A 44,239-nucleotide genomic window follows, 5' to 3' on the forward strand; every position below is an offset into this window, starting at 1 on the left:
TTTTTAAATATTTGTTTTCTATCATAAAACGAATATATGAACCAACACGTCTCAACATAGATTTCTCACTGTAATTATCAAAGTACAATTTAACAATTCGGGTTTCTTTTTTTCCTGAGTTGAACGAATATTTAATAAAGCTATACTTTCCAAATACCTCCTCAATCACTAAAAAATAATAAGGTGTTTCTAACAAATACAGTTCTGCACCATTTGTTTCTAAAACAGCAAAACCAAGTTTTCTAAGTTTTTTAGATACTAATTCCTCCTCCACTAAAAATATACGCCCTTTCTTTAAAGTCATATTTTTTTACATACAAAAAGCGACTAGCCTTTGAAAACTAACCGCCTATTTTAACTAATTATTTTTTATTTTTTGATTCGTCACTTTGTCCTGTAACTGGTCTAGTTGCACCTTTCTTCTTAACATCCAGCGCTTCAATAGTAACAACCATGTTTGGCATTTGCCCATTATTCATATTCCGTTCAAATACTTTCGGCTCAACCAGCTCAATTTCATCATCCATTTTTAGCTGAGACAGATCCACCATCGGATTATCCTCTAAGCTAATTTTCGCTCGAAATTCTGCTCCTTGTTTTTCTGATAAAAACTCAAAGCGAACGGCTTTAGCTACGCCTCGTTCACCATCTTCTCCACGTTCTTCTTGATCAGAGATTTGCTCCAGAAAAGTCAATTTCCCAAAAGTTTCTTCAAAATTGATTAATGATGTAATATCATTTCCATCTACCTTAATTGATGACATATTATTTTTCCCCCTTCATTTTCAAACCATCTGCAAAAACACTACGCTCTACAAATCCAACATAATCCGTTTCACGCCTACCACTAGAACTTGTATATTGGGAAGAATTTACTCTTCCAACCGAATGTAAACTAGGATTAATAATTTCTACTTCTTGATTAGGTTGTACTGTTACTCCAGATCGTGCTGGTACAATTAGCTCGAATGCACCAAATTGCGGATTTCTTAATGAGTAAATTTTAACCATCATACTTTTTCCCTCAATGGTCATCGTCCGCTGCTCAACTCTTCCATTTGCCTTTGTATTTTTTAAAGCCTCGTCTTTTATTACAGGTTTTTTTAATGTTGCCATAGTTTTATTCCTTCTTTCCAATTTTATTCTTGATTATTAAGATAATAAGAATGCCTAGAGAAGCGAATCTCTAGGCATAAAAAAATAAGCATTCCATAGCGAAATACTTTCAATTATTTAGTTGGTGTTTGTTGTTTCTTTTTCTTATATAGCAGATACACGCCACAGCCAACTCCAGCAAGCAATGCCAATCCGATGATTGTTAATGTCTTTCCTACTTGTTCACCAGTGTTAGGGAAAGAACCTTTTGTAGCTGCTGGCTCTTCATTTTTAGGTGTCTCGTTTACTGCCAACAAAAACCCTTGATTTTTGTCTTTGCCATCGATATTGTGTTCAACATCTTTTTCATATTCCTTTTCAGTAGGTTTGTTAAATCCATATTCTTTCCAGAAATAAGTTGTTCCTTGCGGGTCTTTCTTATAATCGTACTCAGCAATTACTTTTTCAGTAATTTCCTTATCAGTAACTTTATAATCTACTTTTCCAGAACTCCAGACATCTTTTTGAGTACCATCTTGATACACAGCAACTAGAATGGCTTCATAAGCTCTTTCTGTTCCCACAGGGATATTTTCATGAGTAATCTTTAAATCATCATAGAAAGTGATATTATCACCCCATGTGAACGTGTTTGTCTTTCCATCACCAATATGTGCTTGTGTACTCATACCAACTTTTGGTTTTTCGACAAGAACAGCTTTATCTTTCAAAGTATATGTTCCCAAATCAACATTTTCTCCCTGAGATAATTCAAGTTGTGTAAGTGTTTCTTCGGAAAGAATATTTCCAGATTTTTGGTCTTTAACAGTGAAAACGAAAGAATCAGATTTTTTATCATAGGTATGACTAATTTCAATTGGATCAATGTCTTTATAGCCCTCAATGCCTTTTGTTTCTTCCAGCAAATAATTATCAAGCGGTAAATCAGAAAAATCAAAGTATCCTTTTTTATCATCTACAGTAGCAGTAGTAGCTACTGTTTTTTCTTTTGTACGCAAGTTAGTTAATGTAAATTCTACACCATTTTTAAAGATTTCATTGGTTTCATTTTGGATTAGCTTTTGTCCGTCCAAATTCATTCGAATTACATCATCATTACTTAAAGCATTATCAACAACAACTGCTGTGTGCTGGTCTTTATAAGTTAATTCTACAAAATGCTTTGTTTGATCTAAGACATAACCTGTAGGAGCAACTGTTTCTTGCCAGTAATAAACTCCTAAATCTAATTTATCAAGCATAGCAGTTAAATCTTTGCTCAACGTAAATTCTTCCAACATAGTACCATCCTCTTTAAAAAAGCCATATTTAGCATTCGCTAAAGGATAGTTAGGGTTTAAAGGTGTACTAGATTCTGTCGTTTTATCCTGTTTTGTTAACGTACTCTTTCCAGTAGCCTTTTCGTTTTTAAATTCTACAGTTGCCGTTTTACCAGCTTGAATGATAACCGATTTCGTATTGTTTGTTGCTAAAACATATGGAGCAGGTACAAATTTTTCTGTTACATCAACTTTCGTATCATGAATAATACCGTCAATAACAGCCTCGCCTTTCTCATTAGTTTTGGTAGCATGAACTTTACCTGATTCAACTTCCTTCACCTCAAATTCAGTATTAGGAACCAGCTCACCAGTTTTTTCATCTGTTTTAGTAATTTTCACTTCGCCTGTTCCAATAATTTTTACTTGATATTTTACAAAGGGAGGGTCACTCCAAATCCCCATTTTCTGTGTGCTATCTGTAAATTGAGATTTAGAAATCAATGTTCCAGAGCCAATCTCTCCTCCAGGATTTACTGGTGGAATCCCAGCTCTAGTTTGAGGTAAAAGTACATCAGTTAATGCTGTAAAAGTAACCACCTTATTATGAAGACTTACCAAGTCAGCACTATCATCCAGCTTCACTTCAATTTTTCCATCTTTTACAGTACCATTTACTCCATTAGTATCACTCACTGCAATAGAATTTTCTCCATTTAAATATCTACTGGATTTACTTGTTACTGTTTGCCCCTTAGTAAGGGTATCCATCGGACTATTGGTTAAATCCTCTTTGTTTCCTTCTTTCATAGCTTTTGCAGTGGCTTTTGCCCATTCATCCTGACTGCGAGCAGAAGATAGTGCTGCTGAAAGACCATATGGAGCATAGCCTTTCAAAAGAGTATAAACCTCCGCCTCAGAGAGTTTCATTAAATTCAAATGATCTGGAATTTCATTTATACCTAAAACATTGTCAATATGAACCCCAGCATGATTAGCTAAATCATTTTCATAAAGATACATTGCCGCATTCATATAAGCGAAGTCAGATAAAACCCCAACATCACTATATTTTTTTCCAACAGAATTATTTGTAAATCCATACGCATTAATCATTCTAAGCATTCTATTTAAATTGACACTTAGTCCAATATCGGAAGGATTATCATAAACATTTGTTGGTGTACCTACTGAATTTTTCAACAGAGGTTGTAAACAAGCCCAAAGATTGCCATTCACATCATCTGGAATTTCCAGAGAGCTATCCTTTACCACTCCCTGCGGAATAATTCCCACTTTTTGACCATTGATATTCACAAACCCCAAATATCCGTCATTATCAGTAACTAATTTCCATTCAGAAACGTAATTGTTACTAGACACAACTTCTGCTAATGCTTGTGAACTATTCATTAGCATTGGAGCGATAATGCTTAATAATGCTGCTCCAACTCCAATTTTCTTCAATTTCTTTTTCAGATTACTTTTCACTAAAAACTTCCTCTCTTATTTTAATCTCAACTATTGCTTTACAATTATTCAGATATTTTATTTATTAAACCTACACTATTTCTTTGCAGGAATAACCAGTAAAATCACTTCTAGCTCTTGGTTGATACATAACCAATTCACGCTCACCTCCATATTTTGTGTATAAAAAAAAGACAGCCTTTTTTAAGCTGTCTGATGTACTATGATTTTATCCGTATACAGCAGATATTCCGCCGCTACTTCCTAAAAGATTATTTTGTAATAGTTCTCGTCTCTTTGCATTCACCCACGCTATCGCCTCTTCTTGTGAAGAATAAACTGGAGAAGTATAGTAGCCTCCATTCTCATCTTCCACCCAACCTTGATATTTTACTGTAGGCTGAGGTGTTGGATCGGGTGTAGGCGTTGGTGTTGGATCAGGTTGAGCTGGTGTTGTGGGTGTTCCTCCAGTTTGCGAGTTGCCACCTTGAACTGGAACTCCAGCATTGCTGTTAGAAGCCGCAGAACCACCACCAGCCGAATTATAATCTTGTGCTGGTGTATTTTGTTGTCCCTCATTAAAATTGGCCTCAGTATTTGTTTGAGCTGCTGCCTGTTCATTCGCTACTTCTTCATTTTTATCTTCTGCTGTTACTTCTGTACTATTACTATCTACAGATTCTTTCTTCTCTTCATCTGATTTTTTCTTAGCGCTAATTTCTTTTTTTACTTTATCCAATTTTTCGTCTAAGCTTTTTTTACTTTTCTGATTCTTAATTTTATCCACTTCTTTTTTTGCAAAATCATACAATTTTTGGTCAGTAGAAATTACTTTATCCTTATACACTTTTTCTACTGCCACTTTAGCAGTTTCAATTTGTTTTACTTGATTTTTAGCAGTATCAATCAATTCATTTGTTGCTTTTTCAAATTCTGATTTTGTTTCTTTTACATAAAAAGATTCTTCAATATTTTCTAAATTCTTAGTTGATAAATCATTTTTAATAGGAAGATTTTTATCAACTTCATCACCAATGATTGCTTCCTTTTCAAAAAGCATATTAACCTGTTTTTTAGCACTTAATGTTTTTTCTGCTTTGGATAATAATTCTTCACTCATACCTTTATAATCTAAAGCAGTATCTTTTTGAATACCTCGTGGAACTGAAACTCCTTCATATTCCTTCTCAATACTTATTAATCTTTCTTCCAGCGTGGTTATCGTTTTTTCATCTACATCTTTTGTTAAAAAATCTGATTTATCCTTGCTGAACAAATTATTCGAATCATTATAAATTGCTTTTAATTCTTTTTCTTTCATTCCTAATAATTCTAATGCTAATGTAGTTTCTTTTTGGTATTGGTTATCTGCATAAACCTTATAGCCAGCACCACATGCAACAATGATTAAAGCAATACCAGAAATAATAACTGCTTTTTGTTTTTTTGATAACGATTTTACTTTATCACTTAATTTCATTTTCTTTCCTCCTATTTACCCTAAATGGAAATTATCTTATACTTTTAATTAAAAATCAATTCCAGTTAAGTATTTTCTTTGCAACAAATTTTTCAACCTCTTCTTTATAGTATCGTTCACGAGCAAAGAAGATTTTTTCTACTCTCAAGCTATCTAAAACTCCAGCCTCATCAAAAAATAAATCTGTTGCTACAGCGGATTGTTTCATCATTCTTTCACCAATTTTTTGTTTTAATTCATGAATTTCACTTTCATTTTCATCCACATTCAAACTAAATCGATGGAGTTGACTATCTACCTTTTGGAAAAATTCGTTCTCTAATGTCTCCCAAAAATTATCCAACTGTAATTCTGAATCTAAAATTGCCATATTCTTTTCCTCTTCTCTTCTTATTTTTCTGTCACTATTTCATCAGTAATGATTACTTGCTTTTCAAAATCTCTATTCATTTTTTTCTCACAAATTCTTACTAGCTTTTCTAAAAGCTGACTAAAGATTTTTTCTATATCCGTATCAGTCAGCATGATTTTTTTATAGGATAAAAAATACTCCATATAAAAATCACTCATGCGATCATAGAGATATTTATAATGTTCTACAAAGTAATCGTAGCTTTGCCAGCACCTATACACCTGAAATTTCTTAATTAAAAACCCCCGATACTTTTCTTGAATTTTTTCTAATTTTTCCTTCACGTTTTTCTAAATCCCTTCATACACTAATTCTTTTTCCTTTTTTGATTTTTTATGAACAATTATCATCCTTCCATTACTCAAATTTCTTACAAGCCATTTTGATGGATTCAAATATTGATTTCCAATTTTTTCTCGTGCAATACGTTCTTTCATCCTTCTAGTCGGTCGTCTATCTCTTGCCATCTTTTTTCCTCCTAAATTTTTACTTGATAATAAAGTTTTCCATTAATCCGTATGTATTCCAAAGCAACTTCTTTGCTTTCTTTAAAAAAACGAATGAAAGTAATTTGTTCTGTTTGTTTCTCTATTGCCTGAGCCTTAAAGAAATCTTTCAACAGAACTACTTTCATTCGTTCTTTTCTTGCATATTCTTTTAACAATTTCATCCCTTCACCACTACTCAACATTCTTGTTTCCATAATTTTTCCTTTCATGTTATTTATTTTTCAGTTTACATATTCTAGTAATTCCAAAGTAGCTACTTCAACCTTAGAGAAATATATACTTTACATATAGAAGTATGCGAATTATAATTGGTCTAGGTGGAGGGCACACTTTAAACCCCATTAGATAAGTTTTTTCACTCTTTAACTATTCGTGAAATTATTTTGTCCTCCACTTATTGCTTGTTATTTTTTTTACATCTTTCAAGTGTTCTCAGCTCTTTATCTGTAAACTTTACTACTTCAAAATCCTCTTTAAATGCATTCTCATAATCTCTTATTGCATTCGCAGCCGTTTTTTCTGATTTATATACCTTAATTTTGTGGATGTTAGGAAAACCTAATACACTTCTTTTTCCTGAATCAATCCTCGTAACAGAAACATATCTATTTCCCTGATGAATAAAGCTACCTGTAACAAAACCTCTTAATCCATCAACATTACATCGTATTCCGTACATGTTATTCATCCTTTCTCAGTGTGGAGTGGTTGCTACTCTATAAAAATAAAACGTTGATTCGGACTTAACGTAGCATGATAAACGGTTTTTCCATTAATATCTGCTATAAATGGGAAGCAGCTTAGCCCTTCTTCTTCAATAAGAAACGATGGTATTGCAACCTCTTTTTCTTTAAGCAGTTCTTCAGCATAATAATTTTTATCTAATCCATACCTTGATAAAACATTTTTCAACACTTCAATTTCTTCTTCCATTCAAACCTTCCTTTCTTAGTGTGGAGTGGTTGCTACTTTACAAACAGTTTCATCATTTCACTATAATCTGTTGGAAAGTATCTTTCTTTGAAAATTTTTAATTGATTACTTCCATCTTCATTACATATATCAAAAAGTATTGCTTCCATTTCTTCATACAATTCAATGAGACTATTTTTACAAGCATTTACATCCCCTAAATCTTCTGATTGCTCTAAGTCTCTTATGATACTTTCAAATGAATTGCTATCCATTCATACCATCCTCTCTTTCTGTTGTGGGGAGTGGTTGCTATTCTTCATTACTTTCTTCGTATATTTCAAATCTTATTTGCTCAATCTCATATCGAACTGTTGCAACTACATCATCAGCATTTTCAGCATTCATTTCTCTAATTTTTTCAATCAGAACCTCTTTTTTTCTCTCAATAGTCCTATTCATTACCTACTTCCTTTCTTAGTGTCGAGTGGTTGCTTAATCAAGAATTTTTACCTGATTTCTAATTTCTCTAACAAATCCTTCAACAAATTCTTTTTTCAACATTTATTCCTCAACTTCCTCTCCATCAACAAACAGTGTTCTTGAAACCCTGTAATCATTAGAAGTAACTACATCATCCTCAAAATATTGTCCTGATAAAAATTTCTTGATCGCTTCCTCTTTTGAACATGCCTCGATTACTACTCCACGTTCTCTAAGTTCTGACCATTCAAATGAGAAATCCATTTCGTTACTTTTCATCAGAATAGCCCTCTTTTTCCAATCGCCTGTACTCGATAAGACCTTCCAGCAATTTCACCATAGCTTCGGTGTTATCTTTTAAATGTTCATCTGAACAAAACATACTTCTAACTTTCAAAAATTGTAGCTGGTCAATAATAAATTTCTCTAAATCAAAAGTTACACCGTCAGCAGTTTCTGATTCTTTTTCATCAATCATTAACACACTAACAATCCCTGCCGCTCTTCCTTTACAAATGATTGCCTCCAACTCTTCCATTATTTCTTCCTCGCTTTTCTTTTTTAATAGACTTAAAATACTCATTTACTTCTCCTCTCTTCTTATTCATATTTATCTAGGTCTTTATAAATCATTTTCAATGCTCTGCGTATTTCTTCATCGGTTAAAACCCAACTATCCTCAATAAATTCTGTCATTCCTACCAACATGGCACCCGAAACTACTAACAGCATCAGTAATTCAAAACTAAATTTAAAATTATTTAAAAATAAATAACATAATGCCAGCACAATTATTGCTACAAATCCACACACAAAACTTTTAAACATAGGTTGTTTTCTAATTCGTTGTACTTTTGTCAAATCAATCAATGAAATGTAAAATTCCTCTTTTCTCTTCAATGTAAGTTGTCGCTGCTTTTTGAAGTTCTCCTCCTCCTTTTTCTTTTCTTCACTAACTCTCTTACTTAATTTGGTATACTCTTCTCTACTCATAATCTCCTCCCGTTTTTCTGCATTACAGCAAAGTCAATTCTTTAACTAAACTGGAATACAGAAAAAGGACACTCTTAAAATAAGATTGTCCTTATATTTCTGCTATTCTATTGATTAATCAAAGCTACTTCTCCTTTGAAAAAGAACTTTTTCTACTTATGGATTATAGCTTTGTTTTTTTAATTCAGATTCTTAATTCATGGCATAGAATGCTGATACTTTAGTATCTCAAGAAGTTTCCTGCAAGTTCCCAATTAAGGTATGAAATCAGAACTCCCTACATTCATTTCTTAGAATCATCTTCAATGGCTAAGAGTTTCCCTCTATCTCGGCGCATTAATAGATTGCCACATACGGTGTACCAGCCCTGCCGCTTCTCGTTCATGCTTACACATTCCTTATCATTCGAAATGCTGCCACCTTTAGAAGTAACTTTCATCCAATTAGACACCGATCTATCCTAAGCGGGATTTCCCCATTGCCTCATCCTTTAACTAATAAGTTAAAATCAGAAACCTAGCCCTCAGCTATAGACAAGAAGTTCTAACCTTTGAAAATTCATGAACACTCAGCTTTACTCTACTGCCACCTTGCTAAACAATCATAGGCTGTTCTGCACTACCTCAAAAAGACTGATAACCTAAATCGAAAATATCATCCTTGCATTATTTCGTAAATTCACTTAGAATAAAAGTGTCGAAGTTTTACTATAAGTGTTTGCGAAACAGAAATTTATTTTCTTTTCGTGAATGCTTTTTTGTTTATTCAATTACTAGGTAACATTTCGTTTCCTTAATTACATATTATACTACGTTTTGTAGTTTGTCAACACTTTGTTTCCTATTTTTGCTATAATTACAAAAGAACGTCGAGGGAGGGTATTATGGTGTTTAAAGACCGATTACTAGAACTAAGAATAGCCCACAATCTAACTCAACAAGAGCTCGCTGACAAACTAAATGTAGTTAAGCAAACCGTTGGCAGCTGGGAACGTGGGAGAACTGAACCATCACTAGAAAGTCTAAATGGCTTAGCAACTGTTCTACACACAACTACAGATTATCTAACTGGGCAATCTGATTTTACTGAACCCGACGAACGATCTATCGAAGCAACAACTCGTTTAATTTTCCCCGACAAAAATCCTATTTTTACGGAAATTGTTCAGAATTTAACTTTATTAAACAACAGTGATTTATTACATATAAACGCTTTAGTAAAATCTTACGTTGAGCAAAAATAGAAAAGAGCTGAGTAAATTCTCAACTCTCTTTTTTTATGTTCTCTAAAACTCTTAAAAAATGAATTATGACAGTTGGGTCTTCTGTCTCATTAATAAGTTTTATCAACTGCTCCTTTTTTTCGTGCATAACATCCACCGCCAAAAAGTAATTATAGAAAGTGCTTTATCATAAACGGGTCTGATTATAATAGTTTATAGTCATTTTCTACTGTTTTATTTATAACGATTTGTTATACTATAATACAGATTAATTAATTAACAGAGCAAGAAAACATTGTGCAATGAATGCTTTCTTGCTTTTTTCATTACTTGAGGTAATTTACACTCCTCCAACAAATCCCAGAGTGACAATTCCCCACAAAGTAGTCAGAAACATTATCTCACCTCTTTCTAATAGTATGATTATAATTTACCAGATTCATCAAAACATAGATATACTTTAAAGTAAGATTTTCAATACAGCAAAATTTAGTCTTAAATTCTCTTATAATCAGAAAAAAAACATGTGTTTTCTTATAATTATTTGCTATAATGCAAAAAAGGAGGTGGAAATACTGAAAACAGGAGATTTATTTCGTTTTTTCAGATTAAACAATAAACAAAAACAAAAAGAACTCTTAGATACTAATGTATCTACATATTCAAGAATCGAAAATAACACTAAGGCTGTAAATATTGATGAATTTAGCACAATAGCGGACAGATTATCAATTACAGCAGAAGAGTTTGTTCGCATGTCTGATTTAGACAAAAAGCAAAACGATTTCATTTCACTTTTCAGATATTGTTCTGAACATCCTAAAAACAATGAAAAGAAAAAGAGGCTTCTCTCTCACTACTTTAATAAATCAATAGAAAAATTGAATTTAAGAGAACTTAACAACTACATAGCGATTAAGTTAATGTTTTGTGCAGTATATGAAGAAGTTGAAGATATCAATGAAGAAGAGAAAGAGTATATTTGTAGTTATATCGAAAAAAGGACATTTTTAACACACTACGATTACAATCTTTTGTTAAATGCAAGTGCCAGATTCAACAAGAAACAGGCTGAAAGAGTTGTAAGGAAGGCAATCCCTGTCAAGAATGAACTCGAAAGATCACATAAAACAGTGATCTTTGCATACAATATCATGCGAAACATCATAACTATGCTTATCTACAAAAGTGATTATGAGACTGCTGAAAAATATATTTCAATGACAAAAGAACAACCTGTCAATTCTTCAAACTACGAACAAAGAATGAATATAGAGTATCTCCACAACTTAGTTCAATATCTAAAAACAGGAAAAAAAGAATATTCAGAAAAAATTACACGTTACATCAGAACATTAGAAGATTTAGGACTTAGCGAAACAGCAAAAGTAGTTGATGAAGAATATGAATACGTTATAACGAACAAAGGAAGAGAAGTAGATTTAGGTGGCGGGAACCATCCTATTAGACACATAAAAGAAAATTGATTAGTTATTACTACATGCTTACTTTGCTACAATATCTTCTTTTTTTTGATGATGACAAGCCAAAAAAATCAAAACAAAGAGCACTATCTATTTTCTCTTAGATAATGCTCTTTGTTTTAATTTCATTTTTTTCTAGTGAGAACATTTTTGAGAACAATAACAACATTTTTGTTCCCAATGCACAAAACAAGACTTTCAAGAATGCTGATATTACCGCTTTTTTACGATTATTCACGTCTTTTATGAAATCGTAATAAAATGATTTTCTAAAACATATACAGACAAACAGAATCTTATCTATTAACAGATAATCCTTACATATTTTCAAATGATTTACCAAGAGATTTCAGTGCTTCAGTAAATTGTGCTAAATCAATTGAAGAATTGGTTACTACAGCAAGATCTCCAAGTGCTTTTGTAGCTCTATTTACACTCTCAATAGGAATACTTTTGGTAGCACTAAGAATTAGCTCCGTACCCACTTTCAAACTATTAGTAAAATCAACTCCAATTGGATACAAATCATTTTGTGTAAGCATTTGCTTAATTTCAAGGTCAAAATCTTCATTCAATTTTACAAACAACTCACTAGCTTTTGCATAAGTAGCCTTATTTATGTTGTGCGCATGCATCACGTTATTACGGAATTTTTTTATTTCAGAAAAGTTATTTTTAAGTAATGGAATAGAGTTTCCTCCATTAATTTTATCCCAAATTGTGTTTTCCTCAATTTCTCCAATTACTTTCAGAACTTCTTCTTTTGAAAACGAACCATCAAGAATAAATTTTGATTTATCATTTTTATTTTTGTTGACGATTGTTTTAGTTCCAGTTATAAATTTTTCATCTGTAAATAACAGCCTATAAAGCTCCCCAAAGTCTAATTTTTCTAATTCTCCATGTAAATCATAAAATCTTCCCTCATCACTTTTTATTATAGCAATGTATACAAATTCTCTAAGTTTTCGTTCCATTTTATTAATTAGTTTAAACAGTTTTTTGTTAAAATACTCAGATGAACCGCAAGATGTTAAGTATATTTCATCCATATTTAACTTTATCTTAGTATTAATTTCATCCAATAAAATTGCGTTTTCCATACTCTCTTCTTTTGTTGAATAAAAAACCAAGACCATATCTTCTACAATCTCAAATTTATCTACTTCAACTATATCAGTAGAATATTTTTTTAGTTCTTCTAATCGAACTGATTTGGCAATATAGCTGTTTTTCACAATCCAACCTCCTAATTTACATCTATAAATAAATCTTCAATTTGCTTTTTCATTTTCTTATATAATAGAACCCATTAATTCAGTAATCAAAATTATGTGTTCTCTAAGTTTCACAATTTTTAAGTTTTCGACTTGCTCAGCTCCCCCTAATCCCAAAAGAGGAACATAACCAAAACATTCTTCAAATTTAGGAACACCATTGATTTCTATAGCCTCAAGATAAGGAGCCCATCTTAAATCCTCTTCTCTAAAATCTTCATCAGATAAATCTTCAAAGAAAAACTTAAATCCAGACATTATTGTATCTGTCACTCCATATCTAAACCTTATTATTCTAACAAAATTTCCTTCCCAAATAATCAAGTCTCCCAATGCTGTAGCAAACAAAACAATCCCATCATGGAATCTTTGACTTCCTTCAATTAATAACTCTTGAAAATCATCAGGATTTACGGATTTTATAAATCCATTTAAAAATGTACCAAATCCGTATTCTTTCCAGAATAATAGCATTTCTTCTGGTATTCTATCTTGATACTTTTCAATTACTTCTTTACTGGCTTTCTGCTCTATTACAAAATCATCAAATAATTGATTCATAAATATTCTCCTCTTCTGCTTATTCAATCAACTTAACATTCAAATACGTATTTTTCAACTGCTCTGGAGTCATGTCTTTAGATACCTCATAGATATATTTATCAAGATCATTTATCCTGTATCTCCACTGTGCACCTAGTGAAGAATTTATATTTGCATCTCCTACGCCTTGTATATTCCAAGGGTATCCACCAGCTACCATGTCTGGATTATGCAAGGCAGCTTGATTCTTAAGCCATTCTTCAGCTTTTACTTTTGCGTCAGTTCTTGAAAGTCCCTGATTTCTTAAATCAAGAATTTTTTCAGCCAATGCTTCTTGTCTAGCGGTTTTCTGAAATTCTGCCGCACTATTACTACGACCGTTAGAAAGATATTCTTGACGATTTTTCATATATTCTTCAATCGATAACTGATTCATCCCATTTTGCTGATCTTTCAGTTGTCTTGCAAACTCTTCTGCATCGTGTGTTGATTTTCGATTAAAACTGATTTCAAATTCATCTACGATTTGTACATTCTTTTTCGCATTACGCATTTCACCAGTTTTTTCGACAATCTTATAATCTCCGACATCATTCAGTTTGTTGAATAATTTCAGCTCTTTTTCTGTTAACGATACGCCATCCAATAATTTATTACCTAGTCTGACATTTTCTATTAAACTGAGTACTTTTTTGGCAGATAATACTTCTAACACTGTCCAAAATCCTGCTTGCATCCATTCACCAAAGGTTAAACTCTCTCCTGTAACAGGGTCTCTTCCTAAAACAACCCTGTACAAGTCATAAGCACCTGAAAACTCACCCGCTACGTTTAACATGTCCTTTAAGCTCTCCTGCATGGATAGCCAGACATATTTTTCAGTCAATTCTTTATCATATTTTCCATTCTTATAGACTTTTAACTGGACATCTTTATCTCTGCCCCAATCAACTGTAAACCTAACAGACCTTTTTTCTGGCTGATTCTCATTGAAATCTGTTAACCGATTAAACCAGTCCGCTTTTTTATAGCTTCTTGGGGCATATCCTTGCGTAGGGGTGAAGTGTTTTTGTGTGCTGATTTGTCTCATCCCTGTTTTCAAGTCTGAGATTGTCCCCTTTACATCATCAAATACATTTCCATGTTTCGCTTCAAAGTCTCGGTATTTCGTCAGTAGTTCAATTTCTTCGGTAAAGTAACTGGTGCTTGAATCTAGCCCGCTCAAGCGATTGGCTAGGTTGCCTAAAACATAGTCCTCAGCCTTCGCCATTTCGCTGATGATATCTCGTCGCCTTGCTTGAATAGCTGTAAGCCTTGCCTGCATTTCTTCAAGTTTATCTGTATCCAGCTGATTTCTAGGTGCTCCGACTTCTGACTGGAAATCAGATAGATAAGAGGTCAAAGTTTCTGAGGTGGTCACAACACTATTCCAAATCCCTTTTGAAAGAGTAGGGTATACATCAAAATAACTTTTTGTGTTCTTCCACGCTGTTCCGTCTAGCTCAGAGGTTTCATTTAGTTCGTTTGCAGCATCTGACACAGCAGATAGTGACGAATCTAACCGCAAAGCGACACCATTTAGAGCGTTAGCCACCTGAGACAGTTCAGCATAATCAATCTTTGGCATAGTCATACACCGCCTTTTGCTGTCGTCTTATCTGGTCTTCTAACTCTTCTCGTGCGACTTTCGTTTTTCGTTCCTGTTCGTCTAGTTCTTCATACTCTGATTCTAGCATAAAGCGACTATGACGGGCGGTTTCTTCCCGCTCATGTAAGCCACGTTCGGCGTGAATATTTGCTGTTGTGCCGTCTGAAAGAAAAGCAATTTCATCTAATAAAGCCAGTTCTTCTTTGTTTAAGTGATTGTATTCTTCCATAGCAGAGTTCAAATATTTTTTTGCTTTTCCAAAGATTGTTTCTTTTTCCTCCGCTTTCCAGTGTTCCTGCTTTAGCTCGTTTAACCGTTCGAGCTGTTTTTCTTTCTCGTTTACATTCTTCTCATTCACTGAATCACCGCCCCGCTACTTTTTCATCAGTTCGCTGTAGTGTGGTTGCCAATTTAACCAGATTCGCACTGTCAGCGTTTAGATTTGCTGAAAAGTTTTGAACGATTCTCGACAGATCAGAAAGACACGTTTCTAACCCTGAAACTGCTGGACTTGACGAATAAGAGATAGTAGCATCCAGTTTCATTGATAGTGAACTAGCGCCAGATAATTTACTAGCGATTGCTGCTGCTTTTTGTGGATTATTCTTTAACAATCGTTTCACTCCTCTTGATTTCTATACAAATTTTATTGTAAGAAATTGATAAGTAAATTGTATCATATACTTATTCATGAGAAATAATTTTTTTTAACCTTATCTATGAGAATATAATTTGACTTATTACTTCTCTATATTTCTTTCAGAGCACAAATAAATCTTCATCACTGGAATAGTAACAAGCAAAAAAATCAAAATAAAGAGCACTATCTATTTTCCCTTAGATAATGCTCTTTATTTTGATTTCATTTTCATTCTAGTGAGAACATTTTTGAGAACAATAACTACTTTTTGGTTCCCAATGCACAAAACAAGACTTCCAAAAATGCTGATATTACAGCTTTTTACTTATTGCTTACACCTTTTCTGAACTCATGTAAAAATAACTTCATCATATATTTGATCTTTATCTTAATAGGCTCTAAAAACATACTTTTTTCACTTTTCAAACATAGACTTTATCATTTCTACATCACTATCTTTTCTATTTGTGAATTTATCTTCTAGTTTCTCAGCACCTCGAAATAAATCATATACTGTATCACTAATATTAAATCTACTGACTATTTCCCTTGTTAGATTATACACATTTCCTATTACCAATCCTTCGGGGAGTACCTCATTAAATGTTTCAATTTCATTGAAAATTTTTTCTTCTAATTTTTGAATAAGTTCTGACTCTATTAATTCATGATCTTCATAATCATAACCCATGCCAGCAATTATCTCACTAGCAATCGCGCTATCTTCATATATTAATTCATCGTGTATCTCCTCAATAACGGTATCTTCAAGAGCAGCTTCAAATATCTTCATAGAAATATTATCATTAATTAAATGATTATCTTTCATCTTACTGTATAGATTTATAATGGACCTTCTATCCATATTTTGAATTATAAGAAGCAGTTTATCATTAGAACAGAAAACTTCCGATAAATCATAAAATTCAAACATTCCATTGTGTAATAATTTTGTTATTAATAAACTGTAATTTCGAAATTTTGCCGCTTCCAAGTTTTCATGGGCTCTTTGTACCGATTTTTTAACTTTCTCAAGCAGATTTGCATCCAATATCTCATGTTCTATTACTTGTTCTAAAAAGTAGTAAAAACTTGAATTACGCAATGTTTTAACTTCCAATATATTATCAGAAAATAATTTATTCATCAAGATTTTATCTGATTCATTAGATTTGTTATATCTGATAATTTGCTCAAAAAAAACTGCGCTTTTAATAGTCTTCAATTGCTCGTTCTCATTTATACTAATTTCTTTTAAGAGATAATCATTAATTGAAGGATTCAAAACTGATATAAACCTTTTTTTTCTTTAAATCTTATCGTTACCAAAGATTCTGTTAATCGTTTTAAAACTCTATTAAAATGATTCGTGGTGGTATCTAAACTTTTTTCATTTCTGATTCTTGAATTGAATGCCTTTTCTAATTTATCACTTTCTACATTGGTATCTGTTAATGAGTATAGCGTATTCATGAAACATCTGTCTTCGATACTCATTCTATTTTCAAACTCGTCTCTCCATATATCTGCTGGATGATCTAATTTTTCTAAAACATAGTTATAATATCCTTCTGGAGAAATCGATTGATAATTTCTTTTTTTCGTAACGTATTCAATAATCCGTGGATTATAATTTTTATGAGAGACAATTTTCAAATAATTATTATCCACTTTTATATTCTTAAAATATGCACTAGGTATTCCGTTGAAGTATAAATGATTGTATAATATCTTAGCTTTTTCATATTTTGAAATTTTATCTAAATCAATTAGATATTTCTGAAGTTCGTACCTATTCATCAAATCATTAAATTTTAATGACCATTCCATCGCTTCATTTAATATAGTAATTCTGCTATTTAATATTATTTTTTTGCTACTACTTCTACTAATAAATGATAGTAGTGTTTTCAATTCATTAGGCTGATCGTCCCTCAATCTTAAATAATGCTGTCCCAAAAAATCATCTAAAAGCACAAGCTCCTTTTTTTCCAATTTTAAACTTATTGATTTTTTTAAATCAGATAAATTATTGTTAGTTGCATACTTTATCGCAAATCCTTGCTCGATGTAATGTAAAAGAAGCATCTCAGAAATTGTACTCTTGCCTACCCCAGGAGCACCTACGATAATTAATACATTATTCTCTTCTAACTTATCTATAGCCTCACTATACGAACTAGTACTAACAAATAATTCTATTTTTGATTTAATATCCTCGATTAATTCCGCAGAATCTAGAAAAACATTCTGATTTTGTATAATTGAAAGTACATTGGAAGCATTAAGCCATAATTTGAAATTTTGTTGAACTATTTCAGAATTTTTCTCCATTTCCAGAAAAGAATCAATATCATTCTTCCCCCATATATTTGAAATATCACTCATGTATTTTGAAAATAAATTTAGTATTTCCAATTTATTTTGTCGAGTTAAAGGTTGTGTAGTCATAATAAAATATTGTTTTGGTCGATGCTTATCCACCTTTGGTAATTCTTCTTTTAAGGAACGGAATAATTGTGAATATGAGCTTTTAGCATAATGCTTCGCTTGGATTAAAATCTCAGGATGAACTTTGCTATCACATATATCTATGCCTTGGTCTACTCCTCTAGGAAATACAAATAAAGGTTTATTTAACTTAATCTGCATTATATCTCTACATAAGATTTCAAACTCATAATCATTTAGCATTGTATAATCAAACATTTAATTTCTCCTTATTAACCTTTTCTCCCATGACTGTTGCACATAATGCTAGCTTTATTACAACTTCCTAGTAAGTCTATTTTAGATTTCATTAGAAAGATAACGCTGAGGATTTTAAAAATTGCTTTCATATTTTCTCTTGGTTTCTAAATCATAATTTAGTTGATATAAATTTCAGAGTATCTACCACTATTCAAGGGTAACAGTGAAGGTAACAAAAACTACTTTTTAAACTTTTATGATGTAACTACAAAAATTGAAAGTAGAGTAATAACAAGCATTCCAGCATTATCATACCTGAACCATTATTGAATCTTTATTGGTTCAGGATACTGCATAATTCTTTATACTTCCTTTCATATCGAGTGTTTAAAGCCATTATCTTCCATTATTTTGGCTCGCATTTGCTATTAGTAAACGTCCAAGATTCAACAAAAGTTAACGTAATAAAATTTCCTTAATCCGTGGATCGTTAAAATCATCAATAACAAAGTCAACTAGCCCAGTTTCTTCCAGTTGCTTATGATTTTCGTCAGTAGCTACCGCAATAATATGTTTTGCTTTAGCATTTGCCGCACCAGTCAATCCAATGAGCGAGTCTTCAAAAATAATCATCTCACTTGGCGATGCGTTAATATTTAAAGCGGCTTGAATATAAAAATCCGGAGCCGGCTTGCTTTCCAAGATGCCATCATTATAAACTACCTGATTATAATCAAACCAGCGATCCAGTTGAAAAATCTCAAAATAAAAATCAAGATTGACCTTGGGAGAAGCAGTCGCAATATTCATAGGAAAGTTATGCTCCTTCAAAAATTCAAAATAATCCACCACTCCTGGAATTAGCTGTTGGTGCTCTTCCTTCACTACCAAATCGCGGTAAAGTGCTTCTTTGCGGTCAGATAATTCTTCGCCCTCTGTTTTCGTCAGAGGCTTTCCTAAGATTGCTTCCATAATCAAATGATTCGTTCGACCATGAACCTGACTAAATTCCTCTTGGGAAAATTTACGCCCAATCAGCTCTTGAATAAACTGCTGCCATGCTTCCTCATGTAAATAGGAATCACTAAATAAGGTTCCATTAAAATCAAAGATAACAGACTGCATCTTTCTCCTCCTCCATCTGACTGCACAGCAGCGCAGTACATTATTATCTTTTATAATAAGAATTCAATCTTTTCTTCTCAAACAAAATCAGCACTCTATACTCTTTTCTCATAAAAATAAAAAAATCATTTTTACGACAAAAAATCAGCCGCCTTCTGAGTGCTTCTGTACATCTTAGCAGCCAATTTCTTTCTTTAGCTCTATTGTCTATTTTAACACATTCCTGTTATCAAAAACAAAAAGTATTCCTGTCATCTCAACTGATTATATTTCTATTTTTCATTTGCAGTCTTCAACTTTTTTTGTATGGCAATTTTTGACCTTTTCGATAATATCCGACATAAAAAGTCGAATGATTCCCTTACGAATTATGATATGATGTGGATACTAAAAAAGGAGATAATTACTTATGAATTGGATGAAACAAATCAACGAGGTAATCGAATACATCGAAGCAAACCTTGAAGGGGATATCAATAATGACGAAATCGCACTACTAGCTAATTGTTCTATCTATAATTTTCAGCGAATGTTCTCTTATATTGCCGACAAATCATTAAGCTCTTATATTAGAGAACGGCGCCTGACCAAAGCTGGTGTCGCTGTCCAGCATACCAAAGAATCCATTGGTACAATTGCCAACTGCTACGGATATGATTCTCAGGATTCATTTGCCCGGGCTTTTAAAAAATTTCACGGGGTTCTTCCTTCCGAGGCAAGAAAAGCTCCTCATTCCTTAAGGTCAACCTCTAAATTGCATTTTGAATTGACTGTCAAAGGGGATTTTAATATGAACTATTCTATTGAAGACTGGCCGCAGTTTTCAATAGCTGGATTTATCCACAAGCTGGACAAAGAAACTATTTATCAGTCGGTTCCCCAGGTGTGGGAAACCCTATGGCGCTCCAAACAAATAGAACAGCTAATTGAATTGTTTAAGCAGACGGATTATCGACCTGCTGGCTTCATCGGCTCAAGCATCCATGATTCAGAAAATACTGTTGACTATTTGACTGGCGTTACTAATTATGTTGACGCTCCTGATGTATGCTATGCTGCACCACTAGCAGGGATGGAGGAAGTCACCATTCCAGCTTCAACCTGGATTATCATTACAGCAAACGGAAAACTACCGGAAGCCACCCAGCTTCTCTATCAGCAATTCTATAGCGAGTGGCTGCCAAGCTCTGATTATGTATTGTGCGATATCCCTATAATAGAAAGCTATATGCAAAATGACAGACAGGAGATATGGGTTGCTATCAAAAAAGCAGGAGACCGCACCTGACACTGTCAAAAATTGCTTCTGACTACTGACAGGTGAATAGCTCCTTTAGTACAATGAATGTATCCATTAAAAATCAATCGTGTATTTCTTGTATTAAAGGGGGATAAATAATGAAAATCGGTGATAAAACTGTATTCGGCAGCTATCAATGGCGAGTGCTTGACATAAAAAATGAGCATGCTTTGCTGCTGGCAGAAGATATTGTGGGACAACAGGCCTTTCATGATAAGGCTGAAGATGTTACATGGGAAACTTGTGCATTAAGAAAGTACTTAAATACTGAATTTCTGCACCAATTTAATGCAGCTGATCAAGCTAGAATTGCCGCAGTAACCAATAAAAATTCAATCAATCAGTGGTATGGCACCACAGGTGGAGAGGATACGGAAGACAAAATTTTCTTGCTGAGCCTTGAAGAAGCCGCTTGTTATTATTTTGGCAACAGCAGTAGATTGCTCTATCATCCGGGAAAGAATCAAAAATACTGGTTTCAAAGAAAAGATGAAAACAGCGTCAATAGAAGAGCGCAGCTTGACGGCTACAGCTGGTGGTGGCTTCGCTCAACCGGCCGTGACAAGCGGAGAGCTGTTTACATCTGGGGCAACGGCACTATTGGCATTCAAGGCAATGGTACCTTTAACTACAACAGTCAAGACTGTCATCCATTAACCGGAGATAACAGCGGCGGCATACGTCCCGCTTTATGGCTGAGTTTATATTAAATGTTCAACAAGTTTTGACTATCTAAAAAACCAAACAAGTCCCTTTACTAATCATGAAAGAGACCTGTTTGGTTATTTCTTCTATTAAATATTTCGATTATCATTAATAAACAGGAGAATCGATGAAACAGTGCCCGTTTCTCCGAAATCAACACTAATATTTCTTCCCACTAACCCATCGCTCATCGCCTGCTCAATCGTTTGTTCAAAAAACAAGGTCTCTTCCGCTGCCTTCTCATACTCTGGCGTAAAGGTAGCCAGCTTGTCATCAATATCCTTCACCTTCGCCAACTTCGCAAAGCCTTCGACTGCTTTCAACGGATCAGCCATATACAGCTTGTTGTCTTCTGAGTAATGAGACAACTCAACCTCTTGATACTTTAATTGCGCCTTTTGACGGTCCGCATTCCATTCATAGGTCAGCTCTACTTTTCCATAAGCATAATATTTTCCATCTGCCCATTTGTAGGGATACGCGGTCGTAAACCGCAAACTATTCCCCGTAGATACCACTTCACATATCGGTTTCTCTTTGGTTGTTTCACCGCTCTTAAGCTGCTCATCAAAAACCGCTTCTGCTCCCTCATAAAGCGCAGGGATTTTCACCTTAAATTTATCCGTCATCAGTTCTTTCGCTTCTGTTTGATCAATCTCAAGATAATCAAACTTGCCAAACCATTTTTCTCTCTTTTCCGCCCAAACAATCGCTTGATCTTCACTGGAAAGCGTTGCTGCTGCAGGGTCTTCTTTTTTCCCGCAGCCTGCTGCCAACAGACAGCCCAGCAGAAACATAGGGATTAGTTTTTTCATATGTTTTCTCCTTTTAATTTAAAGTAATGATAAGTCAAAGGTGAGCGGCTCTTGCTCTGGAAAATCAGCGGCTGTAAAGGTCAATGTCACCTCGTCTGTTCCATTGTCCAAACGGTATACACTCACCGTTTCTCCGCTCTTCTCTGGGTCGATTGGCTGCGCTCTTTTTTCCCATAAATCACCAGCTTCATTTTCACTCTCTGATTCAGGTAATTCTGTTCGCTTTAAGGTCTTCTCCTTTTGCGTTAGAACGATGCTCTGATCAAAGACTTCTGGCAAGATTGCTTCAGTGCCTAAATTCTTCACTTTGTAGCGAATCACAATCAACGAATTCCCATCGGCATCCTTTGCCTTCTGAAACCCGCGAATGTCAAACGCCACCGCGTCATTTTTCACGCCAATCCCTTCGATTTCCTCTTCGGTTGTTTCCTCGGTCTCTTCCTGCCACTCTGGATCCACCTCGGTCTGTTCTAAAGAAAGTACTGATTCTTCAATGATTTCTGAGCGCTTCTTATACCCGCCGTCATCGGCAGAATAATAAACAATCTGAACAATCCTATCCTCCGTCTGCAGGTAGTAAATGTGCGCCCATACCTCCACCTTACTGAACTTGGTAAAAGCGGTGTACTTATAGGCTTCTTTTCCGCCCCACTCCAGAGTCTTCATGTACATATCCTCTGGATCATCATAACCATAGGTTTTGGCCAGCTCCTTGCGTCGGTCTTTAGCGAAGGTTTTCATGTCAGCTTCCTCTAAACGGTTCGTACTGACAAACATAAAGGAATTACTATTGGTATCGCTGGCGCCTAATACTGCACTTTGTCCATATTTTTCTATCGGATTCGAATCCAGCTCCCAGCCGCTAATCAGCTGAATCTCATAGGACACGCCTTTATCTGAAAAAGCTTCCTTCTCCTCAGATAATTTAGCCGAACAGCCGCTAAGAAAAACAACGAGTAGTACCAAACTACTGATGATTTTTTTCATATTAGTTCTCCTTCGTTTTCTGTTTTCTTAAATAAAGTAGATAGAACACGAACACACCACTACTTCCTATAAATAGACCAATCCCCAGCTTTAACCCCTGAGGGAAGTAGACAAACTTAATCGTATGGGTACCTTTTTCCACAGGAAGCGTCAATAATGCTTCTTTAAAGGTTGGAATCTCTACTTTTTTCCCATCCACATAAGCACTCCAGCCCTTATCATAAGGAATGGTCGTTAAGATTACCTGGTCCTCTGCCAACTCAACCGTTGCTTCTGCTGTGCGGCCCTCTACTTTAAAGTTCACACTCTTCTGTTGAATTTTCTCCATCATCTGATCAAATTTTTCTGTATCCAGCAATAACGCATCCGGCTTAAACATGCGGACGACAGAGCTTTCTTCATTTGTAATGGACGCCTTCACCTTTACCGTTTTGGCTTCTTCATAGTAGCCTAAATCATAATACTGACCATCTGAAATTAACTCACCCGACAAGGTGCGACTTCCCACCGTCACACGAATGTTTCCACGATTGGAGGTATCAAAGGTTGTAGGCATTAGACTAATATATGCTTGTGTTTTAGCCGGTACCTCTACTTCCCAGTGAAGCACCAGCGGGTCAGAAGCACTTTCCCGGACATATTGTACCTCTTCTCCATTTCGATGCATCACGCCATTTTCCAGCTTGGTCTGTTCAATTTCCGCAACCTTAAAGACACTGTTTTCTTCCTCTGACAGATAACGAAGCAATTCGGTCTGATTCGCCACGGCATCTTTTTTATAAATGCCCTCATCCGTAAGCATACCCAACGGCAGAGCATATTGATTTTCGTACAGACGATAGGTTCCGGATTTTCCCACCTCTTTGAAGCCAAACTTGCTAATCCGTTCGCCTGAAAGATTGTACTTAATCCCTATCAACGCATCCATCACCAGGGTATTGTTTTGATATTTAATATTTAAATTGGTCCCATTCGACCGATACCCCAACTGATTCAAGTATTGGGAAGAATGCCGGTTTCGAATTGAGGAGAACATCGTCACCCCACTATAGCCGTATTTAAAGCTGTCATTAAACATCCCCGTCAGATTTTCCATGCGGTAAAACTGATCATTGCTTTCCTTAGTTTGAGTCACCAGCTGATCAATCTCCTTATAATTCTTGGTATAGGCTGTTCGATCCGCATATCCCCAGTCTGAGCGAATGCCCACCACCATATAGTACGCATTCACCCCTGTTTCTGTAAGCATGACCAGACACAACAGGCCAAACATCACGGAGTGCCGTTTGCCCTTTTGGACACCGATCCATAAAACCAGATAGAGAACAAGATAGACCATGGTGAAGATGAGCGCCAGCGGAGTCAAATAGCCATAACGCTTCCGATTGGCCAATAGATAGGTCGCTAAAAACAGACCGATGACCACTAATACACTTGTAGAAAAACGATCCACATCCGCCTGCTCAAAGCGCTCCAATCCATACCCTGCTAGTAAAATGATTAGGAAAGAGAAGAGGAAGCTAAAACGATACAAGAACATATTGGGACTATGTAGACCATGCCAGAAAAGATTTAAGGGAGAAATGTACACACTGGCAATCAATAAAACAAACAGCGAACCATACAGTAGTTTATTCCGTAGAGGAATTTTTTTAGAGAGAAAATACCATAGGCAAAAGAGTAAGGGAAACAACCCTATATAGATAAACGGTGCACTGCCATATTTACTGGTATCGTACACGCCAACCATACTTTTCGTGAGTAAATCCCAAGGGCCTGTATTCCATTGCCAGAAAACAGATAACTGATCCAGACTCTCTCCATTACTGCTTAAATCCAAGATTGTCGGTAAAATCGTCACCATCGAGGCCAAACCAGCTAAAATGGAGGTAAGTAAGTATGAACCGATTCGGGAAACATAGCGTTTGCGGTCCGTAAACAGCCGGCAGAAAAAGTACAGAAAGCTGAAAACCCCAATCATAAAGGCCATATAAAAGTTCGACAAAAACAACAGTAAATAGCTAATAAATAATAACCCCGGACGTTTTTCGTCCATCAGCCGATGAATCCCTAAGAAAATCAGCGGCAGATAAACCAAGGGATCCAGCCACATAATTACTTCAGAATACGCCGTCGCATAGCTCATCAAAGCATAACAGACACTCAGTGCCAGATATAACCACTCGGATAGCTTAAAAGTCTTTCGTGCAAAAAACCAAAAAGAGCCGCCTACTGCGCCAAATTTTACTAAGGTAATTACATAGAGGGCATCCGGCATATGGATATTATCAAAGAAATACACCAAAGGTGTAAAAAGCCCATTGAGATAATAAGCAGACAGTGCCCAAAAATTTAGACCTAAAGAGCCGCTCCAAGTATAAAAAAGATCTTGTTTGCCATGAAGAACATTATTCATCGTGGCATGAAAATTCGCGTATTGAACCAAGGCATCACTTGCCAGCACCGTCCGGTCACTTCCGTAGTAAATACCATTTAAGTAATAACAGATTGCCATAATAACCACAGGGATCAGTACACTCGCTGCGCCAAAGGCCAGAACCTTTCTGTTTTGTATTAATATTTTCATATGTACCTGCTCCTCATTTTTCTTATTCTTTCTCACTAACGAACGCCGCCTAGTTTAGTAAACGGAAAATAACGGAAAACAACAACCCCTTCGATTTGTTCGTCTTTGATTAAGCCTAGCCAACGGCTATCAGTGGAATGATTACGGTTGTCTCCCAAGACAAAATAGTGCCCGGCAGGAATAGTTTTCATGTTTTTGAGCTGCGCTTCAACGTCTACTGTAATATTAACTTTTACTGTTCCATCCGGCAGATCAATGGCCCGCTTGTCCGTATTGCTGGCGACAGGGTTGTTCGTCTTCATTTGATGATTAATGAACAGCTTGTTCTCCTCCAGCCAAATAACATCACCAGGCATCCCAATGACTCGTTTGACGTAAGTCTCGTTCTTCTCCTCTTCCGGGTGGAAGGTGATAATCGCATAGCGCTCAGGTGCTGCTCCTTTTCGGACAAACACACGGTCACCGTTTGCGAATGTCGGTGCCATCGATTCACCACTCACCACATGGGTCCCTATGTAGATAAAAAAAAGAAAGGCGCCAATCACAAAGAATAAGAAGAAAACATTCTTAAGTATCTGATGAGGCTCCTTTCCCCGGAAAACAAAGGGACGCTTTCTATCTGGTGATTCAGTTGTTCTATGTTTGGTTGTTTTTTTCTTTTCTGTCATTTTTTTGCCCTCTTGTTTTTCCCTCTAGAAGTATCTCGCTGTATGAAATGGCAGTAGCCTTAGCTCAACGACTCCAATAATATCCTTTTTATTAATTAATCCGTAATTTCTGCTATCAATTGAAAACTTCCGATTATCTCCTAATACAAGATACTGCCCTTCTGGAATAACCGGCTGTTTTGAAACCTGCTGCAACGTAAAATCCTCTGTGAGGATATAGCCGCCGGATTTTGCCTCCGCTGCAGCGGCTTCCAGAAAACGCTCGGGAACCAGTTTGTAATCAATAAACAGTTCATCATTTTTATAGGCCACATGCTCTCCCGGCAAACCAATCACCCGTTTAATGCTTCTCTCTCCCGTTTTAGGGTCGTTAAAATAAACCAGACGGAAACGTTTAATCCCCTTCCACTTATTCACAATTAACCGGTCCTTATCATTGACTGTGGTAGCCATGGAATAACCGGTCATTTTTGGAAAACGAAAACTGGAACCAATAACAATAGTAAGCAGCAGTGTTGTAATAGCGAAAGCAAGTAGGAGGTCTTTAAGCAGGGAATGCTTCGGCCCTTTTTTTCGCAGCCTTTTCTTGCCCTTCATCCCTTTACCAGCTCCAGAGGTACGCTTTCTTGGCTGGTTCTTTCCCACGACTGCTCTGCCAGTAGTAAAACCTGACGGTTTTGTTTGACGTTTCCTCTGGGCTGGCCTCGGCTCATTTTTCTTTTTACGCTTCGTATGTTTAGTCGGTTGTTTTCTTCGTTTCCTTTCAGGCGATGACGCTTTACCTGAAGAAGGCACTCGTTTCTTTGTTCGTTTTTTTACTTGCTCTTCCTTCATCTGCATACACCACAACTACTTCTGTTTCAGTGAAGACTCATTGATACTGAATTTTTTAAATACCTTTTGTTCATGTTCCTTCACCTTTTCAATGTCGCTCCGGTATTCTCCCCGTTTTTCGGCATTTTCCAAATTCTCACTGCTTAAAGTACTAATATTGACCGCTAAATCCTTTAACATCGAGAAATGCCGATTAAGCAGCTTCTGTCCATCCTCCGACAATCCTTCTGAAGCAATTCGAACAGTGACGCTTCCTAATTGCGACGTTAAATCCTTCAAATTCTTTACCGTCTTTTCAGCACCGGCTCCGTTTTCCACAGATTCCAGCTGCTTGTCCATTTCATCAATTAAATAGTAGCTTTTCGCAAGTGCCGAAGCATCATCAGCTGTCAAATTGGTTAGCTGATAATAACGGGCATAAAACGCACCGGCTCCGCTGGATACACCAACAAGCAGACAAATGATTACGCCCATTAATTGATTCTTTCTTTTTTTCTCTAGCTTCTTCCGAACACGAATAAGCTTCTTCCGCTTTTTCTTATTCTTAACTTTGCGCCCTTTCAAGGCCTTGATTTTCTTACCTGTCGACAGGCTGACGAACAGATAAAGGAAACTGAATAACAAAAAGAGGATAGCACTAGATAATAACCCTATAAAAGACATATCCAAAACACTCATTTTACCCTATCCTCTCTTCATCGTTCTTTATTTTTTCTTTCTTTTTACTGCTTTTTTCTTCTTTGACTTTTTGTTCTTACGCACAAAGTGAATCACCAAGAAGAGGAGTAACACAACTAGAAAGACAGCACCCACAATCAGCACAATTAGCTTCCAGTCAATTCCCCGTTCCTGTGTTAACGCCACATCCTGAGAGTTGAATTTGTCCGCCTCTTCATTGGTAATCGTGAAATCTTCCGTCCACTCCCATTTCTTTTCTCCAGCAGACACTACAATATGAGCCGTATAGTCGCCTGCCACCATGCGGTCTCCATTCATTTCAACTGGAAAATCAATCAGTGAGTTAGGAGCCATCCGCATGCCCGCTTTTTTGGTGTCATACAGGACTTCATCTTCCCCTTTTTTGGTGATTTGAACATCTGTTGTCGCCTCTTCAAGATACGCTGGCTGAACATTTGAAAAATTCACATAGACTGAATTTCTATAATTGAATAGTCCGGCATAGACTTTATTGAAGCTTAGATCAGGCGCAACAGGTGTATCTGTTTCACTTAACAACATGCCGACTAAAAAGGCATACTCATTGATGACCCCTGTCTTTTCTGTTTCATCTACTTCTTCTGTGCTCACTCTCTTTAGCTGAATTCCTCCGGAAATATACCCGTTAAACTCTTCCTCCGGCATAGTAATATCCAGATTCAATGCCACAACTGAGGCTGGTGGAATAACTACCTCTGTTGGTGCTTTCACTACATCGACAAAATCATATTTTAGCGATGCATCATTTTCAATTGCGGTCGGACCATATTCAATAACGCCGTTGGCGTTAGTCTTTGCACTATTAAGCGAGACACCCACTGTAATTTCTTCCTGCCCACTGTTAGACAATTCAATTTGTACTGTCTGCTTTTGTCCAGGGCTCATTTTTAAATCAAAATAACCAGCTGTACCAATCTGATTTTCAGGCTTTACTACGTTGTAGCTGAACCCCATCCCATCCTGAGATGCTTCGGCTTGTACGGGAATGAATGAAACCACGATTGTTGTAATAAGTATGTATAATAAAAAGAATGCTCTTCCTTTGCTTTTCACGGGACCTCTCCTTTACGGGTATGTTTACATAAAAGTAAAGCGTCGATTCAATTGAACCGGCGCTTTACCGATCGCTCTACTTAAAATTATAGAGTTTCAGACAATGTCCATTCGATTGTTGCAGTGTATTTTGTGTTGAAGATGTTTGTGCTGCTAGGAATATTCATTTTGATTGAGCTTCCTGCAGTTCCTTGTGCATCATCACCAAATGTAAGGAAGTAGTAGCCTTTTCCTTTGTCTTCTTCAGTATTTTGTGCGAATGGTACAGTTGCAGCACCTTCGCTTAATACTTGTGTACCACTTCCGTTACCAAAGATCATAGCTGTTGGTTGTAATGCTGGATCTACACCATCAGCAGCCAAGTTCATGTTTGTGTAAGTGATTGAAGCACCATCAAGATATTTGTCTGTTCCGCTTACGCTACCTTTGAATTGCTCTTTCAAACGGCCGCTTAATTTCCATTTTTGATCCAAAGTAGAACGAATGTCTTTGATTGCAACAAAGTTTTCGATTTCTCTTCCGCCATCTTTAAATGGTAATGCCCAGTATTCTCCGCTAACACCTACTGTTGCAGCGTGCTTGTCGAAATCTAATGGTGTTACTGCACGGATACCAAACTCATCGACTGAATGTGTGGTTAAACCAGTAATTGGTTCACTATCACTTGTTGTTGGTGGTGTCAGTGGTGGTTCTGATGTGTTTTTAGTGAACTCGATATCTGCGTTGCTGTCTTTTACGTCATCAACGGCCTTTACTGCGTTTGGCGCAACAAGTGCTACCCCTAGTCCTGCCAATAGTGCTGCGCTTAATACTTTACGTGTTAATTTCATGTTGTGTTTCCTCCTAAGTTTGTGTGTGTGTGATTTATGGTAACTCGGCTAATATCCAAGTTAGCACCGTTGAGTAGTTCACCGGATCTTTTTTGGTTCCTCCGGGAACAGATAGTTGTACCGCAATGTTTTCGTACGTCTGTTGATTATTAAATACCGAATCTGTTACTGCCTTGCCCTCCTGCATTCGCGGTGACAAGGTGGCTGGAGCCCCAGCGGCATTGTCTGCCGAGGCGCCAAACGCGATGCTCCAAATACCGTTGCCGGTTCCAGGCTTCGCTTCAGCCAGATTATAGGTATCGCCAATGTTGCTCAGGCGAATAATATCTTTAGAGACAGTGGGGGCATTATCCAGTCCTGAAACAGAATTTGTCCAGGATTTATCAAAGGATATTACCGCACCATTCAATTGCGTATTGGTTGTCTGATCGTTTTTGAACTGCGTTTCCTGACGAACCTGCAACGCCCAGCCTTGAGCGCCCCCTCGAAAGTCAGCCACCTGAATGAATGTGCCTCTGGCACTGGTCTCATCCAAAAACAGCTGCCCATTGACGGGGTAAAGCTGATCCTTGTCAGAACGTTTATACTGTCCGAAATTCAACTGAGGAACAAAGTCCAGTCTCAGCTTGCCAGATGTACTTGGCGTTTCTCCCGGATCAACAATTGTTCCTGGGTTTTCCGGATCGCGGATGCCTTCTTCCTCATTCAAGGTTAAGTCCACCACTGCGTTCCCATCTCCGGAATTTTCAGCAAATACCTGATCAGATGGATAAATACTTAGAAATAGAATCGTAAGTATCGCGGAAAAAGCTGCCACATGTTTCATAATCAGTTTTCCTCCTTACGCTTGTTTTCTCTACGTTTCATCCAGAAAAATAGTAGTACCATTCCGACTACAACCGCCCCTGCAATAGATAAGCTGGTTTTCACCAGTTCCCCTGTTGAAGGATATTTACCAGTCGGCTTTTGTACAGGAGCAGGTGTACTGCTTGTACTTGTACTGGAACTAGAGCTGGATGACGGTTCTGTACTATCATCGTAAAAGCCAACGACTCCCGTTGTCTGAACAGCTCCGCCATTAACCTCACTTGCCTCTGCAGACTTTCCTGCAGTAACAGAAAATAGTCCGAGTACAATAGAAGCAATGACAAAATAGGTTGCTTTTTTCATTTGTTCATTCCTCCATTGTTATTTTGCATCCGTAAGTGTGAATAATAGTTTTGCTTGATAGCTCCCCAGCTTTTTAATACTTCCAGCCGGCACTTCAAAGACAAAGCCGTCTCCTTTGGCCGTCCACTCATTTTGAGTAATATCGTAGTCTCCCGGTAAATTGTGGGTATGAATCAAGATTTCTTGCGCCACACCTGTTAAGGCGTATTCATTATTGCCTGCTTTGTATTTCAACGCATTAGGCAACACTTGACTCCCATTAGTAAATGGTGTCGTTAATGTCGCTAACATTTTCCATTGATCCAGGTTCCCGCGATTATCCGATACCACTAAAGGTGAACCAACAACTGTTGGTTTTTCTACACGAGTCTTTCCGTTTAAGTTTTCTTTCTGTGAACCAAACTCAAGAGAAGTTGGTGCAGAAATTAACTGTAGGGTTCCGTGGATTTCACCACCTGGCACGCCAATTTCATTGGATGTCACAGTAATTGGCTTAAATGGTCCCGCTGGATTGATTGGTCCAGGAATAAATGGATTATTGTCTTCCTGCGGTGAATAACCATTTGCGTCCGCTGTATTCTTAATATCCACGCCAACTTTACTGTTATTAACGGTGGTTTTAAAGGTCACTGTATAACTGTAAAGAGCAGGAATATCTCCAACTTTGATTGACAATACGCGCGTACTTGGTTCATACGTGAAAGTATCAGGCTGTAATGGAACATCTGTAACCGTTCCACCTGCATCTGTTTGTTTAATAGTGATGCCATGATCCGTTGAGTCGAATTCCATTCCAGCTGCTAGTGTGTCTTCCAACACAACACCTGTCCAGTCTTCAGAATCAGCTTTATCATTTTTCACCGTTAAAGTGTAGGTTAGTTCATCGCCAACAGAAGTAGTCGCGCCGCCACTAGATACTACTGATTTCTTCAAATCAGGATTATCTGGTAAAACATCCGCTGTAATTTTCCGCAGGGCTTCATCAAAACGGTCATCTTCATTGCCAACCTTGACTGCATCATGGTAGCCAACATAAGCATCATAGCCATCTACTTCTTCGTTAATATTCCCATAGACGCCATCCGGCTCTTGTGTGTAGGTTACCGGCAATGTGTATGTTGGTTCAGGATTGATTTCTGTTGTATCCTTCAAATAGATATCAACTTTATCCGTTTTATTAATGTAGCCTGGCAGGTTAAGCGTCCAAGCACCGCCGGAAACAGTTGTTGAGACGATTTGATTTGCATCATCCTTCAACCAGCTTCCATTGACTTTAACGAACACTTTCGCGCCGTCTTCATCACTGGTCCCTTTCAGCTGTTTAGTTGCATTGGTTACATTTTCAGTTGAAACTGCCTGAGTCGGCGGTGTGACATCGATTGCTTCAACAACGCCCGTTTTGATATCATCCGGCCCACTAACGTGAACTCGATTAGAAGTTGAATCAGCGCCACCACGCCATGCAGCTAGAACTTCAATAGTCATACCTTCTTTAACAAACTCACCATTCGGCATTGGGACAACAAACATCCCGCCGCGGGCTGCTTCACCATAAACTGATAAACCAGGACTTGAATCATCCTTACCAATCGTTTTTACAGTTGTAGTAAATGCTCGCGAACCGTCAGGATTTTTGACTTCCACTTCCACGTACACTTCATCAGTCCAAGCATCACGAATGTCATCCAGACCTTCCGGTACAGAAGCATGTCCGTAGAAATACTTGTCAGCATTCGTTGGCACACGCAATTCATCAATAACCGCTGAGGCATTATTGGCACTCATACGTGAGTATGCTTGTGCTCCAACAGAACCATAAGAATCCACGTTTGTGTTAAATTCAAGCGGTACGTTAGTATCAGCAATAGTACGGAAATTTGCACCAGTTAATTTATAGTCAAAAATCGACCATGCTCTGAATGGATTTCCATCTAAGTTAGACCCTGATTTCCAAACAGATAAATCTGAGTTTTTAGAAGTCATAACTGAAGATGAACCACCTGATAATGCATATCCTCCACCTGAACGATTATTTCGAAGATCGAAATATTTTGGTGCATCTAAATCAAAGGACAGTGTCCCTGCATTGATTGCACCACCTTCATTGTTACTATTAGTTCTTCCTTCCAAGATATAAATTGCTCCTGGACCTACTGTTGCTCCTAATGTTGATGAAGAATAAATCGCTGGCCCTTGATCTGCAGAGATATCAACTAGACTATCTTTACCTTCCAAATTGAACGAGCCTGTTCCAGTGTATTGAATTCCGCCTTTGTCGCTATCAACAGCATTACCACTGTTACCTTCATTTATGATACGCAGCTGTCCAGCATTAGTAACATTAACATGGTTATTATCACCGTACATCCGAATACCAAAGGAAAGCGAGTTTTTGTTTTCAATAATTACCTGACCGCCATCGATATTAAAGGTCTGAGTTCCTCTAATTCTAAAACGTAAGGTTGCTCCTAAAGTGTAATTAGTTGCACCTGCGGAATCTTTAATCAAATGCATTTTGGCACCATTTGTTACATTAAATACCGAGTTTTGCGACTGCATTTGCAGTGCAGAAGTACGAACATTGGTACTGTATAGCTCAGCCCCATCTTTCAGGTTGAATACAGAACCGTCACCCTGAACACGCATTGTAGCGCCATCATTCATTGTAAAATCTACATTATCTGATGACATGTCTAGCTTAGTACCAGCACCAGAAATATTAATGGTTGCTGGCTTATCTGTATGTGCACCATCACCAAAATCATATGAGAGTGCTAAAGCTTCTCTGATTTTAGAGTGAACATTCATATACGCTCCACCAGACATATTCAGTTCATTTTTACCACGAACCCAGTAACCAATAGTATTTGCATTAATATTCACTCTTGCATTTGGCTCAACAGTAAACTTAGAAATCAAACCATAGATTCCATGAGATCCTTCTGCACCACTTGCATAGTTAGCATTAGCAGTTACAGTCTCTGCTGTTCCATTATTAGTGATAGCAACTTTCGCGTTTTCTTTGACTAACACTTCTGCATTACCCATTAGGAATATGGCTGCATCACTGTTTGCAGAGTTACTTGCTATCTCTACATCAGCACCGGTACCAACAGTAAAACCTGTTCCGTAAATTCGGTGACCTGTTCCTGTTGGTGTTAATTTGAACGTTGCATTATCCTCTACAACAAACTTATTCACATAAAATGAGTAGCTTGTTGTATTTGTTGTATTCGTATATTCAACATTCAGATTTGCACCATTTCTAACGATAAATTCTGCCGCATTCGACTTAACCTGAGTAGTATTTACTCCACTCGCAGTTAGATCCAATGTTGCTCCGCTCATAACATTAACTGCACCGGCCGCATCAATCTGTGTGTTGTTCGCCCCGCTATTGGTTCCTTTAACAGTAGCACCAGTTTCCAACACAACATCTCCTGACGCAGTAATTACACTTGTATAGGTAGATGATGTTGTTGTTTCCAGAAGCGAACCTGTTTTGGCTGTAAAAGTACCTGTATTGATAATCTTGGAATAGTTTCCAGAAATCGCACCAGTTTTTACGGTTGAACCTTCATCAAGAAGCACACTAGTAGAGGCGTTGAACCCATAATCATTGGCTGACGCTGTACCATTTATAGTCCATAGACCCATATCGACAACTGCATTTTTCCCAACCACGACTGTCTCTCCGGTAAAAATCGATGACCGATAATTAGATTGTGCAAATGTAACGTTCGCACCATCCGCAATATTCAACGCTTTCGCTTTGATATGAGATAAATCAGCTGCTGAATACATACGAAACTTATTATTTGTTCCACTAATATTAACTGTTGCACCTACCGCATCAATCAGTCCGCTCTGTGCAGCTGTAGTCTGAGTACCAGTCGTAACATTATTCACATTGATAATCCAGTTTGCTCCATCACCTGAAAAAGTTGCTGTTCCCGGTGTTGTGTACTTATGAATATCTACATTATTCAATGTTAAAGTAGTAGTTTGACCAACGCTGCCTAAAATCACCCCATTCGGTGTTCCTGTACCAAAATTAATTGAAAATCCATTCCCATTAATTGTGATATCTCTGGAAATACTTCCTGGAGCAGTTGTTGTTTTAGCAAATGATCCACTTAAATTAATTTCTGAAACATTTGGATCTTGCAGCGCATTAACAAAGCCTCCCCAATCATTCACATCAGCAGGCGCTGCCTGAGCTTTTTCTGCTCCTATAAAGCTAAAGCAAAATGAAAAAACGACGATTCCTACTAGTTTTACAAAATGTTCAGCTATATAAGAACTTTTTCCGAATTTCATTTTCTTCCTCCTTTCCTCTAAAAATAGTTGTCTAAATAAATAGACAGATTTATTTCAAATTCCTTCCAAATAGTGATAAACTCAGAAATTCATATTGTGTTTTCCTTCTGTCATTTATCCTTTGTCAGAAAATGAAACCTGTTTTAGGTCACCCGTAATACTCCTTTAGTTCTGCTTGCTTTATCCAAAAACCGTTATAACAACCTTTAATTAAGTAGCATGTAGCCCTTTGATCGTACTGTCTGAATCAATTTAATTTTTCCAGTTTCGTTCTCAATTTTTTCACGTAAATGAAAAATCAGGTTAGCCACACGATAGTTTTTACCATTAAAAGGCTCTTTCCAGACACTTTCAAAAATTTCTTTATATGTTACTGCTGTATTTGCATTTTTATATAGAAATTCTAAAGCCTTGTATTCAAGCTTAGTCAGCGGAATTTCCTTTTGCCCATTGATTTTCACACTAGAGTTTCTAGCAAGCAGTTCAACAATCACTTTCTTCTTATCTTCTTTAAAAACTGTTCGACTTTCTCTTGTAACACTGCCTTGTCGTTTTTTCTTCGATACACTATTTGAAATTATCAGCTGCAGCTCATCCGCTTTGCAATCCTCGGAAATCACGCCTACAGCCCCCAGCTGAAGATAGACAACCTTCATTAAATTAGGAGAGCTTGATGAAAACACCCATACAAATGCATCTGAACTCTCTCTGATTTTGACTAGCAGCTGACAAGTGTAGCTGACATCTTCTTGCGGATTTTCCCTAATGATCACTGCATCCAGCTGATCTATGTATCGTTCGAAATTTTCCATTGTTAACGGTACTACATTGATATCATTCTTCTTCAGTTCTTCTGAATAAGGTTCAGCAAGATCTGCTGACAATGCAATAATACCCGTATTCACACTTGTTTTGATCATGATTACCTCCTCAAAAGCATTTTTCTTGATAGTTAAATGAAAATTATGTATCCGTTTATTCAAACACAATTGTTATTTCTTAAAAACATGCAAAAATCTAAATGAATTAGAACAACTTTGATTTTTCATAAAATCATTACTTTAAGAAATAATAATTTGTATTATTAAAAAAATATTTAAATTTTTAAATCCAAATTAATTTTATATCAAAACTTTTTTAAAGTCTAGATGGTTTATGATTGTTTTTCTCTCACCTTTTTAATAAAAAATCAAAATAAATGAGAAAATCAAATGAACAAAAATCTGATAGAAAGAAATAAAGCGCAATAACAAAGATTATTATCATCTTTAAGCTACTATACAGCTCATTTAAGAGTCGCTATTAAATAATGAATATTTAAAATAAAAGAATTTTCGATATAATAGACCTTACTAATCAACAATTTTCTTTACTTTTACTGACAAAAAAGAAAAATAAACTAAACTTTATTTCTTTTAATTCAAATAAATCAAATTATTTGTACTGTTTATTTATTTTGGTTTCTAAGATAAATTTAATCTCTAAATACTACATTAAGTTGATTATTTTGAAGCGGTAAGCTTTAAAATCGCACGACGTTTATTTACGAAAACAAAAAAAGAACTGAAAGGAAATTCCTCTCAGTTCATTCTCTTATTTATTATTTTCATTGTATTGGCTCAACTACAAAGGAAGCTTCTGTAATCCAGTTTTCTGGGTTTGGATCTTGTCCTGGAGAAACATGGGAGCGATTAATCATTGGTCCAGATACCTTGTATTGATTCGTTTCAATCCAGACCGCAATAGCCTGGGTAACTTGAGGCATTTGTTCAAAGCTGCCATTAAATGTGACTGAAGCTATTGTTACTTCCGACGCATCATAGAATTTGATTTCATCTGTATCTTGACGACCGGCAGCAACAGCTACTTGAACCTCAACATCAACATCTGTTTCCCGATATTCTTTGTCATGATACAGACTTGTCGGCAGTGATCCAGGAAGCGGAATCACTCCTTGTTTTTGCATTTCTGCTCCAAGAATCCCCCACAGCCTCCCTTCCTCTTCAAAATTTGACATCACTTTTCTTACGCTGGCTACGGTTCTTGCAGGAATTGTTTTTAGTACAACATTATATTTTTCCATGTTGGTTCCCACTTTCAATTGTTTTTGTAATTCATTAATTAAATTTTTCTTTCTATTTAATGCATCAATTTCCTGATCTAATTCTTGTTCTCTAATCTCATAGTAGTAATTTAAAACGTCCATTTGTTGTTTCTCCAGAATTTCTTTAATTGATTCAAGGGATAAGCCTACCTGCTGCAGCAGTTTAATTCGATTTATTTTTGACAGCTGTTCGGCTTTATAATAACGATACCCTGAGTACGGATCAACTTCAGAAGGAATCAGCAGTCCCAGCTTTTCATAGTGTCTTAATGTGCGCACAGTAATATTTGATATTTTTGAGAATTCTCCAATTTTGAACATGTTCATCTACTCCATTTCTATTTCTTTTGCTAGCTTACTTACAGTCTAAACCGTTACCATAGGTACGGGTCAATAGTTTTATTATATTTCTTCAAAAAAAGTCAGCTGGGAGAGACCAGCTGACTTCTTGCTTCATTTTCTTTCTATATAATAGCTTCTATTTTTTATAATCCCGGCATTCCTTTAGCATATTTGCCTAAAGTTGCTTCTGTTTCTTTTTCAATTTTAGTTAACGCATCATTAACAGCCATAACAATTAAGTCCTGCAGCATCTCTACATCATCTGGATCAACAAGCTCCTCTTTGACGATAACATCTTTCATTTTACGATCTCCGGTAAATACAGCTGTTACGAGCTGGTTGGTTGCTTCTCCTGTAAATTCCTTTTCGTTTAAAGCAGCTTGAGCTTTCTCCATCTCTTTCTGCATTTTCTGAACCTGTTTCATCATTCCTTGCATATTTCCCATTCCACGCATCATTTATTTCTTCTTCCTTTCTATGTCTTTAATCATTTACTACTTCTACTAGTTCTTCACCAAATCTGGCAACAGCTTCATCAACAAGCTGCTGCTCGCCCGAAGAATTCTGATTTTCATCTGGGACAAGCTGAATTTCTTCCTCCTCAGTAATTTCGTCAATCGCAGGAGGTGTGTTATCTTCTGCCTTATGCTGCTGAAGAAACGTCTGACGCAGCCCCGGCCAGCTGTCTCTAGTGATACAGACTATCTGAGGGGCGTAATCAATTAGCCGGCTTAGATTGTTGTGAACCGCCAGCTGCAGCTCATCATCTCCTGTTGCCCGAGTGCAGACAATTTCATAATCAAACGCTATTACCAAGCTAGTTGGACTTCCTGCAACAGGTTCGCTCGCTTTCAGCATCGCCCGCTGTGTTACAGACATCATCTGCAGCATGTCTTCCCAAACTTCCTTGACCTTAAGCAGGTTGTCTCGTGTTGCTTCCCGCAGAACCTGATAAACCCGCTCCGTTGGAATTTTTACAGCAGTCCGATTAGTAGGCTGACGCGGGGCAGCTTTCGCTGGTTCCACAGCGGCAACACCATTTTTCTTAAGCTCTTCAAGCTCCTGACGCAGCTGTTGAATTTCTGCCTTTAACTCAGAAACATCCGGGCTATTTTCCGGAATACCTGCTGCCTGAGCCACTTTTACTGAACCACTGCTTTGAGCCAGCTTCACCGTTGCTACTTCTAAGTAAACCGCTGCATGATTGGTGAAGCGGATATCGTTTTGTGTATCACTTAAAATCTGAATCAGCTGGTATATTCGTTCTGGGGCAATCTGCTGGGACAGCTCTTTAAACTGCTCAGTGATTGTGCCTGTCTTGCTTTCCAATAATTTTGGTGCCTGCTGATACATCAGTAAATCTCGACAATACAATAGAATATCTTCTAGAAAACGACTAGCCTCTGTTCCAGCTCCGAGAATGGATTCCATGACCTCCAGCCCTGTTTCTGCCTTTCCCGAAACACAAGCTGCAATATAGTTGTCCATCATCTCAAAGGTCAGGCTTCCTGTTACCTGAAGAGCGTTGTCCAGTGTTACCTCATCATCGCCAAAGGAAATTGTCTGATCCAGAATACTTAATGCATCCCGCATCCCGCCCTCAGCAGCTCTGGCAATCGTGTATAATGCTTGCTCCTCATAGGTTAACCCGATTTCTTTCAGAATATGTGCAAGATGCTCGACAATATCCTGCGTTCCAATCCGCTTAAAATCAAAACGCTGTGTTCTGGAAATGATGGTTAGCGGAATCTTATGAGGCTCTGTAGTCGCAAGAATAAAGATGACATTTTTCGGCGGCTCTTCCAAGGTTTTCAACAGCGCATTGAACGCACCAGTGGAAAGCATATGTACTTCATCAACAATATATACTTTATACTCAGCCTGTGTAGGAGCATACTTCGCTTTATCTCGAATATCTCTAATTTCTTCCACACCGTTATTACTGGCTGCATCAATCTCAATCACGTCATTCAGGCGACCTTCAGTGATTCCTTTACAAATTGCACATTCGTTGCACGGTTCCCCGTCAACACTATTTTTACAGTTAATTGCTTTAGCAAAAATCTTTGCCGCGCTCGTCTTCCCAGTTCCTCTAGGGCCTGTAAATAAATAGGCATGAGACGTTTTCTGCTGCATAATGGCATTTTTCAACGTCTGCGTTACAGCTTTTTGACCCACAATATCATCAAAACGCTGTGAACGCCATACACGGTACAATGCTTGATATGCCATGCTGTACCCTCCTCTGAAATTTCACTATGTACTATTATACGTGATTTTATGTATTTAAGCATTAAAAAGATCATGATAAAAAAAGAGACGCATTCCGCTTAGATCCACTGGCTTTCTCGGGGCGGAGAACTACTCTTTTTAAAAATTAGTCAAAACGCTTTTCTATCAACGTTTCAACCAGTTTTTCTTAACTTGCGATTTTTTCTTCAATCTTCGGTAATTTATAGTCTGTTTTTTGTTTCATCATGCTATAAATTATCTTAACTAATTTTCTCATAATACACAATAACGCTTGTATCTTTGTTTTTCCCTCTGAAACTTTCCGCTCGAAATAAGCCCGAAATACTGGATTTCGTGGTTCTCTCTTATTCGTTAGATAAATCTGTTGTATCGCAAGAAAGTAAAGCGTTGAATACAGTTTTCTATTACCTTGTGATTTGTTTTGTACGTCTTTTCCTTTTCCAGCTGAACTAAATCTCAATGGTGCGACACCCGCATAATTCGCTAGTTTATCTGAACTAGAGAATCGTTGAATATCCCCTATATGACCGACTAAGGCACAAGCGGTCACAATATCTATTCCCGGCATGGTTTCTAGATGATAACCTAGTTCTTGATACATTTGTCTTTCTGTCCGTTCCAGCTCTTTAATTTCTCGTTGATACGCTCTTAATTGCCTTGTAATGCTCTGAATCACTGTATCTCGGGCAAATTGATAGTCTCGTTCTTTTGTCGTCTCTTGTGCCACTAAATCAAGGATTTTTCTAGCTCGATTTGTAGAACAAGTATTATGACTAGGTACTCGTAAAAATGCGCCTAATTCGTCTTCTGTTACATGTTCTAAGTACTTAGGTGACGGATAATGTTCAAAGAAGGTAAGAGAGGTTCTACAATCTAATTCTTTGAAAAAACCTTTATAGTTCGGATAGGCTGTTTGTATCTGTTCATGAAATTGTTGCATTAGTTTTGTACTTGCTTTTACCAGTGCATTTCTTCGATTGACTAAGTGGCGCATTGTCCAGTAATAGTCTTGTGGGTTTGCATCGGGTAATACATGTGAGCGTCTCATAAGTACTGCACTGATACATTGAGCGTCCCATGTATCATTTTTTCTAGTACTTGCATAACTCATCCGCTCCATATATGAAAGAGACGGGTTCACTTCTTTTACTGGATAGTTTCTATCGAGTAAGAAAATAGATAAGGTTCTGCCATAGTGAGTGACGTCTTCCAATCCGAAAACAGGTATCAATTCATTTTTTTGTTTAAGTATATACTCCTCTAATTTGTGAAATCCTTGTAAGGTGTTCTTGATTTTGATTTCTCCTAGCTTTTCTTCTAGGTAATTCAGTAATACAGCGGTATGCGTTTCTTTGTGTATGTCCATACCTACATACAAATACTTGCTTCTATCCATAGTCCTCCAGTTCTATCCAATCAATTAGTGGCAATCTCAGTTTGAAGCCTCTACGTACTCAATGGTGACGAGTAGCGGGCAAGAAAGCGTCAGCCGATCTAATTTCTTGAATTGGAGAATTTCTTAAATTATGGTATACTCGACTTGCGATGGTGGAGTTTTGAATCTAAGAAATTCAGTTTCTTATTTTTGAAATTCTGCTTTTTTATTTAAGCAATGTTGCATAAGTAAATCTGTTCCTTGTACACGTAGCCCCCCTATTAGTAGTGGGGGCTTTTTAATTTCCGATTGAACCACCTCCTTAAATGGTCATTTCAATGCACTTTTCAAATCGCTGTAAGCACTGATAAATCAACGTTTCTATTCGAATTTCGGTAAATGTCAGGGCGGTGTTACTTTGCGCCCTTCCAACGAGCTTCGCTCGGTTTGGTCGTTGGCACTCATTGCTTGCGCTCCTGCCTTGGGGGCGTCGCGCGCATGGCACCACGACCAAACAATCTAAGTTTCAAACTCATTTTAACTTTACCTAAAAAATAATATATCATAATTTTATTTTACCTGTCAACTTATTCATAAAATTAAATTTGACTTTTTATAAATCAAAAGATAAAATATTAACATACCAACGGAGGTGATAACTTGAATCCTGAATTCCAAACTTTCGCAGAAAATCTTAAGTCTATTCGAAAAAAGAAAGGACTCACTCAATCTCAACTCGCTGAAAAAATTGGCTTAACCAAGCAAAGCATTATAAACTATGAAAAAGGTCATACTTTCCCTACAGGTAATCGCTTATCAAAAATTTTAGAAGTACTAGAAATTCCAGCAGAGCAACTTATCGGAAGCGATAATGTTCAATCACATTCTGAACTCGAGTTGCTTAATTCAGTTCAGTCAAAAGCTTCTTTTCTAGCTCATTACAATATTATGACCGAACATTTTACTGATGAAATTTTCAAGTTTTTCATGGAACGACTTTCTACATTTTCTGAATCAGAATTGAAACAAGCGATTCTTTATCTCTACGATAAACGTATTCAAAAAGAAGTTGATTTCTATGCCAATGATCTAGCTGAAAATATAATCCGAACAACTGAAAATCAAAACAAATCGAACTTAGATATGGATATTGTCATCAATCCACCAACTGAATAACACTCTACTAAAAGTAAATGGTTCACTTCGTCGATTTCATCGCCATTGACTTTTAGTAGTAGGCATGTGCATTTGTCAGTGCCCGAGGAACTCACAAAATAGCTATCACTTTGACTAGTTCCTCGAACTTTTTCAGCCTAACATGCCTACCGCTTGCTTTAGCACTTGAATTTTCTTTCCTAAAAACTTCTTTCTTCACCCTCGGAATCTAGCAAAATAGCATTGGAAGACCTCTAAACCTTTTTCTTGCTTCGTAACTCTAATAACTGCTTTTCCATTCTTTGCATAGTTTGACTAAAATCTTGGTAAAACAGCATAAAGACTCGTGAACACGCATAGTATTTTCTAGCCATTTGTTGCTTATTGACGGGTCTATTTTCATCCTCGAAGAACTTTTCCAGAACTGGTAATACTTCTTTCCATGATTGTAGTTGTTCCCAATTGTCATATAGACTATAAATATCTTGGTAGCTAATTTCTTTAATCGGTTGCTTGTTTTCTGTTTGAATCATTTATTTCACTCCTTCAATTTTGATACACGAAAAAACGGTATCAGTGATTGTTTCCTCACTAATACCGTTTCAATAGTTTCACATTTTTCTAGCTGAAATTACTGTACGCTTAATAAACATTCAAAAAGGCTAGAAAAATCCCTTGAATTTTTGTACAATAAATACAGCTAGCTTTTTGTTAGCTATTGGCAACTTGATTAGTGAGTTCGCTCTTACTATTCAAGGCTCTATTTTCTCGATTCCCGTCGATTGATAGAGTGCCTTTTTAATTTATCTAATAATCTTTAATTACTGTCAAACACTTCTTCTTCTAAACTATAAATATCAAATTTTCCTTCTTTGAAATAGAAAAGTCTCCCACAAACTCTGCACTCCCACATTGACCCTAAAGGCATATTATCCACAAGTTCTTCTACGGTTTTCGGATTTGACTCTAACACATCATAATACTCGTTCTCCGGAAAAATAATTAAAGGATTCGTTGTTTCCAAATTCTCATCATTAAGCACATTTCCACATAAACATTTTATTTTCACGATTAAATCACTCTCCTATTTTATAAATGTAATTCTATCAACTATATCCTTTCCATATTTACCAATTAGTCTAGAAATTATTTCATCCATTTGTTGCGGTGTAAAGTTTGCTTTTGATATATCATAAACAATTTTACCGTTTCCATCTACTTGTTTTAATGCTTTACCCACTTTTGTAACTAATGTATTGATATTATTTCCATTAAGTGTTTTAATTTCAGTTTCTATCCCATTAACTAAAAGATCGGGAGTCTTACTTACATTTGGAGCTTCTGGAATAAGTTTAACATCTTTCCCTTGTTCCAAAAGTGATTCTACTACTTTTTTCTCATCTGCAGTAAGTGATTCAAAAGATTTCGATGATACATCCAATTTACCTTTAGCCCCACTGGCTTTCTCACCCGGCACCGTCTGTCCATGATACGTACTTCCTGCATCCCCATCTACTTCCGGAACCTTAGTTACTTTTCCCTTAACCGTCTTAGCTCCGTTATATCCTAACATAAATCCTTCCAATACCGCAAACGACGCTTTGAGTATTCGCTCTCCTGTGGATAGCTTCCGTCCAGTAATCAGCTCTTTTCCTGTCCATGCCTCGGTCGCATTAGTGACAGTTCCTATCATATCCAGGGTATTGGCAATGGCCAACGGCAGCTTCGATTGGAAAAAGATGAGGGCTCCATTGACAGCA

General features: G+C 36.7%; 48 protein-coding genes (1 of these 48 running past the window's edge). 5 read left to right on the top strand and 43 right to left on the bottom strand.

What is annotated here, in order from left to right; translation table 11 throughout:
- From ACYSNQ_RS12950 to ACYSNQ_RS13025, 16 genes are all read right to left on the bottom strand, one after another.
- Window positions 1-274, bottom strand: the 5' portion of a protein-coding gene (locus tag ACYSNQ_RS12950; RefSeq protein WP_426083992.1) for a hypothetical protein. 62 nt of this gene lie to the left of the window's left edge; only the first 274 of its 336 coding nucleotides appear in the window; the start codon lies at window positions 272-274; its stop codon lies beyond the left edge, outside the window.
- Window positions 275-362: 88 nt separating this feature from the next.
- Window positions 363-764, bottom strand: coding sequence for a DUF961 family protein (locus ACYSNQ_RS12955; RefSeq protein ID WP_426083993.1), 402 nt, complete (start codon window positions 762-764; stop codon window positions 363-365).
- Between the two features lies 1 nt (window position 765).
- On the bottom strand, window positions 766-1,116 hold the full coding sequence (locus tag ACYSNQ_RS12960) for a hypothetical protein (RefSeq protein WP_426083994.1): 351 nt from the start codon (window positions 1,114-1,116) through the stop codon (window positions 766-768).
- A gap of 113 nt (window positions 1,117-1,229) precedes the next feature.
- On the bottom strand, window positions 1,230-3,866 hold the full coding sequence (locus tag ACYSNQ_RS12965) for an MSCRAMM family protein (RefSeq protein WP_426083995.1): 2,637 nt from the start codon (window positions 3,864-3,866) through the stop codon (window positions 1,230-1,232).
- A 208-nt stretch (window positions 3,867-4,074) separates the two neighbouring features.
- Window positions 4,075-5,325 carry a hypothetical protein gene (locus ACYSNQ_RS12970; RefSeq protein WP_426083996.1) on the bottom strand — a complete coding sequence of 417 codons (1,251 nt, stop codon included), beginning with the start codon at window positions 5,323-5,325 and terminating at the stop codon, window positions 4,075-4,077.
- Between the two features lie 55 nt (window positions 5,326-5,380).
- On the bottom strand, window positions 5,381-5,695 hold the full coding sequence (locus ACYSNQ_RS12975; protein ID WP_426083997.1) for a hypothetical protein: 315 nt from the start codon (window positions 5,693-5,695) through the stop codon (window positions 5,381-5,383).
- A gap of 20 nt (window positions 5,696-5,715) precedes the next feature.
- Window positions 5,716-6,021, bottom strand: coding sequence for a hypothetical protein (locus tag ACYSNQ_RS12980; RefSeq protein ID WP_426083998.1), 306 nt, complete (start codon window positions 6,019-6,021; stop codon window positions 5,716-5,718).
- Between the two features lie 6 nt (window positions 6,022-6,027).
- Entirely contained in the window at window positions 6,028-6,204 is a 177-nt protein-coding gene (locus tag ACYSNQ_RS12985; RefSeq protein ID WP_426083999.1) for a DUF6906 family protein, read from the bottom strand.
- An 11-nt stretch (window positions 6,205-6,215) separates the two neighbouring features.
- Complete coding sequence (locus tag ACYSNQ_RS12990; RefSeq protein ID WP_426084000.1) at window positions 6,216-6,440, bottom strand: hypothetical protein; 225 nt, start codon at window positions 6,438-6,440, stop codon at window positions 6,216-6,218.
- A 200-nt stretch (window positions 6,441-6,640) separates the two neighbouring features.
- On the bottom strand, window positions 6,641-6,934 hold the full coding sequence (locus ACYSNQ_RS12995; RefSeq protein WP_426084001.1) for a hypothetical protein: 294 nt from the start codon (window positions 6,932-6,934) through the stop codon (window positions 6,641-6,643).
- A 23-nt stretch (window positions 6,935-6,957) separates the two neighbouring features.
- The gene (locus tag ACYSNQ_RS13000; protein WP_426084002.1) at window positions 6,958-7,179 is read right to left on the bottom strand and encodes a hypothetical protein; all 222 of its coding nucleotides are present in this window, start codon (window positions 7,177-7,179) and stop codon (window positions 6,958-6,960) included.
- A gap of 32 nt (window positions 7,180-7,211) precedes the next feature.
- Window positions 7,212-7,433, bottom strand: coding sequence for a hypothetical protein (locus tag ACYSNQ_RS13005; RefSeq protein WP_426084003.1), 222 nt, complete (start codon window positions 7,431-7,433; stop codon window positions 7,212-7,214).
- A gap of 37 nt (window positions 7,434-7,470) precedes the next feature.
- Window positions 7,471-7,620 carry a hypothetical protein gene (locus tag ACYSNQ_RS13010; protein WP_426084004.1) on the bottom strand — a complete coding sequence of 50 codons (150 nt, stop codon included), beginning with the start codon at window positions 7,618-7,620 and terminating at the stop codon, window positions 7,471-7,473.
- Between the two features lie 102 nt (window positions 7,621-7,722).
- On the bottom strand, window positions 7,723-7,920 hold the full coding sequence (locus ACYSNQ_RS13015; protein WP_426084005.1) for a hypothetical protein: 198 nt from the start codon (window positions 7,918-7,920) through the stop codon (window positions 7,723-7,725).
- A complete protein-coding gene (locus ACYSNQ_RS13020) occupies window positions 7,910-8,224 on the bottom strand; it encodes a hypothetical protein (protein ID WP_426084006.1) in 315 nt (104 codons plus the stop codon). The genes ACYSNQ_RS13015 and ACYSNQ_RS13020 overlap by 11 nt, the downstream gene beginning before the upstream one ends.
- A gap of 17 nt (window positions 8,225-8,241) precedes the next feature.
- Window positions 8,242-8,634 carry a hypothetical protein gene (locus ACYSNQ_RS13025; protein WP_426084007.1) on the bottom strand — a complete coding sequence of 131 codons (393 nt, stop codon included), beginning with the start codon at window positions 8,632-8,634 and terminating at the stop codon, window positions 8,242-8,244.
- Between the two features lie 883 nt (window positions 8,635-9,517).
- Here ACYSNQ_RS13025 and ACYSNQ_RS13030 point away from each other — a divergent pair.
- Window positions 9,518-9,877 carry a helix-turn-helix domain-containing protein gene (locus ACYSNQ_RS13030; RefSeq protein WP_426084008.1) on the top strand — a complete coding sequence of 120 codons (360 nt, stop codon included), beginning with the start codon at window positions 9,518-9,520 and terminating at the stop codon, window positions 9,875-9,877.
- A 545-nt stretch (window positions 9,878-10,422) separates the two neighbouring features.
- Window positions 10,423-11,343, top strand: a complete 921-nt coding sequence (locus ACYSNQ_RS13035; RefSeq protein ID WP_426084009.1) for a helix-turn-helix domain-containing protein — start codon at window positions 10,423-10,425, stop codon at window positions 11,341-11,343.
- A 314-nt stretch (window positions 11,344-11,657) separates the two neighbouring features.
- Here ACYSNQ_RS13035 and ACYSNQ_RS13040 read toward each other — a convergent pair whose 3' ends face one another.
- The 8 genes from ACYSNQ_RS13040 to ACYSNQ_RS13075 form a co-directional block, all read right to left on the bottom strand.
- Window positions 11,658-12,578 (bottom strand): hypothetical protein, encoded by a 921-nt coding sequence (locus ACYSNQ_RS13040; protein WP_426084010.1) that lies wholly within the window; start codon window positions 12,576-12,578, stop codon window positions 11,658-11,660.
- Window positions 12,579-12,635: 57 nt separating this feature from the next.
- On the bottom strand, window positions 12,636-13,178 hold the full coding sequence (locus ACYSNQ_RS13045; protein WP_426084011.1) for a T6SS immunity protein Tdi1 domain-containing protein: 543 nt from the start codon (window positions 13,176-13,178) through the stop codon (window positions 12,636-12,638).
- Window positions 13,179-13,197: 19 nt separating this feature from the next.
- Window positions 13,198-14,787, bottom strand: a complete 1,590-nt coding sequence (locus tag ACYSNQ_RS13050; RefSeq protein ID WP_426084012.1) for a polymorphic toxin type 15 domain-containing protein — start codon at window positions 14,785-14,787, stop codon at window positions 13,198-13,200.
- A complete protein-coding gene (locus tag ACYSNQ_RS13055; protein ID WP_426084013.1) occupies window positions 14,774-15,166 on the bottom strand; it encodes a hypothetical protein in 393 nt (130 codons plus the stop codon). Before ACYSNQ_RS13055 ends, ACYSNQ_RS13050 begins: the two co-directional genes overlap by 14 nt.
- A gap of 4 nt (window positions 15,167-15,170) precedes the next feature.
- Window positions 15,171-15,422, bottom strand: a complete 252-nt coding sequence (locus ACYSNQ_RS13060) for a DUF3130 family protein (RefSeq protein WP_426084014.1) — start codon at window positions 15,420-15,422, stop codon at window positions 15,171-15,173.
- Between the two features lie 441 nt (window positions 15,423-15,863).
- Window positions 15,864-16,673: a hypothetical protein gene (locus ACYSNQ_RS13065; protein ID WP_426084015.1), complete on the bottom strand. Its 810-nt coding sequence runs from the start codon at window positions 16,671-16,673 to the stop codon at window positions 15,864-15,866.
- Between the two features lie 56 nt (window positions 16,674-16,729).
- Entirely contained in the window at window positions 16,730-18,157 is a 1,428-nt protein-coding gene (locus ACYSNQ_RS13070) for an nSTAND3 domain-containing NTPase (RefSeq protein WP_426084016.1), read from the bottom strand.
- A 438-nt stretch (window positions 18,158-18,595) separates the two neighbouring features.
- On the bottom strand, window positions 18,596-19,264 hold the full coding sequence (locus tag ACYSNQ_RS13075) for an HAD family hydrolase (protein ID WP_426084017.1): 669 nt from the start codon (window positions 19,262-19,264) through the stop codon (window positions 18,596-18,598).
- A gap of 409 nt (window positions 19,265-19,673) precedes the next feature.
- Between ACYSNQ_RS13075 and ACYSNQ_RS13080 the strand changes: the two genes are divergently transcribed.
- Window positions 19,674-20,552, top strand: coding sequence for an AraC family transcriptional regulator (locus ACYSNQ_RS13080; protein ID WP_426084018.1), 879 nt, complete (start codon window positions 19,674-19,676; stop codon window positions 20,550-20,552).
- Between the two features lie 110 nt (window positions 20,553-20,662).
- Window positions 20,663-21,274 (top strand): DUF6273 domain-containing protein, encoded by a 612-nt coding sequence (locus tag ACYSNQ_RS13085; protein WP_426084019.1) that lies wholly within the window; start codon window positions 20,663-20,665, stop codon window positions 21,272-21,274.
- 84 nt (window positions 21,275-21,358) lie between these two features.
- Here ACYSNQ_RS13085 and ACYSNQ_RS13090 read toward each other — a convergent pair whose 3' ends face one another.
- The 16 genes from ACYSNQ_RS13090 to ACYSNQ_RS13165 all read right to left on the bottom strand — a co-directional run bounded on the left by ACYSNQ_RS13090 (window position 21,359) and on the right by ACYSNQ_RS13165 (window position 41,345).
- A complete protein-coding gene (locus tag ACYSNQ_RS13090) occupies window positions 21,359-22,084 on the bottom strand; it encodes a hypothetical protein (RefSeq protein ID WP_426084020.1) in 726 nt (241 codons plus the stop codon).
- Window positions 22,085-22,102: 18 nt separating this feature from the next.
- The gene (locus ACYSNQ_RS13095) at window positions 22,103-23,071 is read right to left on the bottom strand and encodes a DUF5067 domain-containing protein (RefSeq protein ID WP_426084021.1); all 969 of its coding nucleotides are present in this window, start codon (window positions 23,069-23,071) and stop codon (window positions 22,103-22,105) included.
- Window position 23,072: 1 nt separating this feature from the next.
- Window positions 23,073-25,658: a YfhO family protein gene (locus tag ACYSNQ_RS13100; RefSeq protein WP_426084022.1), complete on the bottom strand. Its 2,586-nt coding sequence runs from the start codon at window positions 25,656-25,658 to the stop codon at window positions 23,073-23,075.
- A 35-nt stretch (window positions 25,659-25,693) separates the two neighbouring features.
- Window positions 25,694-26,326, bottom strand: coding sequence for a signal peptidase I (gene lepB / locus ACYSNQ_RS13105; RefSeq protein WP_426084023.1), 633 nt, complete (start codon window positions 26,324-26,326; stop codon window positions 25,694-25,696).
- 24 nt (window positions 26,327-26,350) lie between these two features.
- Complete coding sequence (gene lepB / locus ACYSNQ_RS13110; RefSeq protein ID WP_426084024.1) at window positions 26,351-27,160, bottom strand: signal peptidase I; 810 nt, start codon at window positions 27,158-27,160, stop codon at window positions 26,351-26,353.
- Window positions 27,161-27,175: 15 nt separating this feature from the next.
- A complete protein-coding gene (locus ACYSNQ_RS13115; protein WP_426084025.1) occupies window positions 27,176-27,838 on the bottom strand; it encodes a hypothetical protein in 663 nt (220 codons plus the stop codon).
- A gap of 27 nt (window positions 27,839-27,865) precedes the next feature.
- Window positions 27,866-28,930 (bottom strand): DUF916 and DUF3324 domain-containing protein, encoded by a 1,065-nt coding sequence (locus ACYSNQ_RS13120; RefSeq protein WP_426084026.1) that lies wholly within the window; start codon window positions 28,928-28,930, stop codon window positions 27,866-27,868.
- 86 nt (window positions 28,931-29,016) lie between these two features.
- A complete protein-coding gene (locus ACYSNQ_RS13125) occupies window positions 29,017-29,760 on the bottom strand; it encodes a WxL domain-containing protein (RefSeq protein WP_426084027.1) in 744 nt (247 codons plus the stop codon).
- 34 nt (window positions 29,761-29,794) lie between these two features.
- A complete protein-coding gene (locus ACYSNQ_RS13130; protein ID WP_426084028.1) occupies window positions 29,795-30,586 on the bottom strand; it encodes a WxL domain-containing protein in 792 nt (263 codons plus the stop codon).
- A gap of 2 nt (window positions 30,587-30,588) precedes the next feature.
- Window positions 30,589-30,930, bottom strand: coding sequence for an LPXTG cell wall anchor domain-containing protein (locus tag ACYSNQ_RS13135; RefSeq protein ID WP_426084029.1), 342 nt, complete (start codon window positions 30,928-30,930; stop codon window positions 30,589-30,591).
- An 18-nt stretch (window positions 30,931-30,948) separates the two neighbouring features.
- Window positions 30,949-35,250 carry a pectate lyase-like adhesive domain-containing protein gene (locus tag ACYSNQ_RS13140; protein WP_426084030.1) on the bottom strand — a complete coding sequence of 1,434 codons (4,302 nt, stop codon included), beginning with the start codon at window positions 35,248-35,250 and terminating at the stop codon, window positions 30,949-30,951.
- A 206-nt stretch (window positions 35,251-35,456) separates the two neighbouring features.
- Window positions 35,457-36,170 (bottom strand): winged helix family transcriptional regulator, encoded by a 714-nt coding sequence (locus ACYSNQ_RS13145; RefSeq protein ID WP_426084031.1) that lies wholly within the window; start codon window positions 36,168-36,170, stop codon window positions 35,457-35,459.
- A 686-nt stretch (window positions 36,171-36,856) separates the two neighbouring features.
- Window positions 36,857-37,675 carry a MerR family transcriptional regulator gene (locus tag ACYSNQ_RS13150; protein ID WP_426084032.1) on the bottom strand — a complete coding sequence of 273 codons (819 nt, stop codon included), beginning with the start codon at window positions 37,673-37,675 and terminating at the stop codon, window positions 36,857-36,859.
- 164 nt (window positions 37,676-37,839) lie between these two features.
- Window positions 37,840-38,154 (bottom strand): YbaB/EbfC family nucleoid-associated protein, encoded by a 315-nt coding sequence (locus tag ACYSNQ_RS13155; RefSeq protein WP_426084033.1) that lies wholly within the window; start codon window positions 38,152-38,154, stop codon window positions 37,840-37,842.
- A gap of 25 nt (window positions 38,155-38,179) precedes the next feature.
- The gene (gene dnaX, locus ACYSNQ_RS13160) at window positions 38,180-39,928 is read right to left on the bottom strand and encodes a DNA polymerase III subunit gamma/tau (RefSeq protein ID WP_426084034.1); all 1,749 of its coding nucleotides are present in this window, start codon (window positions 39,926-39,928) and stop codon (window positions 38,180-38,182) included.
- 187 nt (window positions 39,929-40,115) lie between these two features.
- Window positions 40,116-41,345, bottom strand: a complete 1,230-nt coding sequence (locus tag ACYSNQ_RS13165) for an IS110 family RNA-guided transposase (RefSeq protein ID WP_426084035.1) — start codon at window positions 41,343-41,345, stop codon at window positions 40,116-40,118.
- A 639-nt stretch (window positions 41,346-41,984) separates the two neighbouring features.
- On the opposite strand from ACYSNQ_RS13165, the gene ACYSNQ_RS13170 reads away from it, so the two are divergent.
- Complete coding sequence (locus ACYSNQ_RS13170; protein ID WP_426084036.1) at window positions 41,985-42,500, top strand: helix-turn-helix domain-containing protein; 516 nt, start codon at window positions 41,985-41,987, stop codon at window positions 42,498-42,500.
- A gap of 233 nt (window positions 42,501-42,733) precedes the next feature.
- On the opposite strand, the gene ACYSNQ_RS13175 is transcribed toward ACYSNQ_RS13170, so the two are convergent.
- From ACYSNQ_RS13175 to ACYSNQ_RS13185, 3 genes are all read right to left on the bottom strand, one after another.
- Window positions 42,734-43,012: a hypothetical protein gene (locus ACYSNQ_RS13175; protein WP_426084037.1), complete on the bottom strand. Its 279-nt coding sequence runs from the start codon at window positions 43,010-43,012 to the stop codon at window positions 42,734-42,736.
- Between the two features lie 284 nt (window positions 43,013-43,296).
- Window positions 43,297-43,548 (bottom strand): hypothetical protein, encoded by a 252-nt coding sequence (locus ACYSNQ_RS13180; RefSeq protein WP_426084038.1) that lies wholly within the window; start codon window positions 43,546-43,548, stop codon window positions 43,297-43,299.
- Window positions 43,549-43,563: 15 nt separating this feature from the next.
- On the bottom strand, window positions 43,564-44,239 hold a 676-nt coding region (locus ACYSNQ_RS13185), incomplete at its 5' end, for a pre-toxin TG domain-containing protein (RefSeq protein ID WP_426084039.1).

The sequence above is a fragment of the Enterococcus sp. LJL51 genome (assembly GCF_054871795.1).

Coding starts and splice junctions, on each gene's coding strand:
- ACYSNQ_RS13135 (WP_426084029.1), bottom strand. CDS start 30,930: ATGAAAAAAGCAACCTATTTTGTCATTGCTTCTATTGTACTCGGACTA.
- ACYSNQ_RS13125 (WP_426084027.1), bottom strand. CDS start 29,760: ATGAAATTAACACGTAAAGTATTAAGCGCAGCACTATTGGCAGGACTA.
- ACYSNQ_RS13155 (WP_426084033.1), bottom strand. CDS start 38,154: ATGATGCGTGGAATGGGAAATATGCAAGGAATGATGAAACAGGTTCAG.
- ACYSNQ_RS13020 (WP_426084006.1), bottom strand. CDS start 8,224: ATGAGTATTTTAAGTCTATTAAAAAAGAAAAGCGAGGAAGAAATAATG.
- ACYSNQ_RS13025 (WP_426084007.1), bottom strand. CDS start 8,634: ATGAGTAGAGAAGAGTATACCAAATTAAGTAAGAGAGTTAGTGAAGAA.
- ACYSNQ_RS13005 (WP_426084003.1), bottom strand. CDS start 7,433: ATGGATAGCAATTCATTTGAAAGTATCATAAGAGACTTAGAGCAATCA.
- ACYSNQ_RS12990 (WP_426084000.1), bottom strand. CDS start 6,440: ATGGAAACAAGAATGTTGAGTAGTGGTGAAGGGATGAAATTGTTAAAA.
- dnaX (WP_426084034.1), bottom strand. CDS start 39,928: ATGGCATATCAAGCATTGTACCGTGTATGGCGTTCACAGCGTTTTGAT.
- ACYSNQ_RS13010 (WP_426084004.1), bottom strand. CDS start 7,620: ATGAATAGGACTATTGAGAGAAAAAAAGAGGTTCTGATTGAAAAAATT.
- ACYSNQ_RS13175 (WP_426084037.1), bottom strand. CDS start 43,012: ATGATTCAAACAGAAAACAAGCAACCGATTAAAGAAATTAGCTACCAA.
- lepB (WP_426084024.1), bottom strand. CDS start 27,160: ATGAAGGAAGAGCAAGTAAAAAAACGAACAAAGAAACGAGTGCCTTCT.
- ACYSNQ_RS13150 (WP_426084032.1), bottom strand. CDS start 37,675: ATGTTCAAAATTGGAGAATTCTCAAAAATATCAAATATTACTGTGCGC.
- ACYSNQ_RS13115 (WP_426084025.1), bottom strand. CDS start 27,838: ATGAGTGTTTTGGATATGTCTTTTATAGGGTTATTATCTAGTGCTATC.
- ACYSNQ_RS12955 (WP_426083993.1), bottom strand. CDS start 764: ATGTCATCAATTAAGGTAGATGGAAATGATATTACATCATTAATCAAT.
- ACYSNQ_RS13015 (WP_426084005.1), bottom strand. CDS start 7,920: ATGAAAAGTAACGAAATGGATTTCTCATTTGAATGGTCAGAACTTAGA.
- ACYSNQ_RS13130 (WP_426084028.1), bottom strand. CDS start 30,586: ATGAAACATGTGGCAGCTTTTTCCGCGATACTTACGATTCTATTTCTA.
- ACYSNQ_RS13070 (WP_426084016.1), bottom strand. CDS start 18,157: ATGTTTGATTATACAATGCTAAATGATTATGAGTTTGAAATCTTATGT.
- ACYSNQ_RS12960 (WP_426083994.1), bottom strand. CDS start 1,116: ATGGCAACATTAAAAAAACCTGTAATAAAAGACGAGGCTTTAAAAAAT.
- ACYSNQ_RS13095 (WP_426084021.1), bottom strand. CDS start 23,071: ATGAAAAAAATCATCAGTAGTTTGGTACTACTCGTTGTTTTTCTTAGC.
- ACYSNQ_RS13045 (WP_426084011.1), bottom strand. CDS start 13,178: ATGAATCAATTATTTGATGATTTTGTAATAGAGCAGAAAGCCAGTAAA.
- ACYSNQ_RS13075 (WP_426084017.1), bottom strand. CDS start 19,264: ATGCAGTCTGTTATCTTTGATTTTAATGGAACCTTATTTAGTGATTCC.
- ACYSNQ_RS13140 (WP_426084030.1), bottom strand. CDS start 35,250: ATGAAATTCGGAAAAAGTTCTTATATAGCTGAACATTTTGTAAAACTA.
- ACYSNQ_RS13100 (WP_426084022.1), bottom strand. CDS start 25,658: ATGAAAATATTAATACAAAACAGAAAGGTTCTGGCCTTTGGCGCAGCG.
- ACYSNQ_RS12975 (WP_426083997.1), bottom strand. CDS start 5,695: ATGGCAATTTTAGATTCAGAATTACAGTTGGATAATTTTTGGGAGACA.
- ACYSNQ_RS13145 (WP_426084031.1), bottom strand. CDS start 36,170: ATGATCAAAACAAGTGTGAATACGGGTATTATTGCATTGTCAGCAGAT.
- ACYSNQ_RS12970 (WP_426083996.1), bottom strand. CDS start 5,325: ATGAAATTAAGTGATAAAGTAAAATCGTTATCAAAAAAACAAAAAGCA.
- ACYSNQ_RS12985 (WP_426083999.1), bottom strand. CDS start 6,204: ATGGCAAGAGATAGACGACCGACTAGAAGGATGAAAGAACGTATTGCA.
- ACYSNQ_RS13165 (WP_426084035.1), bottom strand. CDS start 41,345: ATGGATAGAAGCAAGTATTTGTATGTAGGTATGGACATACACAAAGAA.
- ACYSNQ_RS13085 (WP_426084019.1), top strand. CDS start 20,663: ATGAAAATCGGTGATAAAACTGTATTCGGCAGCTATCAATGGCGAGTG.
- ACYSNQ_RS13080 (WP_426084018.1), top strand. CDS start 19,674: ATGAATTGGATGAAACAAATCAACGAGGTAATCGAATACATCGAAGCA.
- ACYSNQ_RS13000 (WP_426084002.1), bottom strand. CDS start 7,179: ATGGAAGAAGAAATTGAAGTGTTGAAAAATGTTTTATCAAGGTATGGA.
- ACYSNQ_RS13030 (WP_426084008.1), top strand. CDS start 9,518: ATGGTGTTTAAAGACCGATTACTAGAACTAAGAATAGCCCACAATCTA.
- ACYSNQ_RS13090 (WP_426084020.1), bottom strand. CDS start 22,084: ATGAAAAAACTAATCCCTATGTTTCTGCTGGGCTGTCTGTTGGCAGCA.
- ACYSNQ_RS13050 (WP_426084012.1), bottom strand. CDS start 14,787: ATGCCAAAGATTGATTATGCTGAACTGTCTCAGGTGGCTAACGCTCTA.
- ACYSNQ_RS12995 (WP_426084001.1), bottom strand. CDS start 6,934: ATGAATAACATGTACGGAATACGATGTAATGTTGATGGATTAAGAGGT.
- lepB (WP_426084023.1), bottom strand. CDS start 26,326: ATGACAGAAAAGAAAAAAACAACCAAACATAGAACAACTGAATCACCA.